The 56,240-nt window shown below is 60.2% G+C and carries 56 protein-coding genes (2 of these 56 only partly in view); 28 read left to right on the top strand and 28 right to left on the bottom strand.

Translation table 11 applies throughout. The annotated features are described in order from the left end of the window. On the bottom strand, positions 1-108 hold the beginning of the coding sequence (locus tag ACR0D8_RS10065; RefSeq protein ID WP_480646009.1) for a xanthine dehydrogenase family protein molybdopterin-binding subunit. It extends 2,184 nt beyond the left edge of the window; the window shows 108 of its 2,292 coding nt (coding positions 1-108); the start codon lies at positions 106-108; its stop codon lies off the left edge, out of view. A gap of 140 nt (positions 109-248) precedes the next feature. Here ACR0D8_RS10065 and ACR0D8_RS10070 point away from each other — a divergent pair, with 140 nt between their 5' ends. The 3 genes from ACR0D8_RS10070 to ACR0D8_RS10080 all read left to right on the top strand — a co-directional run bounded on the left by ACR0D8_RS10070 (position 249) and on the right by ACR0D8_RS10080 (position 5,077). After that, complete coding sequence (locus tag ACR0D8_RS10070; protein WP_480646011.1) at positions 249-3,410, top strand: valine--tRNA ligase; 3,162 nt, start codon at positions 249-251, stop codon at positions 3,408-3,410. A 131-nt stretch (positions 3,411-3,541) separates the two neighbouring features. Then, the gene (locus tag ACR0D8_RS10075; protein WP_480646013.1) at positions 3,542-4,705 is read left to right on the top strand and encodes a benzoate/H(+) symporter BenE family transporter; all 1,164 of its coding nucleotides are present in this window, start codon (positions 3,542-3,544) and stop codon (positions 4,703-4,705) included. A gap of 39 nt (positions 4,706-4,744) precedes the next feature. Beyond that, the gene (locus ACR0D8_RS10080) at positions 4,745-5,077 is read left to right on the top strand and encodes a DnaJ family domain-containing protein (RefSeq protein WP_480646014.1); all 333 of its coding nucleotides are present in this window, start codon (positions 4,745-4,747) and stop codon (positions 5,075-5,077) included. Here the strand turns inward: ACR0D8_RS10080 and ACR0D8_RS10085 are convergent, their stop codons facing one another. Next, complete coding sequence (locus ACR0D8_RS10085; RefSeq protein ID WP_480646016.1) at positions 5,078-5,860, bottom strand: crotonase/enoyl-CoA hydratase family protein; 783 nt, start codon at positions 5,858-5,860, stop codon at positions 5,078-5,080. Positions 5,861-6,121: 261 nt separating this feature from the next. On the opposite strand from ACR0D8_RS10085, the gene ACR0D8_RS10090 reads away from it, so the two are divergent. After that, positions 6,122-6,523 carry a GFA family protein gene (locus ACR0D8_RS10090; protein ID WP_480646018.1) on the top strand — a complete coding sequence of 134 codons (402 nt, stop codon included), beginning with the start codon at positions 6,122-6,124 and terminating at the stop codon, positions 6,521-6,523. A 69-nt stretch (positions 6,524-6,592) separates the two neighbouring features. Further along, on the top strand, positions 6,593-7,702 hold the full coding sequence (locus ACR0D8_RS10095) for a pyridoxal phosphate-dependent aminotransferase (protein ID WP_480646020.1): 1,110 nt from the start codon (positions 6,593-6,595) through the stop codon (positions 7,700-7,702). Between the two features lie 101 nt (positions 7,703-7,803). On the opposite strand, the gene ACR0D8_RS10100 is transcribed toward ACR0D8_RS10095, so the two are convergent. From ACR0D8_RS10100 to ACR0D8_RS10125, 6 genes are all read right to left on the bottom strand, one after another. Beyond that, entirely contained in the window at positions 7,804-8,994 is a 1,191-nt protein-coding gene (locus tag ACR0D8_RS10100; protein ID WP_480646022.1) for a pyridoxal-phosphate-dependent aminotransferase family protein, read from the bottom strand. 51 nt (positions 8,995-9,045) lie between these two features. Next, on the bottom strand, positions 9,046-9,681 hold the full coding sequence (locus ACR0D8_RS10105; protein ID WP_480646024.1) for a bifunctional 4-hydroxy-2-oxoglutarate aldolase/2-dehydro-3-deoxy-phosphogluconate aldolase: 636 nt from the start codon (positions 9,679-9,681) through the stop codon (positions 9,046-9,048). Positions 9,682-9,686: 5 nt separating this feature from the next. Beyond that, positions 9,687-11,492, bottom strand: a complete 1,806-nt coding sequence (gene edd / locus ACR0D8_RS10110; RefSeq protein ID WP_480646025.1) for a phosphogluconate dehydratase — start codon at positions 11,490-11,492, stop codon at positions 9,687-9,689. Between the two features lies 1 nt (position 11,493). Beyond that, complete coding sequence (gene zwf, locus ACR0D8_RS10115; protein ID WP_480646027.1) at positions 11,494-12,939, bottom strand: glucose-6-phosphate dehydrogenase; 1,446 nt, start codon at positions 12,937-12,939, stop codon at positions 11,494-11,496. Positions 12,940-13,055: 116 nt separating this feature from the next. Further along, positions 13,056-15,299, bottom strand: coding sequence for a phosphoenolpyruvate--protein phosphotransferase (ptsP, locus tag ACR0D8_RS10120; RefSeq protein ID WP_480646029.1), 2,244 nt, complete (start codon positions 15,297-15,299; stop codon positions 13,056-13,058). Positions 15,300-15,345: 46 nt separating this feature from the next. Further along, positions 15,346-16,584 carry an aspartate kinase gene (locus tag ACR0D8_RS10125; RefSeq protein ID WP_480646031.1) on the bottom strand — a complete coding sequence of 413 codons (1,239 nt, stop codon included), beginning with the start codon at positions 16,582-16,584 and terminating at the stop codon, positions 15,346-15,348. Positions 16,585-16,748: 164 nt separating this feature from the next. Here ACR0D8_RS10125 and ACR0D8_RS10130 point away from each other — a divergent pair, with 164 nt between their 5' ends. Next, a complete protein-coding gene (locus tag ACR0D8_RS10130) occupies positions 16,749-17,105 on the top strand; it encodes a hypothetical protein (protein WP_480646033.1) in 357 nt (118 codons plus the stop codon). Here the strand turns inward: ACR0D8_RS10130 and ACR0D8_RS10135 are convergent. From ACR0D8_RS10135 to ACR0D8_RS10155, 5 genes are all read right to left on the bottom strand, one after another. Then, positions 17,099-17,737, bottom strand: coding sequence for an SDR family NAD(P)-dependent oxidoreductase (locus tag ACR0D8_RS10135; RefSeq protein ID WP_480646034.1), 639 nt, complete (start codon positions 17,735-17,737; stop codon positions 17,099-17,101). The two genes, ACR0D8_RS10130 and ACR0D8_RS10135, sit on opposite strands and share 7 nt — an antisense overlap. Before the next feature lie 3 nt (positions 17,738-17,740). Then, positions 17,741-18,196: a DUF1178 family protein gene (locus ACR0D8_RS10140; protein ID WP_480646036.1), complete on the bottom strand. Its 456-nt coding sequence runs from the start codon at positions 18,194-18,196 to the stop codon at positions 17,741-17,743. A gap of 71 nt (positions 18,197-18,267) precedes the next feature. Next, positions 18,268-18,732 (bottom strand): NUDIX hydrolase, encoded by a 465-nt coding sequence (locus ACR0D8_RS10145; RefSeq protein WP_480646038.1) that lies wholly within the window; start codon positions 18,730-18,732, stop codon positions 18,268-18,270. Positions 18,733-18,854: 122 nt separating this feature from the next. Further along, on the bottom strand, positions 18,855-19,598 hold the full coding sequence (locus ACR0D8_RS10150; RefSeq protein WP_480646040.1) for an EcsC family protein: 744 nt from the start codon (positions 19,596-19,598) through the stop codon (positions 18,855-18,857). A gap of 53 nt (positions 19,599-19,651) precedes the next feature. Beyond that, positions 19,652-20,146 (bottom strand): GNAT family N-acetyltransferase, encoded by a 495-nt coding sequence (locus tag ACR0D8_RS10155; RefSeq protein ID WP_480646041.1) that lies wholly within the window; start codon positions 20,144-20,146, stop codon positions 19,652-19,654. A 71-nt stretch (positions 20,147-20,217) separates the two neighbouring features. Here ACR0D8_RS10155 and ACR0D8_RS10160 point away from each other — a divergent pair, with 71 nt between their 5' ends. Then, the gene (locus tag ACR0D8_RS10160; protein ID WP_480646043.1) at positions 20,218-20,823 is read left to right on the top strand and encodes a flavin reductase family protein; all 606 of its coding nucleotides are present in this window, start codon (positions 20,218-20,220) and stop codon (positions 20,821-20,823) included. A gap of 136 nt (positions 20,824-20,959) precedes the next feature. Here the strand turns inward: ACR0D8_RS10160 and ACR0D8_RS10165 are convergent, their stop codons facing one another. After that, complete coding sequence (locus tag ACR0D8_RS10165) at positions 20,960-22,594, bottom strand: SulP family inorganic anion transporter (RefSeq protein WP_480646045.1); 1,635 nt, start codon at positions 22,592-22,594, stop codon at positions 20,960-20,962. A 177-nt stretch (positions 22,595-22,771) separates the two neighbouring features. Between ACR0D8_RS10165 and ACR0D8_RS10170 the strand changes: the two genes are divergently transcribed. Beyond that, the gene (locus ACR0D8_RS10170; protein WP_480646046.1) at positions 22,772-23,320 is read left to right on the top strand and encodes a hypothetical protein; all 549 of its coding nucleotides are present in this window, start codon (positions 22,772-22,774) and stop codon (positions 23,318-23,320) included. Between the two features lie 72 nt (positions 23,321-23,392). Further along, positions 23,393-24,265 (top strand): S-methyl-5'-thioadenosine phosphorylase, encoded by an 873-nt coding sequence (locus ACR0D8_RS10175; RefSeq protein ID WP_480646048.1) that lies wholly within the window; start codon positions 23,393-23,395, stop codon positions 24,263-24,265. Positions 24,266-24,270: 5 nt separating this feature from the next. On the opposite strand, the gene ACR0D8_RS10180 is transcribed toward ACR0D8_RS10175, so the two are convergent. Continuing rightward, positions 24,271-25,134 (bottom strand): alpha/beta hydrolase, encoded by an 864-nt coding sequence (locus ACR0D8_RS10180; RefSeq protein WP_480646050.1) that lies wholly within the window; start codon positions 25,132-25,134, stop codon positions 24,271-24,273. 241 nt (positions 25,135-25,375) lie between these two features. On the opposite strand from ACR0D8_RS10180, the gene ACR0D8_RS10185 reads away from it, so the two are divergent. Further along, a complete protein-coding gene (locus ACR0D8_RS10185; protein WP_480646052.1) occupies positions 25,376-26,005 on the top strand; it encodes a LysE family translocator in 630 nt (209 codons plus the stop codon). A gap of 3 nt (positions 26,006-26,008) precedes the next feature. Here ACR0D8_RS10185 and ACR0D8_RS10190 read toward each other — a convergent pair whose 3' ends face one another. Further along, positions 26,009-26,182 (bottom strand): hypothetical protein, encoded by a 174-nt coding sequence (locus ACR0D8_RS10190; RefSeq protein ID WP_170384937.1) that lies wholly within the window; start codon positions 26,180-26,182, stop codon positions 26,009-26,011. Positions 26,183-26,502: 320 nt separating this feature from the next. Between ACR0D8_RS10190 and ACR0D8_RS10195 the strand changes: the two genes are divergently transcribed. After that, positions 26,503-27,042 carry an adenine phosphoribosyltransferase gene (locus ACR0D8_RS10195; protein WP_475162496.1) on the top strand — a complete coding sequence of 180 codons (540 nt, stop codon included), beginning with the start codon at positions 26,503-26,505 and terminating at the stop codon, positions 27,040-27,042. 168 nt (positions 27,043-27,210) lie between these two features. Then, positions 27,211-27,693, top strand: coding sequence for a fasciclin domain-containing protein (locus tag ACR0D8_RS10200; protein WP_475162498.1), 483 nt, complete (start codon positions 27,211-27,213; stop codon positions 27,691-27,693). A gap of 37 nt (positions 27,694-27,730) precedes the next feature. Here the strand turns inward: ACR0D8_RS10200 and ACR0D8_RS10205 are convergent, their stop codons facing one another. The 11 genes from ACR0D8_RS10205 to coxB all read right to left on the bottom strand — a co-directional run bounded on the left by ACR0D8_RS10205 (position 27,731) and on the right by coxB (position 37,691). Next, positions 27,731-29,143, bottom strand: coding sequence for an FAD-binding oxidoreductase (locus tag ACR0D8_RS10205; protein WP_480646054.1), 1,413 nt, complete (start codon positions 29,141-29,143; stop codon positions 27,731-27,733). A 38-nt stretch (positions 29,144-29,181) separates the two neighbouring features. Next, the gene (locus ACR0D8_RS10210) at positions 29,182-30,000 is read right to left on the bottom strand and encodes an MBL fold metallo-hydrolase (RefSeq protein WP_480646056.1); all 819 of its coding nucleotides are present in this window, start codon (positions 29,998-30,000) and stop codon (positions 29,182-29,184) included. Between the two features lie 114 nt (positions 30,001-30,114). Beyond that, a complete protein-coding gene (locus tag ACR0D8_RS10215) occupies positions 30,115-30,699 on the bottom strand; it encodes a GNAT family N-acetyltransferase (RefSeq protein WP_475162505.1) in 585 nt (194 codons plus the stop codon). Continuing rightward, positions 30,699-31,961, bottom strand: coding sequence for a M16 family metallopeptidase (locus ACR0D8_RS10220; RefSeq protein WP_475162508.1), 1,263 nt, complete (start codon positions 31,959-31,961; stop codon positions 30,699-30,701). Before ACR0D8_RS10220 ends, ACR0D8_RS10215 begins: the two co-directional genes overlap by 1 nt. Then, positions 31,958-33,346: a threonine synthase gene (gene thrC, locus ACR0D8_RS10225; RefSeq protein WP_480646058.1), complete on the bottom strand. Its 1,389-nt coding sequence runs from the start codon at positions 33,344-33,346 to the stop codon at positions 31,958-31,960. The genes ACR0D8_RS10220 and thrC overlap by 4 nt, the downstream gene beginning before the upstream one ends. Beyond that, positions 33,343-34,020, bottom strand: coding sequence for an SURF1 family protein (locus ACR0D8_RS10230; protein ID WP_480646060.1), 678 nt, complete (start codon positions 34,018-34,020; stop codon positions 33,343-33,345). The genes thrC and ACR0D8_RS10230 overlap by 4 nt, the downstream gene beginning before the upstream one ends. Before the next feature lie 156 nt (positions 34,021-34,176). Beyond that, the gene (locus ACR0D8_RS10235; RefSeq protein ID WP_475162514.1) at positions 34,177-34,992 is read right to left on the bottom strand and encodes a cytochrome c oxidase subunit 3; all 816 of its coding nucleotides are present in this window, start codon (positions 34,990-34,992) and stop codon (positions 34,177-34,179) included. 22 nt (positions 34,993-35,014) lie between these two features. Then, entirely contained in the window at positions 35,015-35,590 is a 576-nt protein-coding gene (locus ACR0D8_RS10240; protein ID WP_480646062.1) for a cytochrome c oxidase assembly protein, read from the bottom strand. Beyond that, a complete protein-coding gene (locus ACR0D8_RS10245; protein ID WP_171131458.1) occupies positions 35,590-35,751 on the bottom strand; it encodes a hypothetical protein in 162 nt (53 codons plus the stop codon). Before ACR0D8_RS10245 ends, ACR0D8_RS10240 begins: the two co-directional genes overlap by 1 nt. Then, complete coding sequence (cyoE, locus tag ACR0D8_RS10250; protein WP_480646064.1) at positions 35,748-36,704, bottom strand: heme o synthase; 957 nt, start codon at positions 36,702-36,704, stop codon at positions 35,748-35,750. The genes ACR0D8_RS10245 and cyoE overlap by 4 nt, the downstream gene beginning before the upstream one ends. A 75-nt stretch (positions 36,705-36,779) precedes the next feature. Next, positions 36,780-37,691: a cytochrome c oxidase subunit II gene (gene coxB, locus ACR0D8_RS10255; RefSeq protein WP_480646066.1), complete on the bottom strand. Its 912-nt coding sequence runs from the start codon at positions 37,689-37,691 to the stop codon at positions 36,780-36,782. A gap of 176 nt (positions 37,692-37,867) precedes the next feature. Here coxB and tldD point away from each other — a divergent pair, with 176 nt between their 5' ends. The 5 genes from tldD to ACR0D8_RS10280 all read left to right on the top strand — a co-directional run bounded on the left by tldD (position 37,868) and on the right by ACR0D8_RS10280 (position 44,885). After that, a complete protein-coding gene (tldD, locus tag ACR0D8_RS10260) occupies positions 37,868-39,289 on the top strand; it encodes a metalloprotease TldD (protein ID WP_480646068.1) in 1,422 nt (473 codons plus the stop codon). A 238-nt stretch (positions 39,290-39,527) separates the two neighbouring features. After that, positions 39,528-40,664, top strand: coding sequence for a DNA-processing protein DprA (dprA, locus tag ACR0D8_RS10265; protein WP_480646069.1), 1,137 nt, complete (start codon positions 39,528-39,530; stop codon positions 40,662-40,664). Positions 40,665-40,839: 175 nt separating this feature from the next. Further along, positions 40,840-43,464 (top strand): type I DNA topoisomerase, encoded by a 2,625-nt coding sequence (gene topA / locus ACR0D8_RS10270; protein WP_480646071.1) that lies wholly within the window; start codon positions 40,840-40,842, stop codon positions 43,462-43,464. A gap of 90 nt (positions 43,465-43,554) precedes the next feature. Beyond that, positions 43,555-44,259 carry a CoA transferase subunit A gene (locus tag ACR0D8_RS10275; protein ID WP_480646073.1) on the top strand — a complete coding sequence of 235 codons (705 nt, stop codon included), beginning with the start codon at positions 43,555-43,557 and terminating at the stop codon, positions 44,257-44,259. Then, positions 44,259-44,885 (top strand): CoA transferase subunit B, encoded by a 627-nt coding sequence (locus ACR0D8_RS10280; RefSeq protein WP_475162528.1) that lies wholly within the window; start codon positions 44,259-44,261, stop codon positions 44,883-44,885. The genes ACR0D8_RS10275 and ACR0D8_RS10280 overlap by 1 nt, the downstream gene beginning before the upstream one ends. Before the next feature lie 41 nt (positions 44,886-44,926). Here the strand turns inward: ACR0D8_RS10280 and ACR0D8_RS10285 are convergent, their stop codons facing one another. Further along, on the bottom strand, positions 44,927-45,793 hold the full coding sequence (locus tag ACR0D8_RS10285; protein WP_480646075.1) for a lytic transglycosylase domain-containing protein: 867 nt from the start codon (positions 45,791-45,793) through the stop codon (positions 44,927-44,929). A gap of 354 nt (positions 45,794-46,147) precedes the next feature. Here ACR0D8_RS10285 and ACR0D8_RS10290 point away from each other — a divergent pair, with 354 nt between their 5' ends. From ACR0D8_RS10290 to ACR0D8_RS10340, 11 genes are all read left to right on the top strand, one after another. Continuing rightward, positions 46,148-46,363, top strand: a complete 216-nt coding sequence (locus ACR0D8_RS10290; RefSeq protein WP_475162532.1) for a Flp family type IVb pilin — start codon at positions 46,148-46,150, stop codon at positions 46,361-46,363. Positions 46,364-46,450: 87 nt separating this feature from the next. Continuing rightward, complete coding sequence (locus tag ACR0D8_RS10295; RefSeq protein ID WP_480646077.1) at positions 46,451-46,660, top strand: hypothetical protein; 210 nt, start codon at positions 46,451-46,453, stop codon at positions 46,658-46,660. 153 nt (positions 46,661-46,813) lie between these two features. After that, on the top strand, positions 46,814-47,689 hold the full coding sequence (cpaB, locus tag ACR0D8_RS10300) for a Flp pilus assembly protein CpaB (RefSeq protein WP_475162536.1): 876 nt from the start codon (positions 46,814-46,816) through the stop codon (positions 47,687-47,689). A 191-nt stretch (positions 47,690-47,880) separates the two neighbouring features. Then, positions 47,881-49,287, top strand: coding sequence for a type II and III secretion system protein family protein (locus ACR0D8_RS10305; RefSeq protein ID WP_475162537.1), 1,407 nt, complete (start codon positions 47,881-47,883; stop codon positions 49,285-49,287). Between the two features lie 17 nt (positions 49,288-49,304). After that, on the top strand, positions 49,305-49,934 hold the full coding sequence (locus tag ACR0D8_RS10310) for an OmpA family protein (RefSeq protein ID WP_475162539.1): 630 nt from the start codon (positions 49,305-49,307) through the stop codon (positions 49,932-49,934). A gap of 196 nt (positions 49,935-50,130) precedes the next feature. Next, the gene (locus tag ACR0D8_RS10315) at positions 50,131-51,363 is read left to right on the top strand and encodes a CpaE/TadZ family protein (RefSeq protein ID WP_480646080.1); all 1,233 of its coding nucleotides are present in this window, start codon (positions 50,131-50,133) and stop codon (positions 51,361-51,363) included. Between the two features lie 24 nt (positions 51,364-51,387). Next, entirely contained in the window at positions 51,388-52,839 is a 1,452-nt protein-coding gene (locus ACR0D8_RS10320) for a TadA family conjugal transfer-associated ATPase (protein ID WP_480646082.1), read from the top strand. 11 nt (positions 52,840-52,850) lie between these two features. Beyond that, positions 52,851-53,819, top strand: a complete 969-nt coding sequence (locus ACR0D8_RS10325) for a type II secretion system F family protein (RefSeq protein WP_480646084.1) — start codon at positions 52,851-52,853, stop codon at positions 53,817-53,819. Between the two features lie 10 nt (positions 53,820-53,829). Beyond that, a complete protein-coding gene (locus ACR0D8_RS10330; RefSeq protein WP_480646085.1) occupies positions 53,830-54,816 on the top strand; it encodes a type II secretion system F family protein in 987 nt (328 codons plus the stop codon). A 61-nt stretch (positions 54,817-54,877) separates the two neighbouring features. Further along, positions 54,878-55,405: a tetratricopeptide repeat protein gene (locus ACR0D8_RS10335; protein WP_475162547.1), complete on the top strand. Its 528-nt coding sequence runs from the start codon at positions 54,878-54,880 to the stop codon at positions 55,403-55,405. Positions 55,406-55,432: 27 nt separating this feature from the next. Beyond that, positions 55,433-56,240, top strand: the 5' portion of a protein-coding gene (locus tag ACR0D8_RS10340) for a tetratricopeptide repeat protein (RefSeq protein ID WP_480646087.1). The gene runs 44 nt beyond the window's last position; the window shows 808 of its 852 coding nt (coding positions 1-808); it begins with the start codon at positions 55,433-55,435; its stop codon lies off the right edge, out of view.

Raw genomic sequence — 56,240 nt, forward strand, 5'->3', positions numbered from 1 at the left:
AAACAAGGCATTCCCGGGCACGTTATCGTCCATGTACTGACCCTGCCCGGTCAGAAAACGCTGATCCTCGGTTCGCCTGACCGACTGGCTTTTTCCGAACTTTTCCATGGGACGCCCCTGTCATTGCCTCAGGGGCGACATTAGGCTGCGGCGGTTCATTGTCCAGAGCGTCCGCAGACCCTTCCCCTTTGGCTATCCATTCGCTATTGCAAGCGCTGACCCGAGATTGATGACGCAGGACGCACCCCATGGCGATGGAAAAGACATTCAACGCGGCCGAGGCCGAGGCCCGCATCTACAAGGCCTGGGAACAGGCCGGAGCCTTCAAGGCAGGCGCGAACAAATCGCGCGACGAGAGCTTTACCATCATGATCCCGCCGCCCAACGTGACGGGCGCGCTGCATGTGGGTCACGCGTTCAACAACACCTTGCAGGATATTCTGACCCGCTGGCACCGGATGCGCGGCTTCGACACGCTGTGGCAGCCCGGTCAGGACCACGCAGGCATCGCCACGCAGATGCAGGTGGAAAAGATGCTGACCGCCACCCAGCAGCCGGGGCGGCGCGAATTGGGGCGCGAGGCGTTTCTGGACAAGGTCTGGGAATGGAAGGGGGAATATGGCGGCACCATTATCGAGCAGCTAAAGCGACTGGGCTCCTCCTGCGACTGGTCGCGCAACGCCTTTACCATGGCCGGTGCGCCGCGCGATCCGCGCACGGGGCACGAAAACTCGCCCAACTTCCATGATGCGGTCATCAAGGTCTTCGTCGACATGTACGAAAAGGGCCTGATCTATCGCGGCAAGCGGCTGGTGAACTGGGACCCGCATTTCGAAACGGCGATTTCGGACCTTGAGGTCGAAAACATCGAAGTCGCGGGCCACATGTGGCACTTCAAATATCCGCTCGCAGGCGGCGCGACCTACACTTACGTCGAAAAGGACGAGGACGGAAACGTCATCCTCGAAGAAGAGCGTGACTATATCTCGATCGCTACAACCCGGCCCGAGACCATGCTGGGCGACGGCGCGGTGGCCGTTCACCCATCGGATGAACGTTACGCGCCAATCGTCGGGAAACTCTGTGAGATTCCGGTTGGCCCGAAGGAGCATCGCCGCCAGATCCCGATCATCACCAATGAATACCCCGATCCCGATTTCGGCTCGGGCGCGGTGAAGATCACCGGTGCGCATGACTTCAACGACTACCAGGTTGCCAAGCGCGGCGGCATTCCTCTGTATCGCCTGATGGACACACGCGGTCACATGCGAACCGATGGCGCACCCTATGCGAACGAAGCGTACAAAGCCGGGCAATACGCCCGCGGCCAGTCCTTCACCGAAGGTGAGATCGACGCGATCAACCTTGTCCCCGATCACCTGCGCGGGCTGGACCGGTTCGAGGCGCGCGCAAAAGTGATCGAGGAAATTACCTCGGAAGGTCTGGCCGTTATGACCCGCGCGGATGACCCGCGCTTGGGCTCGACCGCGCTGAAGCCCGAGCATGAAGGCGCGGATAAGGCGGTGCCGCTGGTCGAATCCAAACCGATCATGCAGCCCTTCGGCGACCGCTCGAAGGTGGTTATCGAACCAATGCTGACCGATCAGTGGTTCGTCGATGCCGAAAAGGTTGTTGGCCCCGCGCTGGACGCGGTCAGGGACGGCACGGTCAAGATCATCCCCGAGTCGGGCGAGAAGACCTATTACCACTGGCTGGAGAACATCGAGCCCTGGTGCATCTCGCGCCAGTTGTGGTGGGGACACCAGATTCCGGTTTGGTACGGGCTCGATCTGTCCGCTGATGATTTCCTCGGCGGAAAAAACGATGGCGAACTTGATCTGGTCCAACTGGGTCGTTTGCTGAACGAAGGCGGAATGCTTCATCGCGGCAACGTCATGGAATGCGCGCCCAACTTCGAGGCCGTAGTCGAGAAGTTCCTGGACGACAATGCCAACATTCCAAGCCCGCTGAGCCACGCAACCGTCATAGAAGTGGCCGACAAGCAGGAAGCAATTCATCAATTCGCCGAAAGCCTTGCGCAATTCGCGGTCGAGCAGGACCCGACCAAGCTGGTCTATCCAGTCTGGCGCGACCCCGACGTGCTCGACACCTGGTTCTCCTCCGGCCTCTGGCCCATCGGTACGCTGGGCTGGCCCGAGCAGACCGAGGAGCTGGAGCGCTATTTCCCGACCGATGTGCTGATCACCGGCTTCGACATCCTGTTCTTCTGGGTCGCCCGGATGATGATGATGCAGCTGGCCGTGGTCGATCAGATCCCGTTCCACACCGTCTACCTGCACCAGCTCGTCCGCGACGAGAAGGGCAAGAAGATGTCCAAGACCACCGGCAACGTCATCGACCCGCTGGAGATCGTAGACGAATTCGGCGCTGACGCGCTGCGCTTTACCAACGCCTCGATGGCGGCAATTGGCGGTGTGCTGAAACTGTCCCGCGAGCGTATTACCGGCTACCGCAACTTCGGCACCAAGCTGTGGAACGCCGTCCGCTTTGCCGAGATGAACGAGGTCTTTACCGACAGCGTGCCGCAACTGGATGTCGCCGACCTGAATCCCAAAGCGGCAGTAAACCGCTGGATCATCGGCGAAACCGCCCGCGTGCGGGAAGAGGTCGATGCGGCGCTGGAAAACTATCGGTTCAACGATGCAGCAAACGGGCTTTATGCCTTTGTCTGGGGCAAGGTCTGCGACTGGTACGTAGAACTCTCCAAACCGCTGCTGCAGGGCGATGACGCCGAGGCACAGGCCGAGACTCGCGCCACCATGCGCTGGGTTCTGGATCAGTGCATGGTCCTGCTGCACCCGATCATGCCTTTCATCACCGAGGAGCTCTGGGGCCTGACCGGCAACCGCGCCAAGATGGTTGTCCATGCCGACTGGCCGTCCTATGCCGCCGCCGACCTGATAGACGCCGATGCGGATCGTGAGATAAACTGGGTGATCTCGGTCATCGAAAACACCCGTTCGGCCCGTGCGCAGATGCGGGTTCCGGCCGGCCTTTACGTGCCGATGCTGGTGACCGGGATTGATACGATTGGGCAGGCTGCCTGGGACCGGAACGAGGCGCTGATCAAACGTCTGGCGCGGATCGACAGCCTGACCAAAGTGGATGCCTTCCCCAAAGGCACGATTTCGATTGCCGCCCCTGGTGCGTCTTTCGGCCTGCCGCTGGCGGATATCATCGATATCGGCGCGGAAAAGGAACGGCTGGAGAAAGCCAAGGGCAAGCTGGCCAAGGAGCTGGGCGGTCTGCGTGGACGCCTGAACAACCCCAAATTCGTGGCTTCGGCCCCGGAAGAGGTGGTCGCCGAAGCCAAGGCCAACCTCGCCGCCCGCGAAGAGGAAGAGGCCAAGCTGAACGAGGCGTTGGCCCGACTGTCTGAAATCGTCTGATCGGCAGCTCTTTCGACGCAATACCCGGAACCCCGCCGCTGGTCCGGCGTGGTTTTCTTTTTGAAGTTAAACGGCTTGTACCCCTGCCCCGACCCTTGTTAGCAAGTGCGGGTCACAACCCCGAGGACCAGATGGCGCGCGCATTCCCCCCAATCCAGACCACATCGACCGGGATGGTCGTGGCGATCGTCGGGTTCTTCAGTTCATTCCCAATCGTCCTTCAGGGCCTGTCAGCCATGGGGGCATCGGCGCAGCAATCGGCCTCGGCGCTGATGACAGCGGCCATTGCCATGGGGCTGACGGCCATTGGCCTCAGCCTGTGGTACCGGCAGCCAATCTCGGTTGCGTGGTCGACGCCGGGCGTGGCTTTGCTGGCCGTCTCGGCAACGCCAGCGGCAGGGTTTTCCGATGCAGTCGGCGCATTTTTGTGTGCGGGGGCACTGACCGTGCTGGCCGGGTTATGGCGGCCATTGGGTCGCTTGGCCGCTTCCATCCCAACCACAATCGCGCAGGCAATGCTGGGCGGCGTGTTGCTGCCGCTGTGCATTGTACCTTTTCAGGCCGCGGTCGACATGCCGTGGCAAGCCTTGCCGGTGATCCTGACATGGTTCATTGCCGGGCGGCTCAACCGCCTGTTTGCGGTTCCGGCTGCGGTTGTTGCGGCGGCGATTGTGGTTGTGCTGAACGCGGGCGATGTTTCAGTCGTGCCAGACAAGTTGGTGGCGGCTCCGGTCTGGATCACGCCCACATTCTCGGCCGCGTCGGTCATTGGCATCGGCATCCCGCTGTTCATCGTGACCATGGCAACACAGAACATTCCCGGAATTGCCGTGATGCGCAGCTTTGGTTACGCGCCGGACGCCGGCAAGCTGTTTTCCTCGGTCGGTGGGGCCAGCATCCTGTCGGCTCCGTTCGGGGCCCCTGCCACCTGCCTTGCCGCCATCACAGCCGCAATGTGCGCGAATGAGGACAGCCACCCCGACCCGGCCCTTCGCTATTGGTCGGCGATCATGGGCGGGGTGTTCTATTGCCTGTTCGGCGTCTTTGCCGTGGCCATCACCGGCTTCGCCGTGCACGCGGACCCGCTGTTGATGGGGACACTGACAGGCATCGCGCTGATCGGCGTGATGGCAAACGCCACCTTCGCCGCGCTGGAGGTTCCGGCCGAACGAGAGGCCGCTATCCTGACTTTCGCCATCACGGCTTCCGGCATCTCGGTCTTTGGGCTGGGAGCTGCGGTCTGGGGGTTGCTGGCCGGCGGCATTGTGTATCTGGTGACAAATCGAAACCGCTAGCGGTTCTCAAACTGTATCAAACCGAGGTATACTCACATCATGTTTGGGTCGTTTGGAAAACTGATTGAGCGCCAGATCAAAAAGGCGCAGGCCGAGGGCCAGTTGCAGGGATTGGAAGGTGAAGGCCAGCCGCTGCCGGACCGCTCGGGCGAGGCGCAGAGCGACCCGGCCATTGCGGCCGGGCACCGGATCATGGCGCAGGCCGGCGTCCTGCCCGAGGAATTCGACATTAAAAAACAACTGGATGCCGCCCGCAAGGACTATGCCTCACTGACGGGCCCGGAAGCGCGCAAGGCCGCCATGGCCCGGATTGCCGATCTTGAGATGCGGTACAATATGGCCCGCGACGCGCGGCGGGCCTTTATGCGATAGCTATTTGAACTCGGGCTTGCGGCCCTGCATCTGCGCGGCGATGACTTCCATCTGATCAGGTTTGCCGATCAACTCCACCTGCTCGGCGGATTCTTCAAGCAGCACGTCGGCGCGTGATTTGGTTTCGGCGACTTCGATCAGACGTTTGGCGGCCCGGATAGCCGAGGGGCTGCGACCTGCGATGTCTTCGGCCAGCGCCAGCGCCTCGCTCAGCGGGTCGTCGGACAGACGGGTGACGAGACCCCAGTCAGACGCCTGTTGCGCACTGATGGGACGCGCAGTGTAGGTCAGCAAACGCAGAACATCCGAGCGGACCAGCCTGGGTAACAGAACCATTCCCCCCATATCGGGGATGATGCCCCACTTCATCTCCATCACGGCCAGTTTGGCTTCGGGATGCGCGATCCGGATATCCGCACCAAGCGCGATCTGCAGGCCACCACCATAAGCGACGCCCTGAATCGCGCAGATCACCGGCACAGACACCCGCCGCCAGACCAGCGCCAGTTCCTGCATTTCGTTGGCGTCCTCGTGGCTGCGGCTCATCAGCCATTCGCTGGGGTCCATGTGCGCCATCTTGGCAAAGCTGGCCATGTCCAGCCCGGCGCAGAAGCTCTTGCCCTCGCCCGACAAAACCACGGCACGGGCGTCCGAGGCGGCGACCTCCTGTCCTGCAGAAAGGATGGCTTTGACCATCGCGTCATCCAGCGCGTTCATCTTGTCGCCACGTGTCAGCGTGACGTGGGCAATATGATCTTTGTATTCGACGGAAACGCGTGACATGCGGACCTCCCAAATTCCTGTTGCCCAACCATGCCCCGAATGGCCCGGCCATTCCACCGCGACGTGAGGGCAGACCAACACCACGGAGTGCGGGGCCAGGGTTCTTTGCTTTGGAAGTGGGTGCAGACGCAAGAGCAGATCACCGGCGCGCTCTGGCCATCGAGGTTCGGTGGTCAGTTGTTGATCCAATACGTCACCCTGATATCTGCTAATATGGTTGTGGATTGAAGGCGGCTTAGATGACTTTGAGAGGGTTGTGGTGTGAAAAGTAGATTAAGCGGTGGATGCGCCTGCGGCGCCGTGCGCTATGCCAGTGACGCTGAAATTGAGTTTTCATTCAACTGCCATTGCAGAAAATGCCAGCACGCAACCGGATCAGGGCATGCGTCAGCGTTTGCGTTGCCATCTGAGGCTGTGAAGATTGAAGGGGATATCAAGGAATACAAAGGGAAAGCCGACACCGGCTTTGCGACTTTCAGCGGGTTTTGTCCGCATTGTGGGTCGCCCATGACCAGCCGAACCGAACGCTTTCCCGAACGGCTCTATTTCTACGCCGCAACGCTTGACGATGCGTCGGTGTTCCGGGCTGGGTTCACGGTGTTTCAGGAAGAGGCGCAACCCTGGGATCCGCCGCTTAAACAGACTGACCCCGCGACAAAATAGGTTGCAAGCAGGGGTGGTGGTGGCAGAGCGAGGCTTGCCCAATTCCACGGCATGCGCTTATCTGCGCGCATGACAGAGCCCCGCTATACCCCGCTCGCCCAATCCCTGCCCGCAACCGTACCGTTTGTCGGGCCTGAGACGCAGGAGCGCCAGCGCGGCGCGCCTTTTGTGGCGCGGCTTGGCGCGAATGAGAGTGTTTTTGGGCCTTCCCCCAGAGCGGTCGAGGCGATGGCAGCCGTCGATATCTGGATGTATGGCGATCCCGAGAACCACGATCTGCGGCACGCGCTGGCGGATCATCATAGCGTAAAGCCCGAAAGCATCGTGGTTGGTGAAGGGATTGACGGTTTGCTGGGCTATCTTGCCCGGCTGTTTATCGGGTCGGGCGACGCGGTTGTGACATCGGACGGAGCCTATCCAACCTTCAATTATCACGTCGCGGGTTATGGCGGCACGCTGCACAAGGTTCCCTATCGCGACGATCACGAAAACCCCGCTGCGCTGTTCGCCAGGGCGGCGGAGGTTGATGCCAAGCTGGTCTATCTGGCCAATCCTGACAATCCGATGGGCAGTTGGCATTCCGGCGCCGATATCGTGGCAGCGATGGAAGCTCTGCCGGACGGCTGTCTGCTGGTTCTGGATGAGGCCTATGTGGAATGCGCGCCCGAAGGCACTGCGGCCCCGGTCGATCCGGATGACCCGCGTGTGATCCGGATGCGCACGTTTTCCAAGGTTTACGGCATGGCTGGCGCGCGGGTTGGTTACGCGATCGGCGCGCCGGGGCTGATTTCCGCCTTCAACAAGGTGCGCAATCATTTCGGAATGAACCGGGCCGCGCAGGCCGGCGCGCTTGCGGCACTACAGGACACCGCGTGGCTGGAACAGGTGCAGGACAAGATTACCGCAGCCCGCGATGGGATTGGGCAGATTGCACGGGAAAACGGTTTGATGCCGTTGCCGTCGGCCACCAATTTCGTGGCAATTGACTGCGGCCGGGACGGCGCGTTTGCCGGGGCCATTCTGGAGGCGCTGGTTGCGCAGGGCATCTTTGTGCGAATGCCCTTTGCCGCCCCGCAGAACCGATGCATCCGCGTCAGTTGCGGTGAAGTGGCGGATCTTGAGGCATTTGCGGCAACGTTGCCCAAGGCGCTTGCGGCAGCGACGAACGGAAACCGGTAAAAGGGGGCTGTCTGCCCCCTCTTGCCCCTGCGGGCCAATTCACCCCCGAAGGTATTTTTGGCCAGATGAAGCGGGGGATCAGTGCGTCTGTTGCGTTGCGCTTAGCTGGCCAGAACGGCGGCGGCGGCTTCGAGCGCGCCCTTGCCCCGTGGAATGTCCAGCGCGGCCATCGCGGTTTCGACGCCCCCCAGCATCGCCATCACCATCTGGCCGTTCACATGGCCCATGTGACCGAGGCGGAAACAGCCATCCCAATCCTCCATCCCGAGACCGATGCCCAGCGTCAGACCCAGCTGGTGTTCGGCAAATTTGCGCAGCGGCGTGCCCTGCCCGTCCGTCAGCCGCAGGGCGGTGACCGCGTGGCTGCGTTGGGCGCGGTCTGCTACATTCAGGTGCAACGCGCCGCCCTGCGCCCAGATTTCGCAGGCGCCCCATATTGCGGTTGCGAGGCGCTCGTGGCGGTCCCAGACATGTTCGATCCCCTCGGCGTGGATCATGTCCAGCGCGGCGCGCAGCCCGTACAGGTGATGGGTCGGGGCCGTGCCGTTAAAGTACTGATAGAACAGGTCGGGGTTTGCGCGCGACTGCCAGTCCCAATATTGCGAAACCCGCGGCATGGTGGCGCGTTTGGCCTGCGCCTTGTCGTTGAAGAACACAAAACCGACACCGGCCGGGGTCATCAACCCTTTTTGGCAGGCTGCAACCGTGACATCCACGCCCCACGCATCCATTTCGTACCGGTCGCAGCCCAGTGAGGCAATGCAGTCCGCCATCAAAAGCGCCGGGTGGTTCAGTTCGTCCAGCAAGGCCCGCAATGTTGGAATGTCGTTGCGGATCGAACTGGAAGTATCCACATGCACAGCCAGAACCGCTTTGATCCGGTGCCCCTTATCGGCGCGAAGAACATCTGCGATGCGGTCGAAATCCCAGGTTGAGGCCGAGCCGAAATCGATCAGTTCGGGTTTTGCACCGATGCCTTCCGCCATTTCGGCCCAGCTGTGGGTGAACCGGCCCGAGGCCGGGGCCAGTACAGTCTCGCCCGGGGCGATCACATTGGACAGGGCGGCCTCCCACGCGCCGTGGCCGTTAGAGATATAGATAGCGACGTGATGATCCGTTCGGGCCACGCGGCACAGATCCCGGGTCAGAGCGGGCATCATCCCGATCAGTTCGCCTTCGTAGATATTGGGCGACGGGCGGTGCATCGCCTGCAATACCGCGTCGGGCATGACCGAAGGGCCAGGAATGGCCAGATACTCGCGCCCCTGCGCGAGAGAAATTGGGTGTGTCATGGGGTCAACCTGTGTGAATTGACGCCCACCCTAGCGAAGCATCGGACGGCGTCAATCCGTCAGCCGGGACGCCTCGCGCGCCAGGGATTCTATTCCTGACCAGTCGCCATCCTGCACCATCTGTTTTGGTGCAACCCAGCTGCCGCCGGCGCAGATCACGTTCGTCAGCGACAGGTAATCATGCGCGTTTGACGGCGACACCCCACCGGTCGGGCAGAACTTGATCTGCGGCAGAGGGGCACCAATGGCCTTCAGCGCGGGGGCACCGCCCGAAGCCTCGGCCGGGAAGAATTTCAGCATGTCATAACCCTGCTCCAGCAATTGCATCGCCTCGCTGGCTGTGGCCGCGCCGGGCAGCAGCGGCAGGCCCTCTGCTTCACAGGCCGCAATCAGAGCTTTGGTCGCACCCGGAGAGACGCCGAACTGGGCCCCCGCCTCCTTCGCGGCACGAACGTCCTCGGGTGTGACAAGGGTACCCGCGCCCACAACGCCACCCGGGACCTGCGCCATGGCGCGAATGGCATCCAGTGCCGCCGGGGTGCGCAAGGTCACTTCCAGCGCGGGCAGGCCGCCGGCAACCAGCGCTTCGGCCAAAGGGCGCGCTTGTGCGGCGTCATCGACGACCAGAACCGGAACGATAGGCGCGAGCGCGCAAATTTCACGGGTGCATTGGGTTTTGACGGACATGGGGATCAGGCTCCGAATATGCTGGCACCGGCATCGGCAGAGCCGACATTGGCGCGGAATGCGGCAAAGAGATCGCGACCGACGCCGTGTTGATTGGCTGAAAGATCGGCGGTCACGGGGGCGCGGTCAAAGACGCCTTCGGTCAGGATCTCCAACTCGCCCTTAACGGCGTCCACGCGCATCAGGTCCTCGTCCCGCAGATAGGCGATCGGGCCGCCGTCCAGCGCTTCGGGGCAGACATGGATGGCGGCGGGAACCTTGCCCGATGCGCCGGACATGCGCCCGTCGGTGACCAGCGCCACCTTTTGCCCACGGCCCTGCAGGATCGACAGGATCGGAGTCAGCGAGTGCAGTTCGGGCATCCCGTTGGCCTTTGGTCCCTGAAAACGAACGACAACGATGGTGTCGCCGGTGAATTCCCCGGCCCTGAAGGCGGCTTTGACCTCATCCTGATCGTGGAACACACGGACCGGGGCCTCGACCACCTGATGTTCCGGCGCAACGGCCGACACTTTCATAACGCCGGTGCCCAGATTTCCGGTCAGGCGTGACAGGCCGCCGGTTGGCTGGAACGGGTCCTTCGCGGAGCGAACGATCTTTTCGTTGAGGCTGTGGCCTGCGCCTTCCTCCCAGATCAGCTCCCCGTCTTTCAGCTTGGGTTCCTTGGTGTAGTTGTGCAGCCCCTGCCCCGCGACGGTCAGGGTGTCGGGATGCAGCAAGCCGTCGTCCAGCAAAGTGCCGATGCAATATCCCAGCCCGCCTGCGGCGTGGAAATGGTTCACGTCGGCCAGACCGTTCGGATAGACACGCGCGACCAAAGGCACAACGGCGGAAATATCGGAAAAATCCTGCCAGTCCAGAACGATGCCACCCGCCCGCGCCATCGCGATCAGGTGGATCAGCAGGTTGGTCGAACCACCCGTAGCCATCAGGCCCACGATGCCGTTGACGAAAGCGCGTTCATCCAGAATCTGGCAAACCGGCGTATAATGATTGCCCAGCGCGCTGAGGGACAGGGCCCTTCGGGCACCTTCTTCGGTCAGGGCATCGCGCAGCGGTGTGTTGGGGTTGATGAAGCTGGAGCCCGGCAGGTGCAGGCCCATGAATTCCATCAGCATCTGGTTGGTGTTGGCGGTACCGTAGAATGTGCAGGTGCCAGGGCCGTGATAGGCGGCCATTTCGGCGGCCATCAGTTCTTCGCGGCCCACTTCTCCGGCAGCGAATTTCTGGCGAACCTTGGCCTTTTCATCGTTGGGCAGACCGCTGGTCATCGGGCCCGCGGGCAGGAAGACCGCCGGCAGATGGCCGAACGCCTGCGCGCCGATGACTAATCCGGGCACGATCTTGTCGCAGACCCCAAGGAAAACGGCCGCATCATAGGTATTGTGGCTCAGCGCAACACCGGTCGCCAAGGCGATCACATCGCGCGAGAACAGGGACAGTTCCATCCCTGCCTCGCCCTGCGTGACGCCGTCGCACATGGCGGGCACGCCGCCCGCGACCTGAGCGGTTCCACCCGCGGCGCGGATCGCCTGACGGATCAGTTCGGGGTAGCGTTCGAAGGGCTGGTGAGCAGAAAGCATGTCGTTATACGCAGTGACGATGCCCAGATTTCCGGCTGTTCCGGTGGCCATCGACTGCTGGTCCTCACCGGCCCCGGCATAGGCGTGGGCCTGACCGCTGCACGACAGATGGGCCCGGGCCGGACCCTTGGACCGGGCCTGCTCCATCCGTTCCAGATGTGGACCCCGCAGAGGCGCGCCTCGGTCGATAATCCGTTTGGTGACGTCGGTGATGACTGCGTGAACCATGTTATCCTCCGATCTGGCGCCAGCGGCGCCCGTCGCGATGCATCAGCATCAATGCTTCTTCGGGACCCGAACTGCCCTGATCATAGCGCGAGGGGCGGTCGCCGCGGTCTTCCCAATCGCGAATTATGGGATCGACCCAGGCCCAAGCGGCCTCGGCCTCGTCCCCGCGCATGAAAAGGGTCTGGTCGCCGCGGATCACGTCCATCACCAGCCTCTCATAGGCGTCCGGCGCGCTGGCATCTGCGCCCAGCGCGTCGGCGAAGCTCATGTCCAGCGCGACGTCCGACAGGCGGAAACCGCCCGGCCCGGGATCCTTGATCGTGGTGCGCAGGGTGATGCCTTCGTCGGGCTGAAGCCGGATCACCAGCACGTTGCCATGCAGCGGGCCGACATTGGGGAAGATCGTGTGCGGAGGATCGCGGAAAAACACGGCGATCTCGGACTCCCGCGCGCGCAGACGTTTCCCGGTCCGCAGGTAGAACGGCACACCTGCCCAGCGCCAGTTGCCCAGATGCACCTTGAGCGCGATGTAGCTTTCGGTGCGGCTGGCCGGGTTATCGACATGGTCCAGATACCCGTCACCGCCCTTACCCGTGCGATACTGCCCCCGCGCGATATCCGCAGGTGCCACAGGTTCCAATGCTTCGATCACCTTGACCTTTTCGTCGCGCACCGCGTTGGGGGCGAATTTTGAAGGCGGCTCCATCGCGGTCAGGCACAGCAGTTGCACAAGGTGGTTCTGGATCATATCGCGCATGGCACCGGACTGATCGTAATAGGCACCGCGCCCCTCGACCCCAACGGTTTCCGCCACAGTGATCTGAACGTGGTCGATATGGGTAGAATTCCACAGCGGTTCGAACAGGGAATTGGCAAAGCGCAGCGCCATCAGGTTCTGCACCGTTTCCTTGCCCAGATAGTGGTCGATCCGGTAAATCTGATGCTCTTCAAAACAGGCGCGCAGCCCTTTGTTCAGTGCCTGAGCCGAGGCCAGATCGTGGCCAAAGGGTTTTTCCACCACGATGCGGCTGTCCGGCGTTGCAAGGCCCTGATCGTGCAGCTTTTGAGCGATACCCGGAAACAGCTTGGGCCCAACGGACAGGTAGAAGGCGCGCACGACATCCGGGCGCAGCACTTTGGTCAGTTCCGGCCACCCCGCATCGCCCAGCGCGTCCACCGCAACGTATTCCACTCGGCTCAGAAACCGGTCCAGGACATCCTGTTTGAACGCGGGTGCAAATTCCTTCATCGCGGCGCGGATCTGGTCGCGAAAGCCGTCGCTGTCCATTTTCGACCGTGCCGTCCCGATGATCCGGGCGTCTTCGGGCATCTGACCGACTTCAAACCGATGATAAAGACCCGGCAATATTTTGCGCTGAGCCAGATCGCCGGTGGCACCGAACAACACCAGATCAAACGGGTTAACCGGAATTACGCGTGAAACCATCGACAGGCTCCTTCAGATCTTGCCGGTTTCATCTGCCCCCAACCGAAGAGAGCTTGGGGTACATCTGATGTTACCGCTAACATTCGCGTTCTGATTAGGGTACCGCGACCTGAAAATCAACCCTGATTTCGTAACCATTCCATGACGGCAGGCCGCACTGATTGTTCACCACGATGCCGCGAGTCGGCGATGATCTTGCGCAAGGACTGCAGGTCAGCCCGGAGCAGCACACTTTTGACCGGTCCGATCGAGGCCGGGCGCATCGACAGCGTGCGGATACCCATCGCGGCCAGACACAGGGCCTCAACCGGGCGGCCGGCATCTTCGCCGCAAAAGCTGAGCGGTGTGTTCGAGATATTACAACGCTCGACGATCCGCTCGATAAAGCTCAGGAAGCTGACGTTCAGCGTGTCATAGCGACGCCGCACAAGTTCGTTTTCCCGGTCTGCGGCAAAGAAGAACTGCTTCAGGTCATTGCCACCGATTGAAACGAAATCGACCTCGTCAAAGAACTTCTGCGGTGCGAAGGCAAGCGACGGGGTCTCCAGCATAGCACCGACTTCGATCGCTTCAGGCAGGGCGTGACCCAGACGTTTTTCGCGCTCGATGGTTTTGTTGACTTCCCAGCGGGCCTCGCGGAATTCATCAGCTTGCGCCACAAAAGGGAACATCACCGTCAGCGGACGGCCATTGGCGGCGCGCATCAGCGCCTGCAACTGCATCCGCATGACACCGCGCTTGTCCAGACCCACGCGGATCGCCCGCCAGCCCAGCGCCGGGTTCGGCTCTGCCACATGCTTCATATAGGGCAGAACCTTGTCCGAGCCGATATCGAGCGTGCGGAATACCACGCGCTTGTCGCCCGCGGCATCCAGAACCCGTTTATATTGCGTCACAAGCTCGGATCGTTTCGGCATCTGATTTCGGATCAGGAATTGCAGTTCGGTCCGAAACAGGCCCACCCCTTCGGCCCCTGAGTTGTTCAGCGACGGCAAGTCTGCCATCAGACCCGCGTTCATCACCAGGTTGATGCGTTCACCGTCGCGCGTTACCGTCGGCGTTTCCCGGATCGAGGCATAGCGCTCCTGCGCCTTGGCCTGCATGGCGATCTTGTCGCGGAAGGCGCTGACGACGGTGTCCTCCGGGCGCAGGTGCACGATACCATGATCCCCGTCGACAAGAATATGATCGCCGTTCAGCGCCTCGGTCGTGATACGGCCGACATGAACAACCAGCGGAATCGCCAGCGCACGGGCCACGATTGTGGCGTGACTACCGACCGAGCCCTCCTCAAGCACGATCCCCTTGAGCGAGCGGCCATATTCCAGCAGGTCCCCAGGCCCGATATTGCGTGCGACCAGGATCGGATCGGGCGGCAGATCGGCGCCGTTCGTCTTTCCCTGCCCGGTCAGAATCCGCAACAGCCGGTTGCTGAGGTCATCGAGATCGGCCAGACGCTCGCGCAGATAAGGGTCTGTGACCTGGCCCATGCGGGCCCGGGCCTGCGATTGCTCTTTCTCGACCGCGGCCTCGGCGCTGAGGCCCAGGCCGATATCTTCTTCCATCCGGCGCATCCAGCCTTTGGAATTGGCGAACATCCGGTAGGCTTCGAGAACCTGCAACTGCTCCTTATCGCCGCCCTGCGAGATTTCGAGCATCTTGTCGACTCCCACGCGCAATTCTTCCACCGCCTCGCTCAGGCGTTCGCGTTCGCGGCGCGGATCTTCGGCGATGGGATTGGTGACGACCACCCGGGGTTCGTGCAACCAGACATGCCCTTCGGCCGAGCCTTCCTGCGCGGGTCCACCGGTCAGCTGAACCGATTGCTGGTGCCGGGGCGACAGGGCGGCGCCTTCGCCCACAAAGGCGCCCAGCTCGGCCATTTCGGCCAAAACCATCGCCACCACTTCCAGCGCATAAACCTCATCTGCGGAAAACTTGCGCGCTTCGCGGGACTGAACCACAAGAACGCCCAGCTTTTCCCCCAGTCGCTGAACCGGAACGCCCAGGAAGGAAGAGAACCTCTCCTCACCCGTTTCAGGCATGTACCGGAAACCCTTGGCGGAGGGCGCATCCGGGGTGTTGACCACCTTGCCCGATCTGGCAACACGGCCAACCAGCCCCTCACCCATGCGCATGCGGGTTTTATGGACTGCCTCGGGCGACAGCCCCTCAGTCGCGCAAAGCTCAAGCGTTTCTTCGTCGCGGAAAAGGTAGACCGAGCAAACCTCGGCCCTGATACTGTCCGCAATCAGGTGGGTGATCCGGTCAAGACGCTCCTGACCGGCGGCTTCGCTTGCCATTTCCTCGCGCAGCCGTCCCAGCAGCTTGCGGGATTCTGTTTCGGTGCCGTCCGCCATGGCCCAACCAAATTACGGTGTCAGGCGAGACCCTTGGCTGAATTGCTCAGGCCGCCTTGTCCAGTTCAAAGGCATCATGCAGTGCCTGAACAGCAAGTTCCATGTATTTCCTGTCGACAAGCACGGAAATTTTTATCTCAGAGGTTGTAATGACCTTGATGTTGATCCCCTCATCCGAGAGTACCTTGAACATTTTCGCCGCCACACCCGACTGCGAGCGCATACCGATCCCCACGACCGAAACCTTGCAGACATCCTCGTCCGCGACCAGTTCCGCGTAGTTCAGTTCACCCTTTTCCTTGATGGCAAGCAACGCCTGCTCGGCGCGCGCCACCTGATCGGTGGGGCACGAAAAGGTCATGTCCGTGCGCCCCTCGTCCGAGATGTTCTGGACGATCATGTCCACATTCACACCCTCATCACTGAGAGCGGTGAAGATGATCGAGGCGATGCCGGGCCGGTCCGCCACCGAAACGACGGTCATTTTGGCTTCGTCGCGGGAATAGGCCACACCGGCCACTACGTTGGATTCCATGATATCCTCCTCGTCGCAGACCAGCGTGCCTGCATTGTCGGACTGTTCTTCGAAACTGGACAGCACCCGCAGGCGCACCTTGTAGCGCATCGCCAGCTCGACCGAGCGGGTCTGCAGAACCTTGGCCCCCAGCGAAGCCAGTTCCAGCATTTCTTCAAACGAAATCTTGTCCAGCTTGCGGGCTTTTTCGCAGATTCGCGGATCGGTCGTGTAAACGCCGTCCACGTCCGTATAGATGTCACAGCGTTCGGCACCGAACGCGGCGGCAAAGGCCACGGCGGTGGTGTCTGACCCGCCCCGGCCCAGCGTGGTAATCCGCCCTTCGGGGCTGAGACCCTGAAAACCGGCGACAACGGCAACCCGCATGCCTTCGTCAAATTTCTGATTGATATTATCGGTCGGGATTTCCTCAATCCGGGCCTGGCTGTGCGCGCTGGTGGTCAACAGGGGAACCTGCCAGCCCTGCCAGCTGCGGGCCGGAACGTCCATTTCCTGAAGCGTCAGCGCCATCAGGCCCGCGGTTACATTCTCGCCCGACGAGACCACGGCGTCATATTCGCGCGCATCGAAAAGGGGCGACGTTTCATTGACCCAGCCCACCAGTTCGTTTGTCTTGCCGGACATGGCCGAAACGATGACGATCACGTCATAGCCCTTGGCAACCTCGACGCCGATGCGTTTTGCCGCGCGGCGGATGCGGTCAAGATTGGCAACCGAAGTGCCACCGAATTTCATAACTAGTACGGGCATGGGGGGTGGTATCTCCGCGCCTTGGAATTCAGGTCCCGTGCGTCTTATGCGAGGGGGGGCGTCAGGGCAAGGGTTCAATACCGCCCTGATCACTGTGTCGGGTCGCTTTACATCAGATCACAGCAGTGTCAGCTTGCAGGCGGCCAATATTCCACGAGGTTTTCATGTTCCGCCCAGCCATCGCATTTACCCTGCTGTCCACATCCGCGTTCGCACAGACGTCCACTTTGGCCGGAACCGACGGCAAGAATTCCCTTGGCACAGTTCCCTGCGCCTCGATAGCCGGCGAGCCACTGCGCAGCTGCCACGCGGAATTGCGCCACCATGACGACGGCACCACGACCCTCGCAGTTGGGATCGGGAACGGAGAGGTTCGCAGCATCTATTTCCGCGATGGCGTGCCGAATTCCAGCAGCTCGCCGTCGGCGCTCAGCTATGAAACGCGCGGCGATACTATGGTGATCTTTATCGACCCGGGCGAGGTGTATGAAATCCCGCAGGCGGCGCTGACCGCTCAGTAGGCGTGCGGCCGGCCGTCCCAGGTTTCGAAACAGCCCGAAGATTCCAGTGAAAGCGCGTCAAAGCGGTCGATCAGGCCGTCCGCGGCCTGCTCGGCAGTTATCTCTGCCCCCGCCCCGCCCATATCCGTCTGCACCCAGCCGGGGTGATAGATACCAACGGAAATCCCGTCGCTGCGCAAATCAACAGCCAGATTCCGGCCCAGATTCAAAACCGCAGCCTTGGACGCGCGATAGATGTAACTGCCCCCCGGCGCCCGGGTGTGAGAGGCCATTTGCGACGAGATTATCGCAATCCTGCCCCTGGCCGCGCGCAAGTTCGGTAACAGCGACTGAACGGTCAGAAACACGCCCGTCACATTTGCGGCAAAGCTCTGGGCCCACATGTCGGCCGGATAGCCGCTGATGTCCTGCCCTTTGTCCAGATACACTCCGGCATTGCAGATCAACAGATCGACCGGTTTGTCACGCAACTGCGCGGCCATACCGGCCTGCTGGACCGGATCGGTCACATCCAGAACCACCTGCGCGCTGTCATCCCGCGCCGTGCCGGTCAGGGTGTCGCCCCGTGCGCGATAGCGATCCGCCAGGGTTTTTCCAATCCCGCGATTGGCCCCGGTGATCACCACATGCATGGATCAGTTCGTCTTTCGACTGGGAACAAAAGGCAGGGGCGCAACCGGCACGCCGTCATCAATCAGCGCCTGCGCGTCCTCGGGCTTGGCTTCGCCGTAAATCGAGCGAACCGGCGCGTCGCCCAGATGAATCTTGCGCGCCTCGCTGGCAAAATCCTTGCCCACATAGTCAGAGTTTTCTTCGACCTTGCGGCGCAGTTCAGCCAACACCTTCTCGACATCTGGCGGCGGGGTTGCGACACTGATCTGATCGGGCGCTGCGGCCTGCGGTTCGGCGCGTGTTTCGCTGCCGCGGGCGGGGCGGACGCGTGGCGTCATGATCGCCTTTTCAACCTGCGAACAGCCGCAAACGGCGCATGTCACCATGCCCGCCGATGCCAGTTTGTCGTAAGCGGCAGCCGATTGAAACCAACTGTCAAATGTATGGCCGTCGCTGCATTTCAACGCGTATTGAATCATGTTCCGTCCAAATGTCGGTTGCCAAATAGATACCGAGGGACAAGGCAATATCAAGCCCTGTAAGCGGCCATTTAATGTGGGAAAGGCCCAACCTTGCGTAACAATAAGGCAAGTTCCGGTGAATTGACCCGGGCGGCCGCCTTTTTGGGCGGCAGCCACTTTCTTTGCCGCTGATCGCACTCGGGAAATTTCGAAGCCGTTGAACGTGTTAGAATCGGATAGACATCCACGGCACACAGAACCGAGCCCCGTTTGGCGCGATGTTTGAAATAGGAAAAACACCCCATGGCCTGCCCGGTGCACTCGCCCCGAACACCGGCCTCTTCCCAGGCTTCCTGTCGTGCCGTCTGGGACGGCGTCAGCCCGTCGATCAGCCACCCCTTGGGTATGATCCATCTTCGGGACTTGCGCGTTGTAATCAGCAAAACCTCGGGCCGGCCGCGATCAAAGCGGTAGCACAGGGCCGCCGCCTGCCGCAGCACCGGCAGGTGTCCGGGGTTTGCCAACGTAAGCTGCGAAAGCCCTGCGTCAATCACGCCGTATCGCCTTTCAGTCGGAATTCGTGCCTGCTGCCGACCCTTTCGTTTTCGTTTATTTAGCGGGCTGGCAAGACACGAATACCATATGAGGCGTTCATCTCCAAGCCTTGGAACAGGCGTTACATGCGTGTTGCAAGTTTGCGCACAAGTTCGTCATGGGGAATATCAGCGTCGATCGCCAGACGTCGCAGGCCAAAATGGACGCGGGCAATCTGCTGATAATACCGGGTGTAGACATAATTCGTGCCACCGCCGGCAAGGGCACCCAGCACGGGAACGGACTGAGCGGCCAGCTTTTGCCCCAGCACAACCGACAATCGTGGCGCCACCGCCGCAATCAGGCGCTGCATGGCCGGGCCGGTCAGTGTCAGGCGTACTGAAAAGAACCCGAGATCAGCGCCGTCATCATTCGATAGCGGCCCCGCAGCCGACAAAACCTGAACGCAATCGAATTTCACGCCTTCTTCGGACGGATCGAACCCTTCACGGGCCGCAGCACCCTGGATGGCGCGCAACAACATGGCCGTGGTCGCGGGCAATTCCATCAAAGCAGTGGTCAGGCCGCCCATCCCCCCTGCTGCGCCCATGGCAGTGGTCAGCGCAGTGTTGACCCAGGGCTGCTGGTCGGGAACGGCACGCCGGGACCCTTCGGCCGCGTGCATTGCAAACCACAGGGCATGTTCCGTTGCACCGGTCAGGCCCAGCCGCACAGGTTCTGGCAACTGTTCCAACAGCGATTCAGCCGATCCGCCCAGGCTGTTCAACAACCTGACACCCGGCCCGCCAGCGGACCGGTAGTGCTCTGCCAGCCGGTCCAGTTCGGCCTCGGCATCCAGTTTTTCGACAAGGACCACGTCCTGCATGCACACCCTCCTGCCCGTAAAACATTGGGATTTCAGGCGGCCGATTCAATAGGTCAGCGCGACCAGCGCGTCACCGCCCCGCGGACACCGGCCCAAACTCCGGGGGTCAGTTCCAACCCCAGCACGCGGTCCGGGTTCGTTGGGGGCGGCATTTCCACCCCGCTCAGACGGGCAAATCCAAATCTGGAATAATAAGGCGCATCACCGACCAGCATGACCCTGTCCCAGCCTTTTTCACGGCCCGCCCCGATCCCTGCGTGGATCAGATAACCGCCCAGCCCCTCGCCCTGATGGGTCGGGTGCACGGCCACCGGACCCAGCAACAGCGCGTCGTGATCACCAATATGGACCGGCCAGAACCGGATTGCGCCCGCCAGAATGCCCTGGCCATCACGCGCCACCAGCGACAGGCCGGAAACCGGGGGGATATCGTCGCGCAAACGGTATGATGACAGCGCCTCGCGCCCGGGCGCAAAGCACAGGTCATAGAGGGCCTCGACCTCCCACCAATCGTCCGGCTCTTCCGGTCTGATCCCGAACTGCTGCACCCTACCCTCATTTCATTGCTGGAATTCGCCCTAGCACTTCGCTAGGCCTTGGGCAAACGCTTGGAGTCCATATGTTCTATCGCCCCGAAGATGGCCACGGCCTGCCGCACAACCCGTTCAACGCCATCATCACACCGCGCCCGATCGGCTGGATTTCAACCCGGGACGCAGACGGGCACAACAATCTGGCCCCCTATTCCTTTTTCAACGGGGTCGCGTACACGCCGCCACAGGTCATGTTCGCATCCACCGGATCGAAACACGATCAGGACGGCGGCAAGGACAGCATCGCCAATATTGAGGTGACAGGCGCGTTCTGCGTCAATGTCGTGGCGCATGCCCATCGGGACGCGATGAACGCCAGCTCTGCGGGTTTGGGGAAACATGTCGACGAGTACGCCCATGCCGGACTTAGACCTGTTGAGTGCGAGACGATCAACTGCGCCCGTGTACTGGGCGCCCCGGCCGCCCTGGAATGCAAACTCACGCAGATCGTCACCCTGCCGGGCGATGCCAATCGCGTCGTATTCGGCGAAGTGACCGGGGTGCATCTGCAGGATGACCATATTCGCGACGGCAAGTTTGACGTAACTTCGTTCAAACCCTTGGCAAGGCTGGGATATCGGGATTATTCGGTGGTCACCGAGCTTTTTTCACTCAACCGTCCAGACGATTGACCCCGGGGCGATAGGGGGCCAGCCCCCGCCGCCCTGCGGGCGACTCCCCCGAGGTATTTTTGGCCAGATGAAGCAGCGGGTCCTGAGTTCATCCGGCCGGAAATGTTCCAGAGCGCGAGGCAGAGCCTCGCAACCCTCAGTGGCCACCCAGAATGCCGGTGCGAACCGAATAGTCCACTGCCAGTTCGTAATCCGGATCGTCATCGCTGTCGACCATCAGGTGGCCTGCCTTGTTGAGCAGCTTGTGGCAATCCCGGCTGAGGTGGCGCAGCATAACGCGTTTGCCCGCAACTTCGTATTTGGCGGCCACGTTTTCGATGGCCTGCAAGGCAGACTGGTCCACGACACGGCTTTCGGCAAAGTCGACGATGACGGTATCCGGGTCATTCGGTACGTCGAACAGTTCGACAAATCCTTCAGACGAGCCAAAGAACAAAGGGCCCTGGATTTCGTAAACCTTCGCGCCTTTTTCGGTTACTGAATCACGGGTAATTGCATGAATGCGCTTGGCATTGTTCCAGGCATAGGCCAGCGCCGAGACGATGACGCCGACAACCACGGCGACCGCTAGGTCCTCCATCACGGTCACGACGGTCACCAGCACGATCACGAAGGCATCCATCAGCGGCACCTTGCGCATGATCTTGAACGAGTTCCAGGCAAAGGTGCCGATCACCACCATGAACATCACACCGACCAGAGCGGCCAGCGGGATCCGTTCGATCAGGGGTGAGGCAAACAGGATGAAGATCAGCAGGAACAGCGCCGCCGCGATACCGGCGATGCGGGTGCGACCGCCGGATTTCACGTTGATCATCGACTGTCCGATCATCGCACAACCGCCCATGCCGCCAAAGAACCCTGTGGCCACGTTGGCAACGCCCTGCGCGATGCATTCCTGCGAGGCACCGCCGCGTTTGCCGGTGATTTCGCCAACAAGGTTCAGGGTCAGCAAGGATTCGATCAGGCCGATGGCGGCCAGAATGACGGCGTAAGGCAAAATGATCTCGAAGGTTTCCCAATTCAGTGGCACCATCGGGATGTGGAACGGCGGTAACCCGCCTTCGATCGAAGCCAGATCGCCGACGCGCGGCACATCCAGGCCAAAGCCGATGACAAGGGCAGCCACGACGACGATCCCGGCCAGCGGCGCCGGGATGATGCGCGTGATCCGCGGCATGACCCAGATCACCGCCATGGTCAGCGCCACCAGACCCAGCATGGTATAAAGCTGCATCCCCGAGAGCCATTCGCCCCCGCCCACGCCATGGCCGGTGTTTTCCATGGTGCCGGGCACCTTGAACTGGCCCAGCTGCGCCAGAAAAATCACAATCGCCAGACCGTTCACAAAGCCCAGCATCACCGGATGCGGCACCAGCCGGATAAAGCGCCCCCAGTGCATCGCTCCCGCGATCACCTGAAGGATGCCCATCAGCACCACCGTGGCGAACAGGTATTCCACCCCATGTTGGGCCACCAGTGCGACCATGACCACCGCCAGCGCACCGGTCGCGCCTGAGATCATGCCCGGGCGGCCGCCGATCAGCGCTGTGATCAGCCCCACCATGAAAGCGGCGTACAAACCCACCAGCGGATGAACCCCGGCGACGAAGGCAAACGCCACCGCCTCGGGCACCAGAGCCAGCGCAACGGTCAGACCGGACAACAGTTCGATCCGCAAGCGCGAGGCGGTTAGCCCCTCATCCGGCACCCAGCGGAGATCGGGTTTGACGATACGATTGGCAAAGCTTGCCAGCATAGCTCGGGGCATGGGGCGTCCTGTGGATTGGTGTGTTCGCGCGAAAGGGGTTTTCTACCTGTCATCCCGAGTCGGAGCCACCGCAGTAGGCGGGAGGCTGATATGCAATTACCGCATGGCTGCGGCCTCGCAGATTCGTGAATTGAAGACCCGGGCCGCGATAAGCACCTTTGCGCCATGCGATGTTTCTTGTTCCTTCTTCTCGTCCCGATCCCGGCACTCGCGCAGGATTTGCAGGGAAATGACACCGCCGGGAACTGGCGCGTGACCCATTACGAGGCGTTCGATATCTGGAACTCGATCTGCGACGAGCGCGAGGAGAACGGATCTCTGCGTCAAAGGTGCTATATCCGTCGGGCCGAAGTTTTTTCGTACCGGCCGAAATTTGGCGCGCAATATATCTTCATCACGCCGGCGCCCGACGGCTATCAGATCGAATTCGGTATCGAACCGGGCACCCTGTTTTGGCCGTCAGGGTTTCGCATTGATGGCAACGACGGCGTTTTGTGGCGCACCCGACACCCGGGTTGCCTGACCGGGTTAAGCTGCACATTTGATGGGCCGGGCGCACAGGAAATTCTTACGGCGATGCAGGCCGGTGAAGCCTATCGTTTCGTCTTTCGGGACCGCCACGGCCAATCGCAGGACCTGATCTGGCCTCTGCAGCAGTTCGATGCCGCGCTTGCCAACTTTCAGGAACAATCAAGGGCACGGGGTCTGCTGCCGCCGCCGCAATAGGTATTGCCTCTTGTCAAATCTTGCAGCGCGCCGCAGAAAACACGGAACGGACAACATAATTGGAGAGACCCAGTGACCCAGACCAGGATTGCCGTCATCGGCGGATCAGGCATTTATGACATTGACGGGCTGGAAAATGCGGAATGGGTCACGGTTGAAACACCCTGGGGCGACGCCTCGGATCAGATATTGACCGGGTCGCTGAACGGTGTGGCCATGGCGTTCCTGCCGCGACATGGGCGCGGTCACGTCCACTCGCCGACCGAAGTGCCCTATCGGGCCAACATCGACGCGCTGAAACGGCTGGGGGTAACGGATGTGATCTCGGTATCTGCCTGCGGGTCATTCCGCGAGCATATGGCACCGGGGGATTTCGTGATCGTCGATCAGTTCATCGATAGGACGTTTGCCCGCGAAAAGAGCTTTTTCGGCACCGGTTGCGTTGCCCATGTCAGCGTCGCCCATCCAACCTGCCCACGTCTGTCGGACGCCTGTGAAACCGCAGGCAAGGCGGCAGGTATCACCATTCACCGGGGCGGAACCTATCTGGCTATGGAAGGACCGCAGTTCTCATCCTTGGCCGAGTCCAAGATGTACCGCGAACAATGGGGATGCGACGTGATCGGCATGACCAACATGCCCGAGGCGAAACTCGCCCGCGAAGCTGAGCTTTGTTATGCCTCGATCGCCATGGTCACCGATTACGACAGCTGGCATCCAGACCACGGAGAGGTCGACGTGGCCGCCATAATTGCCACCCTGACCGGCAATGCCGATAAAGGCCGGGCTCTGGTTAAAGGCCTGCCCGATCTGTTGGGAGCCGAGCGCGCACCCTGCCCGCATGGCTGCGACCGCGCGCTGGAATACGCCATCCTGACTGCGCCGGAAAAACGCGACCCCGCGTTGCTGGCCAAATTGGATGCAGTTGCCGGTCGGATTCTCTGATCCGGCTATTGCCCAAGCGCGCCTTGCACCTCGGCCCAAAGCCCATGCGACCAGAGGTCGTTATGGGTTCCGCCGGGGATAACATGCAACTGCGCTGTGTCCCCTGACATCTCAGCCAGCGCCTTACCGTGATGCAGCGGGATGGTTTCGTCCTCGGTCCCGTGGAAAATCAGGGTCGGCACGGTGATGCTATCGATCAAGTCACGGGTGGCGAACTGATCCTTCATCAGGGCCGAGACCGGCAGGAACGGATAGCGCTCGGCTGCCACATCCACGGTGGCGGTAAATGGCGCCTCAAGCACCAGCAATTGCGCGTTGGGCCGCTCTTCGGCCACCGCAGCCGCAACACCCGTCCCCAGGCTCTGGCCGTGCAGGACAATTTCCGCGCCTTCAGCTTCCAACCGGTCAAACAACTGCACCCCATCCGAGATCAGCGCCAATTCCGAGGGCTCGCCCTCGCTGCCCGGGAAACCGCGATAGCTGGGCGCAAAAAGGCCAAAACCACTGTTGAGGACTTCACGCATACGATCGGCCCGGTCGCCCAGATTGCCGCTTTGACCATGAAAGAACAAAACCGTCGGCGCGTCCTCGATGGCTGGCGGAGCGGACCATGCGGTCAACACTACGCCGTCGGACATGGGAACCGAGATCACATCCACATCGGCCAACCCAACTGCCTTGGGATCGGGCAACTCCCCGGACGGTTTGTACAGCAGTGCGCTCTGGTTTGCGTACATATACCCAAGTATCCCGGCGTATAGCGCAACCCCGATCAGGACCAAGAGGATCAACGCACGCCTTACCGGCCAGGCTCTCGACCGGGCGGGTTTCGAAAATGTTCCGATGTGATCTGGATGTAGCTGCGTCATTTTTTGCCTCCGATCCCCTGGTGCCTCTTAGTTTGGGAAACCGGGTGCGTGTTTCAAGGAAGATGCACAAGCCTTAATTCAATCTTTAACCTACACGGCCCGGACTTTTTTAAGGCGGTTCATCTAGACACGCACCCTGATCCTCTCCTTGAGTTCACGTAAAAAAACCTGAGCAATCCGTGAAGGGCTTGACGTTGCCACCGCGACGGGGCTTGGTGAGCAAACAAACACAGGAACCCCCATGTCCATCGACCTTTGGCTGGCCTTTGTGGCTGCATCAACCGCCTTGCTGCTGATCCCCGGCCCGACTGTACTGCTGGTGCTCAGCTATGCCCTGTCCAAAGGGCGCAGCGTTGCCGTGGCCTCGGCCTCCGGGGTCGCGGTGGGGGATCTGGTTGCCATGACCGCATCGCTACTGGGCTTGGGCGCGCTGGTACTGGCCTCGGCGACGCTGTTTTCCGTGTTGAAATGGGTGGGCGCGGCCTATCTGGTTTGGCTGGGCCTCAAATTGCTGCGCAGTACGCCCTCGGGCGGATTGCATACAGTGGAAACCGGCCGCGACGTCACCGCCCACAGTGTCTTTGGCCATGCCGCCGCCGTCACTGCGCTGAACCCGAAATCCATCGCGTTCTTCATTGCCTTCGTGCCGCAGTTTCTGCGCCCGGCTGACCCTTTGGGCCCGCAATTCGCCATCCTGATCGCTACCTTCGTCGGCCTCGCCTGGCTGAACGCGCTGGCCTATGCGCTGCTGGCCGACAGGCTGCGCCGGATGATCGGACGTGCCGGTGTCATCACCGCGATGACCCGGTTTGGAGGGCTGACTCTGATCGGAATGGGGGTTGCGACCGCCGTCCTCCGCCGCCCGGCCTGAGGATCAATCCTCAGCGTGTTCTTTCATGAAACCACGGATGAACCGTCGGATTTCCCTTGCGGCTGAGGTATCAAGTTCCTTGCAAAGTTCGACAAAGGCGTCGCGCTCATCCTTGTCCAGACGCAAGACCAACTGACTGTTTTTCTTGGTAGAACCTTTTCCGTCTTTCTTTGCCACGTTCTTTTCCCCGTCGAACTCTTGATTCTTTCAGCGATGCAATGTATATACAACGCATAGAAATTGTAGTTATCGAGCAACTAACAATAAAAAAGGAATATGGCAATGAACCTTCATGCTGCTCAGGCATTTCTTTTGCGAGATCAGCGCAATTGGCGCAAACCGCACCTGTCGTGGCTGCCTGCCCCGCTGTATCGCTATTACGGACTGCCGAACGCAATTCCGGGGCGCCGCAAATAAGCCGCACCAATCTTTCCTTGCATGACTGCACCTGATGGGCCAAACACGCCCGCGTGTTTTGACGCCAAAAGGGGTTGGCCATGTCCAGAAACAAAACCGTCAAAGATTACATTCGCACGATCGTTGATTTCCCGCATGAGGGGATCATGTTCCGGGACGTTACCACCCTGTTCGCCGACCCGCGCGGTTTCCGCATAGCGATCGATCAGATGCTGCACCCCTATGCCGGTGAACGCATCGACAAGGTCGTCGGCCTTGAGGCGCGCGGCTTTATTCTGGGCGGTGCCATTGCGCATCAGTTGAGCGTTGGTTTCGTTCCGATCCGCAAGAAGGGCAAGCTGCCCGGCACAACGATCAGCCAGGATTACAAACTGGAATACGGTGAGGCGATTGTCGAAATTCATGATGACGCCATCCTTCCGGGCGAGAAAATCCTTGTGGTCGACGACCTGTTGGCCACAGGCGGCACCGCCGCTGCCGGGATCAAGCTGATCGAGCGGCTGGGCGGCGAAATCGTGTCATGTTCGTTTATCATCGACCTGCCCGAACTGGGTGGGCGCAAGGTGCTGGAAGACATGGGCATGGACGTTCATGTCCTGTGCGAATTCGAAGGTCTCTGAAACCCCCGGCTTCACAAAAACGTGAGTGGACGTTCCGGACCACGCGGGCTTAGCGCGGGACAAAGTCGGGTCAAGTGGCACATATCGACATGTCCAGTGATCTTGCCGCCCTGACCGCGCGTACCCCTGTTGATGCCACCAAGGCATTCCAGCAAGGGAATTATCGCAATGTTTCGCAAACTCGCATTCGCAGGGTCCGCAACCCTATTGCTCAGCACGACCGCATTCGCAGACGGCCACGCCAAGGACATCGTGGACACCGCGGTCGGCGCCGGCAGCTTCAACACGCTTGTCGCAGCCGTTCAGGCCGCCGAACTGGTTGACACCCTGAAGGGAGAAGGTCCTTTCACCGTTTTCGCCCCTACGGACGAGGCTTTCGCAGCGCTGCCCGAGGGCACGGTCGACACGCTTCTTAAACCGGAAAACAAGGATCAACTGGTGGCGATCCTGACCTACCACGTCGTTCCGGGCAAAGTGATGTCAGGTGACCTGTCGGACGACATGACCGCGGCAACCGTGCAGGGCGGCGATGTCACGATTGATCTGGATAACGGTGTGATGGTCAATGACGCCAACGTCGTTCAGGCTGATATCGAGACCACAAACGGCGTCATCCACGTCATCGACAAGGTGATCATGCCCGGCTCATAACCCAAACAAGGCATCCCGTGATTTCACAGGGTGCCTGCTACTTGAGAACGGCACCGGGGTTCATGATCCCCTTTGGATCAAGCGCGGCCTTGATCGCCCGCATCGCCTGCAACTTGGCCGGATCGCCATAGCGTTCCAGATCATCAGTTTTCAGACGGCCGACCCCGTGTTCCGCGCTGACCGAACCATCGAACTCGGCCACCAGATCATGAACCGCTCGTTTAACCGTTTGCCTTTGCCCATCAAACTCGGACCGGTATCGGCCTTGCGGCGGGAACACGTTGTAATGCAGGTTTCCGTCGCCCAGATGCCCAAAGCAATTGATGCGGAACGGCCCCAAACTTGCCACCACCTCAGCCCCGCGCCGAATGAACTCGGGAATGCGCGAGATTGGTACGGAAATGTCATGGCTCGAAACCGATCCGATCAGGCGGTTGGCCTCGGGGATACGCTCACGCACCGCCCATAGCTCGGATCGCTGCGCTTCGCTTTGGGCAATGACAGCATCGTCAACCAGTTGGCGCGCGTCGGCCAAAACGTATAGTTCCTCCAGCGCATCTGACGCAGACTGCCCGGCTGACAGCCCAAGTTCAATCAGAACGCACCAGTCTGGTTGCGCATCAAAGGGTTGCCGGACATCCGGCAGAACCTCGGACAGGAATTGCAGACCCTGACGGTGGATCAGTTCAAAGGTGCTGACGCCCTCGCCCACCCGATCCCGTGCCAGGGCCAGCAGATCAACCGCCGCTTCGGGTGATGCAACCTGAATCATCGCGGTTCCGACGGAAGCAGGGCGTGGAAACAGCTTGAGCGAAGCCGCTGTGATAATGCCCAAAGTCCCTTCGGCCCCGACCAGCAGATTGCGCAGGTCATAGCCGGTATTATCTTTCCGCAATCGGCTGAGCCCGTGCCAGATTTCACCGTTTGGCAACACCGCCTCAAGTCCCAGGCACAGATCCCGGGCGTTTCCATAGCGCAGCACGTTGACCCCGCCCGCATTGGTCGCAAGGTTCCCGCCGATCCGGCAGGACCCCTGCGCGGCCAGGGACAGGGGAAACAACCGGTTGGCCCCTTCGGCGGCGGCCTGAACATCGGCCAAAATGGCGCCCGCCTCGGCGATCAGGATGTTTTCGGCGGGATAAACCGCCCGAATGGCCGTCATCCGCTCCAGCGAAATCAGCAAGGGTGCCGGATCGTCGGTCATAACCTGCCCGCCCACCAGACCGGTACCGCCGCTATATGGCAGCACGGGGACCAGAGCTTCTGCGGCCAAACGCACAAGGGTCGATACATCCTCGACGCTGCGCGGCAATGCCAAGAGCCCGACGTGGCCCGCGAACCTGCGGCGCGGCTCTTCCAGATAGCGTTCGGCGACCGGGCGCAGAATGTCGCCGCCAAGTTCTGCGCGGATGGATGCGGCAAGGGTTTTGTCGGCAGGGTTCAGTTTCATACCCATTCCTTGCCCAAGGCGGGGCGCTGCGACAAGCCCTATTCCAGCTCTATCAGATAGCGCGGCTCCAGCACGACAACGGTGGGCCGGTCAGGCAGTGTACGCAGCGACACGGTGATTTCCGAAACGCCTTCCCGCTCTACCGGAAAATCGTTCCGGATATCGACCAGAAACCGATCCAGTGAAAAGCCTGAAAACCAGTGCATCGGGATGATGACTGAACTTTTCAGCCGCTTCAGCACCGAAATCATGTCCGGCAGGGGCATGGTCGTTCCCCCATCCACCGCTGCCATGACCACATCCAGCCGACCCAACGCTGCAAACTGCTCATCCGACGGCACGTGGTGCAGATGTCCCAGATGACCGATACACAGCCCCTCGATCTCGAAAACAAAGATCGAATTGCCGCGTTCTTCGACCCCGCCATAGGCCGAGCGGATGTCGGTCGAGACATTGCGCACCAGCATCTCGCCGAGATCCAGATGATGCTCGATCCCCTGCCCGAAGTCGCCCCACCCAGGCAGCACATGCGGAATTGCCGGATCAGGATGCGCGGTCCAATGGGTGCTGTGCGCGTGGTTCATGGTGACAACATCGGGGATCAGATCCGCACTGCCGATAAAGCCGGTGAAATCGGTCACGGCGTTCAACCCGCCACGCGTCTGGATCAGAAAGGAAGCATGGGCGATATAGCTGATGCGCACCGAAAACTCGGGGACGGGGTCCGTCCAGGCCGCTTTGTGCAGGAATTCGATCCCCGGTGCCGCATCTGCAATGGCAATACAGTGGCTTGGCCGCCGCTCCTGCGCCGCCGCCCCGCCCGAAATCACCATCAATGCCGCCAAAATCCAGCGCATGCGTAGAGTGTAGCGCAACAGGCAGACAAGTCATGCCCCTTGTTCAACCGACAAACGACTTCGCAAGGACAGCCACAGGTTCAGAAGACCAAAGACGTCGGTCGAGCCTGCTGCCTACCCGGCGTCCGTCTTTCCGCGCCGGTCCGACCGAAGGCTGGCATACAGCACATGCGTCCGCCAGCGCCCGTTGATCTGCAGATACGATTGCGCCACGCCTTCGTATTTGAAGCCAGAGCTTTCCAGCAATCCGCGCGAGGCGGTGTTTTCCGGCAGACACGCGGCCTCTATCCGGCTCAGGTCCAGGCGGGTAAAGGCGTGATGGACAACGGCGCCGATAGCTTCGCGCATGTATCCGTTTCGCGCAAAGGCCTGCCCGGTCCAATATCCCAGGGTTCCGGCCTGTGCCGGGCCACGACGGACATTGTCCAGCGTGATCGCGCCGACCAGCACGTCGTCCGAGCGGCGAAACAGAAACAGCGGGATCGCGGTTCCGCCCGCCACGGAGCGCTGCGCCCAGTAAACCCGGTTGGTAAAGGACTTCCGGCTGAGGTGATCCTTGGCCCAGACCGGCTCCCACGGGGTCAGGTATTCCCGCGAGGCCCGCCGCAGCGCCGCCCAGTCATTGAAATCGGAATGGACGGGCGGGCGCAGGCTCAGCCGCTCGGTTTCGAGTTTCAGCTTGCGTCTGCCCAACAGCATCACGCCGCGCGCCTCTCCTGCATTTCGGCCAGCGTGGGCGCGTCCGACACCGGACCATACAAGGCCAGCGCCGCCGGGGCTTGCACCGCCATCTTCTCGGCGAAGGCGCGAACATCCGCCGTGCTGACCGCATCGATCCGGGCGACCGTGTCCTCAAGCGAGGGCACCTTGCCCCAGATCTGGACCAGCCGCGCAAGACGTTCGGCCCGGTTCGACGGGCTTTCCAGCCCCATCAGCATTCCGGCCTTCATCTGGGCGCGGGCGCGGGCCACCTCTTCGGGACTCATGTCCTCGGCGGCACGTTTCATCTCATCCACGGTGATCGTCGCCAACTCGCCGACCTGATCGGCCGAGGTTCCGGCATAGATCGTGGTCGTGCCGGTATCCGCATAGGCACCGGTCTGGGCAAATATCGTATAGCAGAGCCCGCGCGTTTCGCGCACTTCCTGAAACAAGCGTGATGACATGCCGCCGCCCAGAGCGGTCGAATAGATCTGTGCAGTGTAGATCGCATCGTCGCGATAACCGGGACTTTCCAGCGCCAGCGCGAAATGTGCCTGCTCCAGTTCCTTGATCTGCCGGGCCTCGCCGCCGGTAAAGCGGGCGGGATCGGCAATCAGACCTTTGCGCGGCTGCAAATGGCCAAACATCTCTTCGGCCATTTTCATCAGCGCATCATGATCCACAGCCCCAGCGGCAGACAGGATCATCTGCTCGGGGCCGTAGTGTTCAGCCACAAAGCCTGACAAATCCTCGCGCGAAAACGCACTGACCCGCTCGGTCGGGCCCAATATGGTGCGGCCCAGAGGCTGATCGTGATAGCTCTGCTCCTGCAACCAATCAAAGATCACGTCGTCGGGCGTGTCATAGGCCTGACCGATTTCCTGCAGGATGACGCCGCGTTCAACCTCGATCTCGCGCGGATCAAAAACCGGGTTCAGAACGATGTCGCCGATCACATCCATCGCCAGCGCCACATCGTCTTTCAGCACACGCGCGTAATAGGCGGTCACCTCTCGCGAAGTATAGGCGTTGATATAGCCGCCCACATCCTCGATCGCCTCAGCGATTTGCAGCGCAGAACGCCGTTCGGTTCCCTTGAACGCCATATGCTCAAGGAAATGCGCGATGCCGTTCTGTTCGATCCGTTCATGCCGCCCACCGGCGGTCACCCAGATGCCGATGGCCGCAGATTGCAGCCCCGGCATATGTTCACTGACGATCCGAAATCCGTTCTTCAGTTGGTCTTGTCTGACAGTCACTCAGCGATGTGCCTTTTGATATGATCCTCAAGGGCGCCCAGATCATTGGCAATGCGGGTCACCCGTTCCGAACGTTCATACAGATCAGACATGCGGGATGGAAGAGGCGGATGTACATCGCTCGCCTTCTCGACCGCGGCCGGGAATTTCGCGGGATGCGCGGTGGCCAACGTGATCATCGGCACGTCAGCGGCGCGATGCTCTTCGGCAACCTTGATGCCGACCGCTGTGTGCGGGCAGACCAGTTCGGCGCTGTGGGCCAGCGTATGTTTGATCGTTGCCAGAGTTTCCTTTTCGGACACGCGGCCCGAGTCAAAACTCTCGCGCAGCGCTTCCATTGCGCCCTGGCTGACGTTAAAGCCGCCGGTCTTCAGTTCATCCATCAATTGCGCGACCGCACCGCCATCCTCGCCATAAGCATAAAACAGCGCCCGCTCAAAGTTCGAGCTGACCTGAATATCCATCGACGGGCTGATCGACGGGATGGTGTCGCCCTTGAAATACCCCTCGCCCGACAGGCAGCGATGCAGGATGTCGTTCTGGTTGGTCGCCACGACCAGACGGTCGATGGGCAGCCCCATGCGCTTGGCCAGATAGCCCGCGAAAATGTCGCCAAAGTTGCCCGTGGGCACTGTAAAACTGATCTTGCGATGCGGCGCACCGAGGCTGACAGCCGCCGAGAAGTAATAAACGATCTGCGCCAGAACGCGGGCAAAGTTGATCGAGTTCACGCCAGCCAGTTTCACGCCATCCCGGAAGTCGAAATCGTTGAACATGTCCTTCAGTGCGGCCTGACAATCGTCAAAGTCGCCATCGACGGCCAACGCGTGCACGTTGCTGTCGGCGGGTGTCGTCATCTGACGACGCTGTACTTCGGACACACGTCCATGCGGGAACAGGATGAACACGTCGACCGCGTCTAGCCCCCGGAACGCCTCAATGGCTGCCGAGCCGGTATCACCGCTCGTCGCGCCCACGATGGTTACGCGATCCCCGCGCCGTTTCAGCGCCACCTGAAACAACTGGCCGATCAGCTGCATGGCAAAGTCCTTGAAGGCCAGCGTCGGCCCGTGGAACAGCTCCAACAGGAAGTGGTTCTCGTTCAACTGTTTCAATGGCGCGCGGGCATCGTGGCCGAACCCGTCGTAAGCTCGGGCGATGATGTCCTTGAACTCGTCTTCGGCAAAGGAGCCACTGACATAAGGCCACATCACGCGGAACGCGATTTCCTCATAGGACAGACCAGCCAGCGCCGCGATCTCTTCCCGCGACATCACCGGGATCTCGGCGGGCAGGTATAGACCGCCGTCTCGGGCCAGTCCGGTTAGCATCGCCTCCTCAAAGGTCAGTTCGGGCGCTTGGCCACGGGTCGAGATGTATTTCATTGCTCATCACTCTCAGAAGGGGCGCGGTTGCGCCACAGGAAATAACCGGTCATCGCGGCCCAGACCAGAGCCAGACCAAACCATGTGACTGCGTATTGCAGGTGATCGTTGGGGATACCCGCCGTATCCACGGGCAAAGGTGTCACGCCCGGATCGGTTTGCGAGCGGGCGATTAGCAGAACCGGTTCCGCCCCTAGCGCCGCAGCCAGGTTGGGCACGTCGCGGGCGAACCAGATGTTGGCGTCGATATCCGGTTCGGGCGTATAGCCGTCGATCTCATCCGGCCAGTGCAGATTGCCGGTCACCTCCATCGGCCCGGTCTGCCGCACATCCAGTTTCGCGGTGGTCGGCACAAAGCCCCGGTCCACCAGAATGGTCCGGTCATCGGTGCTGAACGACTGAATAATACGATACCCTGCCCCAACTTGCTTGACCGAGACCAGAACGTGGATCTCGCCTGGCTCCATCTCGCCCGACACAGTGACCGGCAGGTATTTGTCGGTTTCGACCGAGAGGCTCTTTGGCAGGTCAACCGGGTCGGCCTGGATACGGGCGTCGATATCCGCCAGAATACCCTCTTTCCATGCCAGCCGCTGCATCTGCCAGACGCCCAGCGACACCAGCACGCCCAGACCGGCAAAGCCGAAAATCAGCAGGAAGAGAATGCGGCGCATGGTGGTGAAAACCCTCGTTGCAGGAACCGGCGTCTTGTTAAGGGGCGGGTGCCTGAAATTGCAACCACGCAATTGTATCGGGCGCAATCTTGCGCCCCGGATAGTGAAAAAGCCGCCCCAAAGGGCGGCTTTTGCAATTGGATCATCTGACGGGCACTACATCAGCGGGGACTGGCCCCAGATGTAAACTGCGAAGAACAGGAACAGCCAGACAACGTCGACGAAGTGCCAGTACCAGGCGGCAGCCTCAAAACCGACGTGTTTTTCCGGAGTGAAATCCCCGCGCAGCGCTCGGATCAGACAGACCGACAGGAAGATCGTCCCGATGATCACATGCGCGCCGTGGAAACCGGTCGCCATGAAGAAATTCGAATAAAACTGGTCGCCGCCAAATACCCAGCCTTCATGGGCCAGCAGCTCATAGTATTCAAAGCCCTGCAGGGCAGTAAATGCGATGCCCAGCGCGATACCGATGGCCAGACCCTGCACCAGCGCCTTGCGGTCATTGCCATGCACAAGCGCGTGGTGCGCCCAGGTGATCGCACAGCCCGACAGCAGCAGGACCAGCGTGTTGATCAGCGGCAGGTGGAACGGATCAACCGCATGAATGTCCGGCTGAATGTACTCGGTGCCGGCATAGTCGTACATCGGGTACATGCGATGTTTGAAGAACGACCAGAACCAGGCAAAGAAGAACATCACCTCGGACATCACGAACAGGATGAAACCATAGCGCAGACCGATGCGCACAACCGGCGTATGATCGCCGGCGCGGCTTTCGGCCACAACTTCGGACCACCAGGCGAACATGGTGTACAGAACGGCCACCAGACCGGCCCAGAACATGTACGGCGTGATGCCGTGCATCCACAGGACGGCTCCGAACAGCATCACGAAGCCGCCGATCGCGCCGATCAGCGGCCAGATCGAGGGGTTCAGAATGTGGTAGTCGTGGTTTTTAGCGTGTGCCATCAGAGTCCCTCACCTAAAGGCGTTAGTTCGTGTTTGTATCAGCCTGCGTCTCAAGGGCGGCATACCCCTCGGGCAGGTCAATTTCGTAGAATGTATACGACAGAGTGATCGTATGCACATACCTGGCTTCCAGATCTTCGACCATTTCCGGATCGACGAAGAAAGTTACCGGCATCTGAACCCGTTCACCGGGCTCAAGCACCTGTTCTTCAAAGCAGAAACAGGCGATTTTCTGGAAATACCCACCGGCCGAATAGGGTGCGACGTTGTAGGACGCCTGCCCTGCAATGGGGCGGTCGGTCGGGTTGTATGCCTCGTAAAAGGCCAGGCCGGTTTCACCGATGCGCACTTCCATCTCGCGTTCGACCGGCTTGAATTCCCACGCCATATCCTTGGCTTTGGACGCGTCAAAGCGGACGGTCACGGTGCGGTCCAGAACATCTTCGGGTGCCTGTGCGGCCACGCCCGTGGTGCCGCCAAATCCGGTGACCCGGCAAAACCAGTCGTAAAACGGCACGGCCGCCCAGGCGAGGCTGCCCATCAGGACAACCACACCCACCGTTTGCACAACGGTCTTCTGAGGCCCCGACAGCGCCATCAGTTTTGCACCTCTTGCGTCGCCATCCCGAAATCCGTGCCCGAAACCTTCACAACCGTCAGGCCGAAGATGATGACGATGAAGGCCGCCAGTGTCAGGCCGACACCCAGATTGCGGCTGAACCGGCGCTGATGCAGTTCGTGGCTTTTTCGCAGGCTCATGACCAGCCTCCCAATCCGTAGGGCTTCAACAGCGCTTCAACCAGAATCGCGCCGAAGTGCAGGAAAAGATAGAGCAGCGACAATTTGAAGAAAGAGCGCTCGACCTTGAAGTTATCCACCTCCGAATCCTCTTCGGTCCGGCGCGAAATCCGCCAGGCGCCCCGCAGGAACAGGGCATTCATCACCACAGCAACGGTCAGGTAGACCGGACCGCCGATACCCGAGAACGCGGTGCCGATGGCCAGCAGGGCCAGCAGGCCGGTATAGACCAGAATGTGCCAGCGCGTCGCGCGGCGACCATGGGTGACGGTCAGCATCGGAACGCCCGCATCGTCATAATCCGAACGCATGAACAGCGCCAGCGCCCAGAAATGCGGCGGCGTCCACATGAAGGTCAGGGCAAACATCAGCCACGGCTCGATTGACATCGTCCCCGTGGCTGCGACCCAGCCGATGACCGGCGGAAACGCCCCTGCCGCACCGCCAATGACGATGTTTTGCGGCGTCGAACGTTTCAGCCACATCGTGTAGACGACGACATAGAAAAAGATCGTGAAGGCCAGGAAGGCTCCGGCGAACCAGTTGGTCGCGAGGCCCAGCATGATCACCGACAAGCCCGACAGCGTCAGACCTATCGCAAGGGCTTCGCCCTCTTCGACCTTGCCGGACGGGATCGGACGGCCCTTGGTGCGTTTCATCACCTTGTCGATATCCGCGTCCCACCACATGTTCAGCGCGCCCGACGCACCGCCACCGATGGCGATGAACAGGATGGCGCAGAAGCCGACAAAGGGGTGCACAGATACCGGTGCCGCCAGCAGACCGACCAGAGCGGTGAAAACGACCAGCGACATCACCCGCGGCTTCAGCAGGGCGAAATAATCGCCAAAACTGGCCTCGTCCGCGCGGGTCTGCGCGGAAACGGTGCTGGCATTGATGCTTGCGTCGCTCATGTCGGGTCCTTCTGGGGCGAAAGCTGCGCGAAACCCGCGCAGCCTGCATCGTTTTCTGACAGGCCGAAGCCCGGATTAGTTCGCGGCAACCTGATAGGTCACGGGCTGACCGGCATACTCTTCCAGAGCGCCCTGCAGCCATTCTTCATACGCCTCTTCGCTGACCACTTTGACGGTGATCGGCATATAAGCGTGGTCCTTGCCGCACAGTTCCGAGCACTGACCGAAATAGATGCCTTCCTTGTCAGCTTCGAACCACAGCTCGGCCAGACGGCCCGGTACGCCGTCCTGCTTCACCCCGAAGGACGGGATGGTCCAGGAATGGATCACGTCAGAAGCGGTGACCTGCATGACAATCACTTTCCCGACCGGCACAACAACGGCGGTATCGGTGGCCAACAGCCATTCATCGTCGCTGTAACCAGCATCGGCCAGCTTGGCGCGCATTGCGTCGTCCAGAACGAACGGGGTTACGTCCGCATCTGCAGGGCGGGAACCTTCGTCCAGCGTGGCGGGGTGGCCCAGTAGATAGCTGTCGAACGCAAAATCGTGGTCCACATATTCATAGGTCCAGTACCACTGGTTGCCGACCACCTTGATGACCACGTCGCCTTCGGGAATTTCCTGCTGTTTGAACAGAACGGGCAGAGAGAAAGCCCCGATGAAAACCAGAATCAGGATGGGACCCAGCGTCCATGCGATTTCAACCGGAGTGTAATGCGAGAATCGCGCCGGTGTCGGGTTAACGCGTTTGTTGTAACGCACGATGCAATAAATCAGCAGGCCTGCGACGAACAGGCAGATCGCGGTGATGATCACCAGAATCATACCGTCCAGCCGGTGAATCCCGTCGGCAAGGCTGGTGGCGGAAGGCTGGAAACCCAAACCGCCGGCAACCGGCTTGCCAATAATTTCAAGCTCCTGAGCCATGGCGGGAAGGCTGGAGAGGGCTGTCATAAGCCCCGAAAGCATCAAAGCATTCTTCATGTTCTGTCCTGATCGTTTGATCTTTGCGTCCCTGGCGAAAAGGCGTGAATCGGTCACACCTCACCCGTTGTCTTTGGCCGCGTTAAAAACCATATTCCTGCGGGTAGATAAAGCAAAATGCTTGCGTCAAACAGACGCTATTTTTGATCTGGATCAAACCCGAAAGGTCCCATCCGATGCCGAATGACCCGTTTCGCCCCTTCGAAAGCGCCCTTCCGCAGGACGAAGCACTTGCGGTTCTGCAATCCGCCACCGCCGGGGCCGAAGACGGTGAGCTGTTTGTCGAGCGCCGGAAATCCGAGTCTCTGGTCTTTGACGACGGCCGTCTGCGAACCGCGTCCTACGATGCGTCCGAAGGGTTCGGCCTGCGTGCGGTTCAGGGTGAAGTGGCCGGGTACGCGCATGCCACCGACGTTTCGATTCCCGCGCTGAAGCGGGCAGCCGAAACGGCGCGTCTGGCCGTTGGTGACGGTGGCGGCACATTGGCGCAACCGCCCCGCGCAACGAATAAACGCCTTTACACAGACGAAGATCCAATCGAATCCGCCAGCTTTCCCGTCAAGATCGAAACCCTGCGCGAGATGGACGCCTTTGCCCGTGATCTGGATCCGCGCGTGGTGCAGGTCAGCGCCTCGATCGCGGCGTCGGTGCAAGAGGTTGAAATCCTGCGCCCCGACGGTGTCCAGGTGCGCGACGTGCGTCCGATGACCCGTCTGAACATCTCGGTCATCGTGGAACAGAACGGACGCCGCGAAAGCGGCTCGGCCGGTGGCGGTGGTCGCGTCGGGCTGGACGGTCTGATCGATCCGGCCGACTGGCAGGACAAAGCGCGCGAAGCGCTGCGGATCGCATTGGTCAATCTGGACGCCGTCCCTGCCCCAGCCGGCGTGATGGAAGTTGCCCTGGGCCCCGGCTGGCCGGGTATCCTGCTGCACGAGGCCATCGGCCACGGGTTGGAGGGGGATTTCAATCGCAAGGGCAGTTCGGCCTTTGCCGGTCTGATGGGTCAGCAGATCGCTTCCAAAGGTGTCACCGTCGTGGATGACGGCACGATCGCCGACCGGCGCGGATCAATCACTGTGGATGACGAAGGCACGCCCAGTTCCCGGACGGTTCTGATCGAAGACGGTATTCTGACTGGGTATATGCAGGACCGGCAAAACGCGCGGCTGATGGGTGTTTCACCCACCGGCAACGGGCGAAGGCAGAGCTATGCGCATAAGCCGATGCCACGCATGACCAATACGGTGATGCTGGGCGGCAATTCCGATCCGGCGGAACTGGTGGCGGATATCAAGGACGGTATCTGGGCCGTCGGTTTCGGCGGCGGTCAAGTCGACATCACCAACGGTAAATTCGTGTTTTCCTGTACCGAGGCCTACCGCGTCGAAAACGGCAAGATCGGCGCGCCGGTCAAAGGCGCGACGCTGATCGGTGATGGTCCGTCGGCACTGAAACGCATTCGCGGGCTGGGCAACGACATGGTGCTGGACCCGGGCATGGGCACCTGCGGCAAGGACGGCCAATGGGTACCGGTAGGCGTCGGACAGCCAACGGTTCTGATGGATGGGCTGACCGTCGGTGGTTCGGCGGTCTGAGTCGGATAGGGCAGGATTTTGGGGGCACATGATTAACACAGTGCCCTTCAGCCGTCTTTTTATGGCGCACCAAAGATCCTGAGCCGAGAAAGTGCGAACTGCCTTTATTACATATTTTCAAATACATAACCCTCCACCTCAGTGCGCATTCCAAATTAATCGCATATAATTTTCCGCGATTCACAAGCTGTTAACCCCGGCAGCCGTAAACCAGTTCTGCAATCAGGCGGAGCAATGGATGACCGAAGAGCAGCATTCTTCCTATCACCCCACACTCCCACCCACCACGGAAGAGGATCGGTTTTCCTGGCTTCGTCTGTTGCGCTCGCGCAAGGTTGGTCCGGCGACCTTTCGTCGGCTGCTGCGGGAACATGGCTCGGCGCAGAACGCGCTGGCCGCGCTGCCTGAAATGGCGCGCGCTGCCGGAATTGAAGGGTATGAAATTTGCCCGCCCGGTGTGATTGAGGCGGAACTCAGGGCCGCAAAGGCCGCCAATGCGCAGCTTTTGTGCCTTGGGTCCGCTGATTTTCCTGATGCTTTGAACGATCTGTCGGACGCCCCGCCGATGCTATGGGCGATTGGTGATGTGTCATTGCTGCGCAAACCCTGCATAGCAATGGTCGGAGCGCGCAACTGTTCCTCGTTGGGTGCGCGAATGGCGCGCGGGTTGGCAACCGATCTGGGAAAACAGGGATATGTCATCGTGTCTGGTCTGGCGCGAGGAATTGACACTTCTGCGCATATGGCCGCGCTGGACACGGGCACCGTGGCAGTCATGGCGGGCGGTGTTGACGTGATTTACCCAGCCGAGAACACGGATCTGGCCGGAAAGATCGCCCAATCGGGACTGCGGCTGTCCGAGCAACCGATGGGCGTGACACCGCAGGCGCGGCATTTTCCGCGGCGCAACCGGATCATCTCGGGCCTCGCGCAAGCCGTTGTTGTGGTCGAGGCCGCAGCCAAATCGGGCAGCCTGATCACCGCGCGGGATGCGCTGGATCAGGGGCGCGAAGTTCTGGCCGTGCCCGGCCATCCGTTCGACGCCCGCGCTGCCGGGTGTAACCTGCTGATCCGCGACGGCGCAACTCTGGTGCGGTCCGCCGACGACGTGATCGAAGCGCTGCCTGCGCAACAGATGCAGCTTTTCCAGGACAACATGCCGCCGCTCGCTGAAGCGCGACCAATATCCGGCCCAAACGGCCCGGCGCTGCACGGCGAAATTCTGGCCCGGCTGGGACCGTCCCCGATTGCAGAAGACCAGTTGATCCGCGACATCGCGGCATCGGCCGGAGAGATCGGCCCGGCCCTGGTCGATCTGGAGCTTGACGGCCGAATCCAGCGTCAGCCCGGCGGGTTGCTGTCGCTTACATCCTGATGGCAGGCGGTACAGATTCGCAGCACGGACCGGGGGTGGTGCCAAAGACCGTATCGGCCTGAAATCACCGCGAAATTCCTCTGTTCAAAGGAACGCATTGACAATTCGCTCTTGCCCTCCACATTTTGCACGATCATAGAAGGCGCCCATTCCGTCGAGCGAGGTTTCCCCCTAAATGCCTGTAGTTGTTGTAGAATCCCCGGCCAAAGCCAAAACGATCAACAAATATCTTGGCCCTGACTACACGGTTCTGGCGTCCTACGGCCATGTGCGCGACCTGCCTCCCAAGGACGGATCGGTTGATCCCGAGCATGAATTTTCGATGAAATGGGAGGTCGGCAACGACAGCCGCAAACATGTCAAAGCCATCGCCGACGCGCTGAAAGAAGACAACGCCCTGATCCTCGCCACCGACCCCGACCGCGAGGGTGAGGCGATCAGCTGGCACCTGCAGGAGGCGCTGACCAAGCGCCGCTCGATCAAGAAAGACACGCCGGTCAGCCGTGTGACTTTCAACGCGATTACCAAAGATGCGGTGACCGAGGCGATGCAGAACCCGCGCGAAGTCGACATGCCTCTGGTCGAGGCCTATCTGGCGCGCCGCGCGCTGGATTATCTGGTCGGCTTTAACCTGTCGCCGGTGCTGTGGCGTAAGCTGCCCGGCGCGAAATCCGCAGGCCGGGTGCAATCCGTCTGCCTGCGCCTGATCGTCGAGCGCGAGATGGAGATCGAGGCGTTCAAGCCGGTAGAATACTGGTCGGTCCGCGCCCTGTTTGAAACGCCGCGTGGTCAGACCTATGAGGCACGCCTGGTCACCCTGGCCGGCAAGAAGCTGGACAAACACGATCTGGCGAATTCCACTCAGGCGGAACTGGCGGTACAGGCGATCACCAGCCGCGCGCTGAGTGTTACCTCGGTCGAGGCCAAGCCCGCAGCCCGCAATCCCAGCGCCCCGTTCATGACCTCGACTTTACAGCAGGAGGCCAGCCGCAAGTTCGGCATGGGTGCGCGTCATGCGATGCAGGTGGCTCAGCGGCTTTATGAGGCCGGATACATTACATATATGCGGACTGACGGCATTGACATGGCACCCGAGGCCGTCGCCTCAACCCGCGAAGTGATTGCTGACCGATACGGCGCGGAATACGTTCCGGATAGCCCGCGCATGTACAAGAACAAGGCCAAGAACGCGCAGGAAGCGCACGAATGTATCCGCCCCACGGACATGTCGCGCGATGCCAAGGCGCTCAAGGTCACCGATGAGGATCAGCGCAAGCTCTATGACCTGATTTGGAAACGCACAATCGCCTGCCAGATGGCCGCCGCGCGGCTGGAGCGTACCACGGTGGAAATCGGCAGCGAGGATGGACAGGTCGGCCTGCGCGCCACCGGTCAGGTGGTGATGTTCGACGGCTTCATGCGCGTTTACGAAGAAGGTCGCGATGACGTCGCTGACGAGGATGAAAAGCGCCTGCCGCAGATCACGCAGGGCGATCCGGCCCGCTTCGCCAAGTCCTCGCTGCGGGACCAGTACAGCAAGGCAACCGGCGACGACAAAGCAGCGATCCTGTCGGACAACGAATCCGTTCTGGCCCTGCAACACCACACCCAGCCGCCTCCGCGTTATACCGAGGCCACCCTGGTCAAACGGATGGAAGAGCTTGGGATCGGGCGTCCGTCGACCTATGCCTCGATCGTGACCACGATTCAGGATCGGGAATATGTTCGCAAGGACAAGAACCGACTGATCCCCGAGGAGAAGGGTCGGATCGTCACCATCTTCCTGCTTAACTTCTTCCGCCAATATGTGGGCTATGAGTTCACGGCCAATCTGGAAGAACAGCTGGACGATGTCAGCGCCGGTGATCGCGACTACAAGGACCTTCTGGGCAAATTCTGGCGCGATTTCTCGGCTGCGATTGGCGAAACGTCCGAGCTGCGGATATCCGAAGTTCTCTCGAAACTGGACGAGGCGCTGGCCCCGCAGCTCTATCCGCCGCGTGAGGATGGTTCCGACCCGCGTATCTGCCCCAAATGTGGCTTGGGGCAACTGCATCTGAAAACCTCGCGCACGGGCGGGTTTGTCGGCTGCGGGAACTACCCCGAATGCACTTATACCCGTCCCATCGCGGGCGAAGGGGCCGAGGGGGATGAACGCCTTCTGGGTGAGGACGCTGGCGATGAGATCTGGCTGAAATCCGGTCGTTTTGGACCTTACGTTCAGCGCGGCGAGCCAACACCCGAGAACAAGAAGCCCCCACGCGCGTCGCTGCCGCGCGGCTGGAGCAAGGACGACATGGATCTGGACAAGGCGCTGACCCTGCTGTCCCTGCCCCGCCAAATCGGTGACCACCCCGATGGCGGCATGATCAGTGCGAATTTCGGCCGGTTCGGGCCTTACCTGATGCACCAATTGCCGGATGAGGCCAAGCCGGTCTACGCTAATCTCAAGGACCCCAACGACGTGTTTGAGATCGGTATGAACCGCGCCGTTGAACTGCTGGCCGAGAAACGCGCCAACCCCGGACGGCGGGGTCAGGCGGCGGCAAAGCCGCTGAAGGAACTGGGCGAACACCCGGATGGCGGCGCAATTCAGGTGCTGGATGGGCGCTATGGGCCCTATGTGAAATGGGAAAAGGTCAACGCGACCTTGCCCAAGGACATCAAGCCCGAGGATGTGACGCTGGAGATGGCGGTCGAGTTGGCCAACGAAAAGGCAGCCAAAAAGGGAACCCGCAAGAAAGCGGCGCCCAAAAAGAAAGCCACGACCAAGAAAACAACCAAGAATGCCGCGAGCTAGGTAGAAATACCACCACCCTCTTGGTTTCATTGACTTCCCCGTGACGTGGCGGCACAACCTGCCCATCACCATGTCATTGGGGGAGTTTCCATGAAGAAAATCTATTCCAATGCCACCGAAGCGCTCGACGGGGTGCTGACGGATGGCATGCTGATTGCCGCGGGCGGGTTCGGCCTGTGCGGCATTCCCGAACTTTTGCTTGAGGCGATCCGCGAGTCGGGTGCACAGGACCTGACCTTTGCATCGAACAACGCGGGCGTTGACGATTTCGGCATCGGCATCCTGCTGCAGACCAAGCAGGTCAAAAAGATGATCAGCTCATATGTCGGTGAAAACGCGGAATTCATGCGCCAGTATCTGGCCGGGGAACTGGAGCTGGAATTCAACCCGCAGGGCACACTGGCCGAGCGTATGCGCGCAGGCGGGGCCGGTGTCCCCGGTTTCTACACCAAGACCGGCGTGGGCACCGTCATCGCCGAGGGCAAAGAGCACAAGGACTTCAATGGCGAAACCTACATCATGGAAGAAGGCATCTTCGCCGATCTCTCTATCATCAAGGCGTGGAAGGCCGACGACACCGGCAACCTGATCTTTCGCAAAACCGCCCGCAATTTCAACGTGCCCGCCGCGACGTGTGGCAAGATCTGCATTGCCGAGGTCGAGGAAATCGTCCCGCGCGGCTCGTTGGACCCGGACGCCATCCACCTGCCCGGCATCTATGTGCACCGCATCATTCAGGGTGATCACGAAAAGCGCATCGAACAACGCACCACCCGCCAGAAGGAGGATGCATAATGCCCTGGGACCGCAATCAGATGGCCGCCCGCGCGGCGCAAGAGCTGGAAGACGGCATGTATGTGAACCTCGGCATCGGCATCCCGACGCTGGTGGCGAACTATGTCGGTGACAAGGACATCACCCTGCAATCGGAAAACGGCATGCTGGGCATGGGCCCCTTCCCCTTTGAGGGCGAGGAAGACCCCGACCTGATCAACGCCGGCAAGCAGACGATCACCGAATTGTCCCGCACCGCCTATTTCGACAGCGCGACCTCATTCGCCATGATCCGGGGCGGCAAGATTGCCGCAGCGGTTCTGGGCGCGATGGAGGTTGATGAAGAGGGTGATCTGGCCAACTGGATGATCCCCGGCGTGCTGGTCAAAGGCATGGGCGGCGCGATGGATCTGGTCGCGGGCGTGGGCCGTGTGATCGTGGTGATGGATCACACCAACAAACACGGAAAGTCCAAGCTGCTGAAGAAATGCACCCTGCCCCTGACCGGCAAGAAAGTGGTGAACCGCATCATCACCAATCTGGGTGTGATGGATGTCGTCGAGGGTGGCCTGAAGATCATTGAACTGGCAGAAGGCGTGACCGAGGACGAAATCCGCGGAGCCACCGAAGCCAACATCGTCAACTGATCCTGTGAAAAGAAGAGGCCCACGAGATGCCGTGGGCCTTTTCAGTTCAGCGCCTGAAACACGCAGCCGTCCGATATAAGCTGAGGCGGCGTGGAACACAAAGCGCGGGCAATCTGAAACGCCGCTAGCACTTTCGGCACATAGTCTCGCGTTTCGGCATATGGCGGCACGCCACCATGTTTGCGCACCGCGCCTTCGCCTGCATTATACCCCGCCAGCACGAGGATGGGGTCATTTCCAAATTCTTCCATCAACCAATTCAGGTATCTCACCCCGCCCGAGATGTTCTGAGCCGGTTGCATGCTGTCCTGAACGCCGAATCGTTTGGCGGTGGCTGGCATCAATTGCATCAGGCCCTGCGCGCCGGCGGAACTGACCGCGTCCACGCGCCCGGCCGACTCAACCGAGATTACAGCCAGAACCAGCGCGGGCGACACATTCGTGCCGACTGTGGAGCGGAGAATCTCGATCCCTTGCTGCTGGGCGATATTCTGTAGCGTCTGAAGGCGCGGCGAGGCCACGTTGGTCGCGGCCAAGGCATTCATCGCGTCATGCAGCCGCCCCGATCCGGCCTTTGCCAGTTCCGGCGAGATCTTCTCCCAGAAGGCTTTGTACGATCCGGTCGGCTTTTTGCCGGCCCCGGCGCCCGGAATCCCCGGCGGCACGACCCTTGTCCGCGCGACAATTTCGGGGACAGCAATTTCCGCACCGGTGCTAGGGGCAAACGGAGCCGACGCGTGTTCTTCCGGTGAGATTTGAACGGTCACACGGGGCCGGGTTCCAGGCTTTGGTGCCTTTACTCTTTTATATACGCCTCGGGGCTCAACCTCATTTGCAGCAACCGGCAGCGGGCCCGTTGCCATCAACGCCACAGCGCAGGCGCAAGTTATTGCGTCCCGGAGATTCATATGCCTGCCTCATGCTTTCTTCTTTTGGTTGATTTCAACCTCGAATCCCGTCGTAAGACCAGAAAAACAGAGCGAATTGGGGCAATTTCGCCTCATTTGGCGCAATTTTGCATCGGCAATACTGAGCGACAACTTCGGCGTAAAAGTTTTTTTCATTTTCTTTCAGTATGTTATCGAAAAAACTACCAAAAAGTTAAGCTCCGAGGGAAAAAATCGACGTTTGGCCCAATTCCTGCCATGCCTACCCGTCAAACATAATGCCATACCGAGACGGTCGGGAGCGGACTGAGAGACGAAGCTCTGTAAGACGCCGAGGTTTAATTGACTTTTTTGATCCTTTAGGAGGGACGTAACATGATCAAGTTCATCAAGAACTTCCGCAAAGACGAAGACGGCGCCGTAACTGTTGACTGGGTCGTTCTGACCGCAGCCATCGTAGGCCTGGCCGCTGTTGCATACACTCAGGTTGGCGACGGCACCAACCAGCTGGCAGACACCGTTCAGGGCGCGCTGTCCGGAACTTCGGTCGCGACTCCGACCACTGCAATTTCGCCGGCAGGCGGCAGCTAATATTAACCGCCGCAAGTTTCCGAGGGGGCCGCACTCTAGGAGTGGTGGCCCCTTCTTTTTACCCGGTAACAAGTCTGTATTCGCATCATGATGTCCAGTTTCAAGAAATTCACCAAGATCGAAGATGGCGCAGTCACTGTTGACTGGGTGCTGTTGACCGCCGGCCTTGTCGGCTTTGGCACCATCGTCTTCCTGAACTTCTCTGGCCCCATTCAACATGTGGACACGGAAACCGGAAACGCGCTTTCCAACATGGAAGTTCAGGACGTCGTATTTGACTACGGCACTTATAACTAAGGCGTGCAACGCCACAGCCTGCTGGAAAAACACGGGCAGGAAAAAAAATGGGATTGTCCCCCTTTTCGACACAATTCACATTTAGATAGGGGCCAAACGACGTCGTATTCCCAACGACGACCGAACAGAAAACTTGAGTACGAGGGAACGCGAATGCGTGCAGTATTTGGACTTGTCCTGATTGTCGGGGTGGCATTGGCCGGGGGCGCAGTTTATCTGGCGCGTGACTATATCGCACAGCACCAGGCCCAGCTTGCGCTGGAACGTCAGGCCACGCAGGATGCTCTGGCAAATGTAAAAACCGTTGCAACTGTGGGCGTCGTCGTGGCCAATCGCTCGCTGAAGTACGGGGAACGCCTAGCCAACGAAGATGTCCGAATCGTAAACTGGCCCGAGGAAGCTGTGCCCGAAGGCAGCTTCGTGGATATGGCTGTTGTGTTCCCGGAAAATGCCAAGGGCGACCGGTTCGTCCTGCGCGCCATGGAAAAAGACGAAGCGCTGCTGCAGGTCAAGGTCACCAATCCTGGTGAGGCCGCCGGCCTGACGTCACGCATTGAAAAGGGAAAGCGCGCCTTCGCCATCAGCGTGGACGTTGCATCCGGCGTTTCGGGCTTTCTCCGCCCGGGCGACAACGTGGACGTCTACTGGACCGGCTCGCTGAACAGTGCAATCGACGGCGGCAATGGCGAAATTACCCGCCTGATCCAAACCAATATCGAACTGATCGCGGTGGATCAGACCGCGGGTTCCGATTTGACCGGCGCAACAATCGCGCGCACCGTGACTGTAGCTGCGACGCCCGAGCAGATCGCGGCATTGGCACAGGCGCAAAATACCGGTCGCCTGTCATTGGCGCTGGTTGGTGTGCAGGACGACACGGTGGCCAGCGCGGTCGAAGTGGACCAGCGAAAGCTGTTGGGAATCAAAGAAGCCGCCCCTGCGCCGGTGAAAGTCGAGGAAAAAGTCTGCACGGTTAATACCCGACGCGGCGCAGAGATTGTGAAAACGCAAATCCCCTGCACAAACTGACGCTAAATCAGAGCTTTACCTGCCCAAGCCGCGCTTGTTGCGCGGCTTGTTTCATTTTGGATGTTGCGCATTGTCCACATAAGGAAAATTCCAGAAACCATTGATTATTGCAATAAATTCTCAATTCGCGCAGTGTTACTGCACATAAGGCACTAGACCTAAAACGAAGCGTGATCGGAGAGGCAGGTCACATGAAAATACGTTCCTGGATTGGCGCGACCCTTATGGGGTTGGCGCTTGTAGTTAGTCCGGTCGGAAACACGGCCTGGGCTGAAACACTGCGTGTCGTAAAGAATGGTACAGCGGAAACGCTGGACGTTCCGATGAACCGCGCAATTGTGGTTGAAAGCGAACAGCCCTTTGCTGAACTCAGCATCGCAAACGCGGGCATCGCCGATATCTCGTCGCTTTCGGACCGCACGATTTACGTGCTGGGCAAGGCGCCCGGCCTGACCACGCTGACCTTGTTTGACGGTGCCGGCAACCTGCTGGCCAATGTTCGGGTCCGCGTATCTCCGGATGTTTCCGAATTCAAGGAAAGGCTACGGCAGATTCTGCCGGCCGAACCGATCGAAGTGCGCACAGCCAATGACGGCATCGTGCTCTCCGGTACGGTGTCCAGCGGGGCCAAACTGGCCCGGGCGCTGGAACTGGCCGAACGCTACGCGCCCGAGCGTGTATCGAATCTGATGTCTGTCGGTGGCGTTCAGCAGGTGATGCTGAAAGTTCGATTCGCCGAGATGAACCGTTCGGTGGCGAAAAGCCTGACTGCCTCGCTGGGCTTTTCCGGCAGTGACTCGTCAGGTGGTTTCAACACTCTGAACAACCTCGGCGCACTGAATAACGCCCTGAACAACAACATCCCCGCGTTGCAGACAAATACCGGTGCGATCCTGTTCGGCTTCGGTGCCGGTTCGACGCAGGTTCGTCTGCTGCTCGAAGCCCTTGAAGCGAAAGGTCTGGCGCGCAGCCTTGCGGAGCCCAACCTGTCCGCCTTGTCGGGTCAGGAAGCGACGTTCCTCGCCGGTGGCGAAGTGCCCATTCCGGTCCCGCAGGAGGATGGCGTAATTGCCATTGAATACAAGGCGTTCGGTGTCGAAATCGACTTTATCCCGCGGGTTGTGGATGGCGATCTGATCAACCTGGAACTGGCCGCCGCCGTTTCCAGCATCGACGGCAGCTCGGACTTCACGATCCAGGGTGACACGGTGCCCAGCTTCATCACGCGTCAGACCAGTACAACCGTTGAGCTGCGCGATGGTGAAAGCTTTGCGATTGCGGGTCTGATTCAGGATGACTTCACGGACCTGAACAGCCAGATCCCATGGATCGGAGATGTACCGGTGCTTGGCGCCCTGTTCCGCAGCGCGGAATTCCAGCGCCAGCAGAGCGAACTGGTCATCATCATCACCGCGCATCTGGTGTCGCCGACACGCGGCGAAGCGCTGGCGTTGCCGACTGATCGCGTCAAGCCGCCCAGTGAATTCGACCTGTTCGTGAACGGCAAGACAGCGCGTACGACACGAGTGGGTGCCGGTGCTGCGTCGGAAGTCGCCAAACAGGATTTCGGTAGCTCCTACGGCTACGTCCTGGATTGATTAGGAGGATAGGACCAATGCAGAAGTGGATCATCACACTGGGTCTTTCGGTCGCTGTCGCCGCTTGCACGCGTGAGGCCGGATACGAGGCCGACCAGGGCGCATTCGGGAATGCCACCCTGAACAATGTGCAGGTCATGAACGGTGAACTGACCTATGCGCAGATCCTGGGCCAGCGGTTTGCGGCCGAAGTTCCGACGCAGATCAACTTTGCCTTCGACAGTGCCCAGCTGGACGAAACGGCGCAGCGGATTCTGTTGCGTCAGGCAGCGTGGATCAAACAGTTCCCCGAGGCACGCTTCCGGGTCTACGGCCACACCGACGCGGTTGGCTCGACTGGCTATAACAAAAGCCTCGGCCAGCGACGCGCCAACGCTGCGGTTGCGTTCCTGACGCAGCAGGGCATCTCGCGCTCGCGACTGGAGGCTGTGGTGTCTTTCGGCAAATCCCGCCCGCTGATCGACACGCCAAACCGGGACCGCCGCAACCGCCGGACGGTGACCGAGGTTTCAGGCTTTGTGGATCGCAATCCGCTGGTGCTGGACGGAAAATACGCAGAGATTGTCTATCGCGAATATGTGGAAAGCGCCACATATGTAAGCAGGCTGCGCCGTCAGACCGCGCTGGGCGATACATCAGAACAATAAACAGCGATTGGGCGGCATCGTCGCCCAATTCCCTACAATTGGTTCTTTTGCGCCCAAATCTTGCCTAAGTTCCAAGACACATTTTCAACAATTAGGTGACCTGCGGCCAAAATTGGCCGCATCGGGGCAAAAGCGAACCAGGCCGAACCAGTGCGGTTCACTGTGTTTGACAGCCCTGACGACGAGGATTGTGTTAATGACGAGCGCCACGCCAAACGACGACAAAACAGCCATCCTGGCCTGCACGATCAGCCGTGACGTCCAGAATTTCGACTTGCTGATTGAAGACATGGAAGCCGCATTGGGCGAACGTTGGGGGGATCTCGGTTTTGCCGAGGCTCTGGCGTTTTTCAGCCAGCCCGATGCCGATTCGCTGCAATTCGTCGCCCTGGCAATCGACGGCGAGGACGAAGACAACCTCACCATGATGGGTGAGATTATCGCCCGGGCGAAAGAAAAGAAGATCAAGATTGTGCTGATTGCCGAGGATGTCACGCCGGCATCGCTGCATCAGTTGCTGCGCAAGGGCGCGGATGAATTCGTCCCCTACCCTCTTCCCGAAGGAGAGTTGCAGGAGGCGATTGACCGGATGAACAAACCCGAACCGGTTGCCGTTACCCCGACAGCGGCGCCGCTGACGCAGGGCGAATCGAAGGAAGGCGCGCTGTTTGTCGTCCACGGGCTGGCCGGCGGTGTCGGATCCACCACCATGGCGGTCAATCTGGCCTGGGAGCTTGCGACCGTATCCAACAAGGAGGCCCCTTCTGTCTGCCTGATTGATCTGGACCTGCAATTCGGCACGGTCTCGACCTATCTGGACCTGCCGCGCCGGGAAACCGTGTTCGAGATGCTGTCTGACACCGCTTCGATGGATGACGAAGTATTTTCCCAGGCTCTCCAGACCTACGAGGAAAAACTGCAGGTCCTGACCGCGCCTTCGGACATGGTTCCGCTGGACCTGATCAACCCGGAAGACATTGAACGCGTGATCGACACCGCACGTAAGCATTTCGACTATGTGATTGTGGACATGCCGTCGACACTGGTTCACTGGTCCGAGACCATTCTTCAGGCCGCACATGTGTATTTTGCCATGATTGAACTGGACATGCGCTCGGCCCAGAACGCACTGCGCCTCAAACGGGCCCTGCAGGCCGAGGAACTGCCCTTCAACAAGCTGCGCTTTGCGTTGAACCGCGCTCCGAAATTTACCGATCTGAACGGCAAAGGCCGGGTCAAACGCATGGGCGAAAGCCTGGGCATTTCCATCGACCTGCAACTGCCCGACGGTGGCAAGCCGGTCATGCAAGCCGGTGACCACGGGCTGCCGCTGGCGAATTCGGCTGCGAAGAACCCGCTGCGCCGGGAAATCGCGAAACTCGCAAAATCGCTGCACAGCCTTGGCAGCAGCAACGCCGAAGCCGCGTAACACAGCCCCAAAGGGAGAGCCGCCTTGTTTTCAAGATACAAAAAACAACCCGCAGGGCAGCCTGTTCAGACACCGGCCGCAGCGCCGGCTGCGACACCTGCGCCTGCGGCTTCTGCCGAGCAGGCAGCAACGGCAAACGCGGTAGCGCGCCGTCCGGTTCAGAAAAAGGCGGCCGAACCCGTCGGCAACGACCGTGAACGTAAACGCAAAGAGCGTTTGGGCGAGATTAAAGTCGAACTGCACCGCGAACTGCTGGAAAACCTGAACCTCGCCGCGCTTGAAAACGCGGGCGAGGCCGAACTGCGGGCTGAAATCAGCGCAATCGCCAGCGAAGTTCTGGAAACCCGGAATATTGTTCTGAACCGCGAAGACCGTTCGCAGTTGAACAAGGAACTTTATGACGAAGTTACCGGTCTGGGGCCCCTAGAAGCGCTGCTTCAGGACGATACGGTCAACGATATTCTGGTCAACGGGCCACAACAGATCTTTGTGGAACGCCACGGCAAGCTGGAAGTCAGCGACATCACCTTCAAAGACGAAAAGCACCTGATGCGGATCATCGACAAGATCGTATCCGCCGTGGGTCGCCGCGTTGATGAATCCAACCCCTATGTTGACGCCCGTCTGGCAGACGGCTCGCGTTTTAACGCCATGGTGCCGCCGATTGCGGTGGACGGTTCGCTGGTATCCATTCGTAAGTTCAAAAAGGACAAGCTGGGCATCGACGATCTGGTGAATTTCGGTGCCTTTACCGAGGAAATGGCCGCATATCTGCAGGCCGCGGTGTCCACGCGTTTGAACATCATCGTTTCGGGCGGTACTGGTTCCGGTAAAACAACCACGCTGAACGCCCTGTCCAGCTTTATCGACGACGCCGAACGCATTCTGACGATCGAAGACACCGCGGAACTTCAGCTGCAACAGACCCATGTGGGCCGGATGGAAAGCCGCCCGCCCAACGTCGAAGGCAAGGGCGAGGTCAGCCCGCGCGACTGTCTGAAAAACGCCCTGCGTATGCGCCCCGACCGCATCATCGTCGGCGAGACGCGTGGCGCCGAGGTGATCGACATGCTGCAGGCCATGAACACCGGCCACGACGGATCGATGACCACAATCCACGCCAACTCGGCCCGTGACGGGATTTCGCGTCTGGAAAACATGATTGCGATGGCCGGGATTGAGATGCCGATCAAGGCCGTGCGCAGCCAGATTTCTTCGGCTGTGAACCTGATCGTACAGGCCAGCCGTCTGCAGGATGGCTCGCGCCGCATGACCTCGATCACCGAAATCACCGGTATGGAAGGCGATGTGATTTCGATGCAGGAAATCTTTCGTTTCCAACGGGTTGGCCTGACACCCGACAACAAGATCATCGGTCATTTCACGGCAACGGGCGTGCGCAGCCACTATTCCGAGCGCTTCCGCCTGTGGGGCTTTGACTTGCCCGCATCCATCTACGAACCAACGACTGTGTAGGAGATCCTGATATGCAACTGCCTGTTGAGGCAATCATATATGTCGTGATCTTCGTCGCGGTGTTGTTTCTGGTCGAAGGCATCTATCTGGTGGCCTTCGGCAAGTCCATCAGCCTGAACAGCCGGGTCAATCGCCGGCTTGAGATGCTGGATAAGGGCGTCGGCCGCGAACAGGTGCTGGAACAGCTGCGCAAGGAAATGCAGCAGCACATGAAGACGCAGACCATCCCGCTGTATTCGCTGCTGGCGGACAAGGCGCAAAAGGCGGCCATCGCCTTTTCGCCCCGACAACTGATTCTGATCATGATTCTGGTGTCAGGATTTGCCTTTGTCGGGCTGAGCATCGGCACGGCAACCGAAACGATTCTGCGGGTGGCAATCTCGATCGCTATCGGCGTGGGCGGCGTCTATGCCTGGGTCAATCACAAGGCCAAAAAACGGATGGGCATGCTGGAAGAGCAATTGCCCGAGGCGGTGGAACTGATGGTTCGGTCGCTGCGCGTCGGCAACCCCTTTGTCTCGTCCATCCAGATCGTCGCGAACGAAGTGCAGGACCCTCTGGCAACCGAGTTCGGCGTGATCGCCGATGAATGCGCCTATGGTCGGGACGTCGGCGAATCGCTCAAGGACCTGGCGGAGCGGCTGGACATGCAGGACCTTCGCTTTCTGTCCGTTGCCGTCGGCATTCAGCAGCAATCTGGGGGTAACCTGGCCGAGATCCTCGCCGGTCTGGCACAGGTGATCCGCGCTCGTTTTCGCCTGTTCCGGCGGGTGAAAGCCATCACGGCCGAAGCGCAATGGTCAGGCAAGTTCCTGTCAGGCTTCCCGGTTTTCTGCCTGGTATTCATCCTGGTGAAGGACCCCGGATATTATGACGAGGTGATTGATCACCCCTATTTTATTCCGGCCTGTTTCTTTGTCGGCATCATGCTGACGCTGAACCTGATCGTCATGCGCATCCTTACCAACATCAAGGTCTGAGGGCACCGATATGGAATTTCTGACCCAAATCAACGACCTTCTGAAACAGCATCTGGGCGAGTTCGGGCCACTAATTGTGGTCGGTGTTCTGGGCCTGTTCATGATCCTTGTCACCATTCCTCTGATGCTGAACCAGCCTGAGGACCCGTTGAAAAAGCTTCAGCGTTCGAACGCTGCGCCGAAGAACGACAAAAAGGCCAAGAAGGACAAGCTTCGCAATTCAAGCCGCAACGAGCAGCTTGAGAAATTCGCCACCTTCCTTGAGCCGCAGAACGAAGAAGAATTGTCGGCCATGCAGCTCAAGCTGCGCCAGGCGGGGTATCACTCGAAAGATTCGGTGCGGTTCTTTCACTTTGCGCAATTTGCGCTGGGTATTGTCGGCATCCTGATCGGTGTGTTGCTGGTGACGGTCCTGTCCGGCGGGCAGGAATTCACCGGCCCGCAGGTGCTGACCCGCGTCCTTATCCCGGCCGCCGCCGGATATTTCCTGCCGCGCTACTGGATCACACGACGCGTCGCGGAACGGCATGAGGCGATCACGGCAGGCTTTCCCGACACGCTTGACTTAATGCTGGTCTGTGTTGAAGCCGGCCAGTCGCTGGATCAGGCTATCGTCCGGGTCGCAAGCGAGATGAAGGCGTCCTACCCGGACATCGCGCAGGAATTCGAAGTTGTGGCTTACGAGCTTAAGGCCGGTAAGGACAAAGATACGGTTCTGCGTGACTTCGGCACCCGCTGCGGCGTGCAGGATGTAAGCTCTTTCGTCACCGTGATGATCCAGTCGGCAACATTCGGCACTTCGATCGCCGAAGCCCTGCGGGTTTATGCCAGCGAAATGCGTGACAAACGCGTGATGCGCGCCGAAGAGGCGGCGAACAAGTTGCCAACCAAAATGACCCTTGCCACAATGATGCTGACGGTGCCGCCCCTTCTGGTCATTCTGGTCGGGCCTTCGGCAAAGGGCATCGCAGAGTTTGCAAATCCTGGCGGGGGCTAAAGACCCAATGACAAAACTCAGGTGCATCCCATCCAGGATACGCCGCGCTTTAGGGGCCGCCATGGTTATCGCCACGGTGGCCTCTTGCACGGATACCGGCCTGTCAAACGATCTGGATGCGCCGGGTCTTGATCCCAGCGGACAGGGCGTTGACGAAATAACCGTCGGCAACCGGTTGATGGCCGCCGGTGAATACGAACTGGCGCTGGATTCTTTTGCCCGTGCCGCGCTGCAACAGGGGATGACGCCCCAGATCCTGACCTCGATGGGCACGGCCAATCTGGGCCTTAAGCGTCTTGGGCAGGCTGAAACCTTGCTGCGCCGCGCGGTCAAGGACGAGCCCGACTGGCCTGCCCCATGGAACAATCTGGGGGTTCTGCTGGTCGAGCTTGGGGAATATCCCGAGGCAGCCCAAGTCTTTCAGCGGGCCTATGCGCTGGACAATGGCGAAAGTGACGCAATCCGCGACAATCTTCGCTTAGCGCTCGCAAAAATGGAAAATCCTGTTAATACTACACCCGAAGAACAAGAATACACGCTGGAGCAGCAAGGCGACGGGCAATTCACGCTGCGCAAGCTCCCGGACTAAAGGCAAGAGCAGTAAGGGACGCAAAAAATGCGCCAACACTTCTTGATTCCGTCATTGTTGCTGTGCGGGCTGATCCTGTCCGCCTGCGAGAAAGAAACCGAGGAAGAAAAAGTCGAACGCACATTTCAGGAGGTGAACGTCATTGACGAGACCAACCTGAACGACGTTTTGCTGACCGCCGCGGACCCGAACGAAGCCGTCACCTATTTCCAGGGCGCCGCAGCGAAAAACCCCGGTCGGATAGACCTGCAGCGGGGGCTTGCGATTTCGCTGTCGCGCGCCAAACGCACGACCGAAGCGGCCGCCGCGTGGAAGAAGGTGACGACCATGAAAGGGGCGGCGAATATCGACAGAGTCGAATATGCCGACTCGCTGGTGCGCGCGGGCAACTGGAGCCAGGCCAGAACAGTGCTGGATTCCATTCCTCCCACCTATGAAACCTTCAAACGCTACAGGCTTGAAGCGGTGGTGGCAGACTCACGCAAGGAGTGGAAGCGTGCTGACCAATTCTACGAAACTGCGATTGGGCTGACCACGCGTCCCGGCGGCGTCATGAACAATTGGGGCTACTCCAAACTGACACGCGGTCAATACGCCGAGGCTGAGCGTCTGTTCACCGAGGCGATCCGCCAGGACAATTCCCTGTTCACCGCCAAGAACAATCTGGTGCTGGCCCGGGCCGCGCAGGGGAATTACAGCATGCCTGTTGTCCCGATGTCGCAGGTGGAACGCGCCATGTTGCTGAACACAATGGGAATTTCCGCGGTCAAGCAGGGTGACGTGACGACCGCGAAGAACCTGTTCCGCGAAGCTATCGCAACCCACCCGCAGCATT

The sequence above is a fragment of the Ruegeria sp. BG10 genome, assembly GCF_056538575.1.

What these genes read in the sequence shown, in the direction of transcription:
- ACR0D8_RS10070 (WP_480646011.1), top strand. Translation starts at nt 249, where the DNA reads ATGGCGATGGAAAAGACATTCAACGCGGCCGAGGCCGAGGCCCGCATC.
- ACR0D8_RS10075 (WP_480646013.1), top strand. Translation starts at nt 3,542, where the DNA reads ATGGCGCGCGCATTCCCCCCAATCCAGACCACATCGACCGGGATGGTC.
- ACR0D8_RS10080 (WP_480646014.1), top strand. Translation starts at nt 4,745, where the DNA reads ATGTTTGGGTCGTTTGGAAAACTGATTGAGCGCCAGATCAAAAAGGCG.
- ACR0D8_RS10085 (WP_480646016.1), bottom strand. Translation starts at nt 5,860, where the DNA reads ATGTCACGCGTTTCCGTCGAATACAAAGATCATATTGCCCACGTCACG.
- ACR0D8_RS10095 (WP_480646020.1), top strand. Translation starts at nt 6,593, where the DNA reads ATGACAGAGCCCCGCTATACCCCGCTCGCCCAATCCCTGCCCGCAACC.
- ACR0D8_RS10100 (WP_480646022.1), bottom strand. Translation starts at nt 8,994, where the DNA reads ATGACACACCCAATTTCTCTCGCGCAGGGGCGCGAGTATCTGGCCATT.
- ACR0D8_RS10105 (WP_480646024.1), bottom strand. Translation starts at nt 9,681, where the DNA reads ATGTCCGTCAAAACCCAATGCACCCGTGAAATTTGCGCGCTCGCGCCT.
- edd (WP_480646025.1), bottom strand. Translation starts at nt 11,492, where the DNA reads ATGGTTCACGCAGTCATCACCGACGTCACCAAACGGATTATCGACCGA.
- zwf (WP_480646027.1), bottom strand. Translation starts at nt 12,939, where the DNA reads ATGGTTTCACGCGTAATTCCGGTTAACCCGTTTGATCTGGTGTTGTTC.
- ptsP (WP_480646029.1), bottom strand. Translation starts at nt 15,299, where the DNA reads ATGGCGGACGGCACCGAAACAGAATCCCGCAAGCTGCTGGGACGGCTG.
- ACR0D8_RS10125 (WP_480646031.1), bottom strand. Translation starts at nt 16,584, where the DNA reads ATGCCCGTACTAGTTATGAAATTCGGTGGCACTTCGGTTGCCAATCTT.
- ACR0D8_RS10130 (WP_480646033.1), top strand. Translation starts at nt 16,749, where the DNA reads ATGTTCCGCCCAGCCATCGCATTTACCCTGCTGTCCACATCCGCGTTC.
- ACR0D8_RS10135 (WP_480646034.1), bottom strand. Translation starts at nt 17,737, where the DNA reads ATGCATGTGGTGATCACCGGGGCCAATCGCGGGATTGGAAAAACCCTG.
- ACR0D8_RS10140 (WP_480646036.1), bottom strand. Translation starts at nt 18,196, where the DNA reads ATGATTCAATACGCGTTGAAATGCAGCGACGGCCATACATTTGACAGT.
- ACR0D8_RS10150 (WP_480646040.1), bottom strand. Translation starts at nt 19,598, where the DNA reads ATGCAGGACGTGGTCCTTGTCGAAAAACTGGATGCCGAGGCCGAACTG.
- ACR0D8_RS10160 (WP_480646043.1), top strand. Translation starts at nt 20,218, where the DNA reads ATGTTCTATCGCCCCGAAGATGGCCACGGCCTGCCGCACAACCCGTTC.
- ACR0D8_RS10165 (WP_480646045.1), bottom strand. Translation starts at nt 22,594, where the DNA reads ATGCCCCGAGCTATGCTGGCAAGCTTTGCCAATCGTATCGTCAAACCC.
- ACR0D8_RS10180 (WP_480646050.1), bottom strand. Translation starts at nt 25,134, where the DNA reads ATGACGCAGCTACATCCAGATCACATCGGAACATTTTCGAAACCCGCC.
- ACR0D8_RS10185 (WP_480646052.1), top strand. Translation starts at nt 25,376, where the DNA reads ATGTCCATCGACCTTTGGCTGGCCTTTGTGGCTGCATCAACCGCCTTG.
- ACR0D8_RS10195 (WP_475162496.1), top strand. Translation starts at nt 26,503, where the DNA reads ATGTCCAGAAACAAAACCGTCAAAGATTACATTCGCACGATCGTTGAT.
- ACR0D8_RS10200 (WP_475162498.1), top strand. Translation starts at nt 27,211, where the DNA reads ATGTTTCGCAAACTCGCATTCGCAGGGTCCGCAACCCTATTGCTCAGC.
- ACR0D8_RS10205 (WP_480646054.1), bottom strand. Translation starts at nt 29,143, where the DNA reads ATGAAACTGAACCCTGCCGACAAAACCCTTGCCGCATCCATCCGCGCA.
- ACR0D8_RS10210 (WP_480646056.1), bottom strand. Translation starts at nt 30,000, where the DNA reads ATGCGCTGGATTTTGGCGGCATTGATGGTGATTTCGGGCGGGGCGGCG.
- ACR0D8_RS10215 (WP_475162505.1), bottom strand. Translation starts at nt 30,699, where the DNA reads ATGCTGTTGGGCAGACGCAAGCTGAAACTCGAAACCGAGCGGCTGAGC.
- thrC (WP_480646058.1), bottom strand. Translation starts at nt 33,346, where the DNA reads ATGAAATACATCTCGACCCGTGGCCAAGCGCCCGAACTGACCTTTGAG.
- ACR0D8_RS10230 (WP_480646060.1), bottom strand. Translation starts at nt 34,020, where the DNA reads ATGCGCCGCATTCTCTTCCTGCTGATTTTCGGCTTTGCCGGTCTGGGC.
- ACR0D8_RS10235 (WP_475162514.1), bottom strand. Translation starts at nt 34,992, where the DNA reads ATGGCACACGCTAAAAACCACGACTACCACATTCTGAACCCCTCGATC.
- ACR0D8_RS10240 (WP_480646062.1), bottom strand. Translation starts at nt 35,590, where the DNA reads ATGGCGCTGTCGGGGCCTCAGAAGACCGTTGTGCAAACGGTGGGTGTG.
- ACR0D8_RS10245 (WP_171131458.1), bottom strand. Translation starts at nt 35,751, where the DNA reads ATGAGCCTGCGAAAAAGCCACGAACTGCATCAGCGCCGGTTCAGCCGC.
- cyoE (WP_480646064.1), bottom strand. Translation starts at nt 36,704, where the DNA reads ATGAGCGACGCAAGCATCAATGCCAGCACCGTTTCCGCGCAGACCCGC.
- coxB (WP_480646066.1), bottom strand. Translation starts at nt 37,691, where the DNA reads ATGAAGAATGCTTTGATGCTTTCGGGGCTTATGACAGCCCTCTCCAGC.
- tldD (WP_480646068.1), top strand. Translation starts at nt 37,868, where the DNA reads ATGCCGAATGACCCGTTTCGCCCCTTCGAAAGCGCCCTTCCGCAGGAC.
- dprA (WP_480646069.1), top strand. Translation starts at nt 39,528, where the DNA reads ATGACCGAAGAGCAGCATTCTTCCTATCACCCCACACTCCCACCCACC.
- topA (WP_480646071.1), top strand. Translation starts at nt 40,840, where the DNA reads ATGCCTGTAGTTGTTGTAGAATCCCCGGCCAAAGCCAAAACGATCAAC.
- ACR0D8_RS10275 (WP_480646073.1), top strand. Translation starts at nt 43,555, where the DNA reads ATGAAGAAAATCTATTCCAATGCCACCGAAGCGCTCGACGGGGTGCTG.
- ACR0D8_RS10280 (WP_475162528.1), top strand. Translation starts at nt 44,259, where the DNA reads ATGCCCTGGGACCGCAATCAGATGGCCGCCCGCGCGGCGCAAGAGCTG.
- ACR0D8_RS10285 (WP_480646075.1), bottom strand. Translation starts at nt 45,793, where the DNA reads ATGAATCTCCGGGACGCAATAACTTGCGCCTGCGCTGTGGCGTTGATG.
- ACR0D8_RS10290 (WP_475162532.1), top strand. Translation starts at nt 46,148, where the DNA reads ATGATCAAGTTCATCAAGAACTTCCGCAAAGACGAAGACGGCGCCGTA.
- ACR0D8_RS10295 (WP_480646077.1), top strand. Translation starts at nt 46,451, where the DNA reads ATGATGTCCAGTTTCAAGAAATTCACCAAGATCGAAGATGGCGCAGTC.
- cpaB (WP_475162536.1), top strand. Translation starts at nt 46,814, where the DNA reads ATGCGTGCAGTATTTGGACTTGTCCTGATTGTCGGGGTGGCATTGGCC.
- ACR0D8_RS10305 (WP_475162537.1), top strand. Translation starts at nt 47,881, where the DNA reads ATGAAAATACGTTCCTGGATTGGCGCGACCCTTATGGGGTTGGCGCTT.
- ACR0D8_RS10310 (WP_475162539.1), top strand. Translation starts at nt 49,305, where the DNA reads ATGCAGAAGTGGATCATCACACTGGGTCTTTCGGTCGCTGTCGCCGCT.
- ACR0D8_RS10315 (WP_480646080.1), top strand. Translation starts at nt 50,131, where the DNA reads ATGACGAGCGCCACGCCAAACGACGACAAAACAGCCATCCTGGCCTGC.
- ACR0D8_RS10325 (WP_480646084.1), top strand. Translation starts at nt 52,851, where the DNA reads ATGCAACTGCCTGTTGAGGCAATCATATATGTCGTGATCTTCGTCGCG.
- ACR0D8_RS10330 (WP_480646085.1), top strand. Translation starts at nt 53,830, where the DNA reads ATGGAATTTCTGACCCAAATCAACGACCTTCTGAAACAGCATCTGGGC.
- ACR0D8_RS10335 (WP_475162547.1), top strand. Translation starts at nt 54,878, where the DNA reads ATGGTTATCGCCACGGTGGCCTCTTGCACGGATACCGGCCTGTCAAAC.